Source organism: Candidatus Neomarinimicrobiota bacterium, assembly GCA_021157965.1.
Lineage (GTDB): Bacteria > Fidelibacterota > Fidelibacteria > Fidelibacterales > Fidelibacteraceae > Fidelibacter.
The window spans coordinates 1-46089 of sequence record JAGGVO010000006.1; the positions used below are offsets into that span (position 1 = coordinate 1).

The 46089-nt window shown below is 43.7% G+C and carries 42 protein-coding genes and 1 tRNA gene; 11 read left to right on the top strand and 32 right to left on the bottom strand.

Annotation, left to right across the window (positions count from 1 at the left end; translation table 11 throughout):
- From J7K63_00665 to J7K63_00675, 3 genes are all read right to left on the bottom strand, one after another.
- On the bottom strand, window positions 1–1880 hold a 1880-nt coding region (locus tag J7K63_00665; GenBank protein ID MCD6233539.1), incomplete at its 3' end, for a carboxypeptidase-like regulatory domain-containing protein.
- A 115-nt stretch (window positions 1881–1995) separates the two neighbouring features.
- Entirely contained in the window at window positions 1996–3783 is a 1788-nt protein-coding gene (locus J7K63_00670) for an aminopeptidase P family protein (GenBank protein MCD6233540.1), read from the bottom strand.
- Between the two features lie 37 nt (window positions 3784–3820).
- Entirely contained in the window at window positions 3821–4261 is a 441-nt protein-coding gene (locus tag J7K63_00675; GenBank protein ID MCD6233541.1) for a hypothetical protein, read from the bottom strand.
- A 180-nt stretch (window positions 4262–4441) separates the two neighbouring features.
- On the opposite strand from J7K63_00675, the gene J7K63_00680 reads away from it, so the two are divergent.
- From J7K63_00680 to J7K63_00690, 3 genes are all read left to right on the top strand, one after another.
- Window positions 4442–4969, top strand: a complete 528-nt coding sequence (locus J7K63_00680; protein MCD6233542.1) for a flavin reductase — start codon at window positions 4442–4444, stop codon at window positions 4967–4969.
- Between the two features lie 94 nt (window positions 4970–5063).
- On the top strand, window positions 5064–6185 hold the full coding sequence (locus tag J7K63_00685; GenBank protein ID MCD6233543.1) for a dipeptide epimerase: 1122 nt from the start codon (window positions 5064–5066) through the stop codon (window positions 6183–6185).
- 3 nt (window positions 6186–6188) lie between these two features.
- Window positions 6189–7292: a pyridoxal phosphate-dependent aminotransferase family protein gene (locus tag J7K63_00690; GenBank protein ID MCD6233544.1), complete on the top strand. Its 1104-nt coding sequence runs from the start codon at window positions 6189–6191 to the stop codon at window positions 7290–7292.
- A gap of 80 nt (window positions 7293–7372) precedes the next feature.
- On the opposite strand, the gene J7K63_00695 is transcribed toward J7K63_00690, so the two are convergent.
- The 3 genes from J7K63_00695 to aspS form a co-directional block, all read right to left on the bottom strand.
- Window positions 7373–7540 carry a hypothetical protein gene (locus J7K63_00695; protein ID MCD6233545.1) on the bottom strand — a complete coding sequence of 56 codons (168 nt, stop codon included), beginning with the start codon at window positions 7538–7540 and terminating at the stop codon, window positions 7373–7375.
- Between the two features lie 76 nt (window positions 7541–7616).
- Window positions 7617–8252, bottom strand: a complete 636-nt coding sequence (locus tag J7K63_00700; GenBank protein ID MCD6233546.1) for a serine/threonine protein phosphatase — start codon at window positions 8250–8252, stop codon at window positions 7617–7619.
- A 131-nt stretch (window positions 8253–8383) separates the two neighbouring features.
- A complete protein-coding gene (aspS, locus tag J7K63_00705) occupies window positions 8384–10153 on the bottom strand; it encodes an aspartate--tRNA ligase (protein MCD6233547.1) in 1770 nt (589 codons plus the stop codon).
- 124 nt (window positions 10154–10277) lie between these two features.
- On the opposite strand from aspS, the gene J7K63_00710 reads away from it, so the two are divergent.
- The 3 genes from J7K63_00710 to J7K63_00720 all read left to right on the top strand — a co-directional run bounded on the left by J7K63_00710 (window position 10278) and on the right by J7K63_00720 (window position 12567).
- On the top strand, window positions 10278–10619 hold the full coding sequence (locus tag J7K63_00710; protein ID MCD6233548.1) for a hypothetical protein: 342 nt from the start codon (window positions 10278–10280) through the stop codon (window positions 10617–10619).
- Between the two features lie 26 nt (window positions 10620–10645).
- A complete protein-coding gene (locus J7K63_00715; protein MCD6233549.1) occupies window positions 10646–12136 on the top strand; it encodes a family 10 glycosylhydrolase in 1491 nt (496 codons plus the stop codon).
- 71 nt (window positions 12137–12207) lie between these two features.
- Window positions 12208–12567 (top strand): response regulator, encoded by a 360-nt coding sequence (locus tag J7K63_00720; protein ID MCD6233550.1) that lies wholly within the window; start codon window positions 12208–12210, stop codon window positions 12565–12567.
- Window positions 12568–12738: 171 nt separating this feature from the next.
- On the opposite strand, the gene J7K63_00725 is transcribed toward J7K63_00720, so the two are convergent.
- The 9 genes from J7K63_00725 to J7K63_00765 form a co-directional block, all read right to left on the bottom strand.
- Complete coding sequence (locus J7K63_00725; protein MCD6233551.1) at window positions 12739–13887, bottom strand: FAD-binding oxidoreductase; 1149 nt, start codon at window positions 13885–13887, stop codon at window positions 12739–12741.
- Entirely contained in the window at window positions 13874–15955 is a 2082-nt protein-coding gene (locus J7K63_00730) for a (2Fe-2S)-binding protein (protein ID MCD6233552.1), read from the bottom strand. The genes J7K63_00725 and J7K63_00730 overlap by 14 nt, the downstream gene beginning before the upstream one ends.
- Window positions 15956–15965: 10 nt before the next feature.
- Window positions 15966–16775 (bottom strand): hypothetical protein, encoded by an 810-nt coding sequence (locus tag J7K63_00735; GenBank protein ID MCD6233553.1) that lies wholly within the window; start codon window positions 16773–16775, stop codon window positions 15966–15968.
- Window positions 16775–17260: a hypothetical protein gene (locus J7K63_00740; GenBank protein ID MCD6233554.1), complete on the bottom strand. Its 486-nt coding sequence runs from the start codon at window positions 17258–17260 to the stop codon at window positions 16775–16777. The genes J7K63_00735 and J7K63_00740 overlap by 1 nt, the downstream gene beginning before the upstream one ends.
- Window positions 17247–18317 (bottom strand): branched-chain amino acid aminotransferase, encoded by a 1071-nt coding sequence (locus J7K63_00745; protein ID MCD6233555.1) that lies wholly within the window; start codon window positions 18315–18317, stop codon window positions 17247–17249. Before J7K63_00745 ends, J7K63_00740 begins: the two co-directional genes overlap by 14 nt.
- A gap of 155 nt (window positions 18318–18472) precedes the next feature.
- Window positions 18473–19117 carry a deoxynucleoside kinase gene (locus tag J7K63_00750; GenBank protein MCD6233556.1) on the bottom strand — a complete coding sequence of 215 codons (645 nt, stop codon included), beginning with the start codon at window positions 19115–19117 and terminating at the stop codon, window positions 18473–18475.
- The gene (gene mtaB, locus J7K63_00755) at window positions 19105–20403 is read right to left on the bottom strand and encodes a tRNA (N(6)-L-threonylcarbamoyladenosine(37)-C(2))-methylthiotransferase MtaB (GenBank protein MCD6233557.1); all 1299 of its coding nucleotides are present in this window, start codon (window positions 20401–20403) and stop codon (window positions 19105–19107) included. The genes J7K63_00750 and mtaB overlap by 13 nt, the downstream gene beginning before the upstream one ends.
- Before the next feature lie 12 nt (window positions 20404–20415).
- Window positions 20416–21489: a glucose-1-phosphate thymidylyltransferase gene (locus J7K63_00760; protein MCD6233558.1), complete on the bottom strand. Its 1074-nt coding sequence runs from the start codon at window positions 21487–21489 to the stop codon at window positions 20416–20418.
- A gap of 3 nt (window positions 21490–21492) precedes the next feature.
- Window positions 21493–22815, bottom strand: coding sequence for a hypothetical protein (locus J7K63_00765; protein ID MCD6233559.1), 1323 nt, complete (start codon window positions 22813–22815; stop codon window positions 21493–21495).
- Window positions 22816–23184: 369 nt separating this feature from the next.
- Here J7K63_00765 and J7K63_00770 point away from each other — a divergent pair, with 369 nt between their 5' ends.
- Complete coding sequence (locus tag J7K63_00770; protein ID MCD6233560.1) at window positions 23185–23511, top strand: hypothetical protein; 327 nt, start codon at window positions 23185–23187, stop codon at window positions 23509–23511.
- Between the two features lie 391 nt (window positions 23512–23902).
- Here J7K63_00770 and nadB read toward each other — a convergent pair whose 3' ends face one another.
- The 14 genes from nadB to J7K63_00840 form a co-directional block, all read right to left on the bottom strand.
- Window positions 23903–25489 (bottom strand): L-aspartate oxidase, encoded by a 1587-nt coding sequence (nadB, locus tag J7K63_00775; protein ID MCD6233561.1) that lies wholly within the window; start codon window positions 25487–25489, stop codon window positions 23903–23905.
- Entirely contained in the window at window positions 25476–28187 is a 2712-nt protein-coding gene (polA, locus tag J7K63_00780; protein MCD6233562.1) for a DNA polymerase I, read from the bottom strand. The genes nadB and polA overlap by 14 nt, the downstream gene beginning before the upstream one ends.
- Before the next feature lie 25 nt (window positions 28188–28212).
- A complete protein-coding gene (locus tag J7K63_00785) occupies window positions 28213–29268 on the bottom strand; it encodes a hypothetical protein (GenBank protein ID MCD6233563.1) in 1056 nt (351 codons plus the stop codon).
- Between the two features lie 8 nt (window positions 29269–29276).
- Window positions 29277–30497 (bottom strand): GWxTD domain-containing protein, encoded by a 1221-nt coding sequence (locus J7K63_00790; protein MCD6233564.1) that lies wholly within the window; start codon window positions 30495–30497, stop codon window positions 29277–29279.
- Window positions 30481–32055 (bottom strand): hypothetical protein, encoded by a 1575-nt coding sequence (locus J7K63_00795; protein MCD6233565.1) that lies wholly within the window; start codon window positions 32053–32055, stop codon window positions 30481–30483. The genes J7K63_00790 and J7K63_00795 overlap by 17 nt, the downstream gene beginning before the upstream one ends.
- A gap of 41 nt (window positions 32056–32096) precedes the next feature.
- Window positions 32097–33092 (bottom strand): bifunctional hydroxymethylpyrimidine kinase/phosphomethylpyrimidine kinase, encoded by a 996-nt coding sequence (locus tag J7K63_00800; protein ID MCD6233566.1) that lies wholly within the window; start codon window positions 33090–33092, stop codon window positions 32097–32099.
- Window positions 33085–34611: a 2,3-bisphosphoglycerate-independent phosphoglycerate mutase gene (locus J7K63_00805; GenBank protein ID MCD6233567.1), complete on the bottom strand. Its 1527-nt coding sequence runs from the start codon at window positions 34609–34611 to the stop codon at window positions 33085–33087. Before J7K63_00805 ends, J7K63_00800 begins: the two co-directional genes overlap by 8 nt.
- An 83-nt stretch (window positions 34612–34694) precedes the next feature.
- On the bottom strand, window positions 34695–35414 hold the full coding sequence (gene ubiE, locus J7K63_00810; GenBank protein ID MCD6233568.1) for a bifunctional demethylmenaquinone methyltransferase/2-methoxy-6-polyprenyl-1,4-benzoquinol methylase UbiE: 720 nt from the start codon (window positions 35412–35414) through the stop codon (window positions 34695–34697).
- Window positions 35392–36003, bottom strand: a complete 612-nt coding sequence (locus J7K63_00815) for a UbiX family flavin prenyltransferase (GenBank protein MCD6233569.1) — start codon at window positions 36001–36003, stop codon at window positions 35392–35394. The genes ubiE and J7K63_00815 overlap by 23 nt, the downstream gene beginning before the upstream one ends.
- Window positions 36000–36863, bottom strand: a complete 864-nt coding sequence (locus J7K63_00820) for a UbiA family prenyltransferase (GenBank protein ID MCD6233570.1) — start codon at window positions 36861–36863, stop codon at window positions 36000–36002. The genes J7K63_00815 and J7K63_00820 overlap by 4 nt, the downstream gene beginning before the upstream one ends.
- Entirely contained in the window at window positions 36850–37515 is a 666-nt protein-coding gene (queC, locus tag J7K63_00825; protein MCD6233571.1) for a 7-cyano-7-deazaguanine synthase QueC, read from the bottom strand. Before queC ends, J7K63_00820 begins: the two co-directional genes overlap by 14 nt.
- Window positions 37512–38114: a 7-carboxy-7-deazaguanine synthase QueE gene (locus J7K63_00830; protein MCD6233572.1), complete on the bottom strand. Its 603-nt coding sequence runs from the start codon at window positions 38112–38114 to the stop codon at window positions 37512–37514. The genes queC and J7K63_00830 overlap by 4 nt, the downstream gene beginning before the upstream one ends.
- On the bottom strand, window positions 38075–38473 hold the full coding sequence (gene queD / locus J7K63_00835) for a 6-carboxytetrahydropterin synthase QueD (GenBank protein MCD6233573.1): 399 nt from the start codon (window positions 38471–38473) through the stop codon (window positions 38075–38077). Before queD ends, J7K63_00830 begins: the two co-directional genes overlap by 40 nt.
- 10 nt (window positions 38474–38483) lie before the next feature.
- Window positions 38484–40898: a hypothetical protein gene (locus J7K63_00840; protein ID MCD6233574.1), complete on the bottom strand. Its 2415-nt coding sequence runs from the start codon at window positions 40896–40898 to the stop codon at window positions 38484–38486.
- Window positions 40899–41101: 203 nt separating this feature from the next.
- On the opposite strand from J7K63_00840, the gene J7K63_00845 reads away from it, so the two are divergent.
- A complete protein-coding gene (locus tag J7K63_00845) occupies window positions 41102–42052 on the top strand; it encodes an MBL fold metallo-hydrolase (GenBank protein MCD6233575.1) in 951 nt (316 codons plus the stop codon).
- Window positions 42053–42118: 66 nt separating this feature from the next.
- Here the strand turns inward: J7K63_00845 and J7K63_00850 are convergent, their stop codons facing one another.
- Window positions 42119–42745, bottom strand: coding sequence for a LysM peptidoglycan-binding domain-containing protein (locus tag J7K63_00850; protein ID MCD6233576.1), 627 nt, complete (start codon window positions 42743–42745; stop codon window positions 42119–42121).
- A 105-nt stretch (window positions 42746–42850) separates the two neighbouring features.
- Window positions 42851–43636: a twin-arginine translocase subunit TatC gene (gene tatC / locus J7K63_00855; protein ID MCD6233577.1), complete on the bottom strand. Its 786-nt coding sequence runs from the start codon at window positions 43634–43636 to the stop codon at window positions 42851–42853.
- 80 nt (window positions 43637–43716) lie between these two features.
- Here tatC and J7K63_00860 point away from each other — a divergent pair.
- Window positions 43717–43789 (top strand) — tRNA-Ala (locus tag J7K63_00860).
- 229 nt (window positions 43790–44018) lie between these two features.
- Here the strand turns inward: J7K63_00860 and xth are convergent.
- Window positions 44019–44789 carry an exodeoxyribonuclease III gene (gene xth / locus J7K63_00865; GenBank protein MCD6233578.1) on the bottom strand — a complete coding sequence of 257 codons (771 nt, stop codon included), beginning with the start codon at window positions 44787–44789 and terminating at the stop codon, window positions 44019–44021.
- A 134-nt stretch (window positions 44790–44923) separates the two neighbouring features.
- Here xth and J7K63_00870 point away from each other — a divergent pair, with 134 nt between their 5' ends.
- Both J7K63_00870 and J7K63_00875 read left to right on the top strand, forming a co-directional pair.
- A complete protein-coding gene (locus J7K63_00870; GenBank protein MCD6233579.1) occupies window positions 44924–45436 on the top strand; it encodes a ferritin in 513 nt (170 codons plus the stop codon).
- An 82-nt stretch (window positions 45437–45518) separates the two neighbouring features.
- Window positions 45519–45899, top strand: coding sequence for a desulfoferrodoxin (locus J7K63_00875; GenBank protein MCD6233580.1), 381 nt, complete (start codon window positions 45519–45521; stop codon window positions 45897–45899).
- The last annotated feature ends 190 nt before the right edge of the window (window positions 45900–46089 follow it).

Here is a 46089-nt window from a genome sequence, read left to right on the forward strand (position 1 = left end):
CGGTTTTTCGGGGCGATCGGCGTAAATAAATTGGGATCTCTGGGATCAGAGAGGACATGAAAATTCGGATTAAAATAATCAAGCCGAATGCCTGCATTGACAACAATCGTGTTGTATTCAATTTTATCCTGAATGTAAGCAGACAGCTGCCAGGGCTTTACAGGGTTGTCGTGAACATAATCAGAAAAATCCTTCAAAACACTGTTTGCCTGTTCAATGGTCTCGAATGAGGCAAAGAGATAGTCTTGGAGAGTGGAAAATTTTCCATCCACCAGCATGTCAAAATTGGCATTTCCGGATTGCCCATCCAGGCCGAATTTAAATTCGGAAAGGCTGGTCTGTTTAAATTCCACGCCGGTTTTAATTTCATGATGAAGGGTGATCTGATTGACATAATCTGCTTTCAGACTTGTCATGTTTAAACGGCGTTCATAATACTCGTTCTCCATTCCGCCGACATTGAACGTATGGAGAGGTTTTCCGGAATTACTGGTTGCCGTATTGATAATATCCATATTGATAATTTCATCCGGACCGTAAGGATAGTGGTGATAATTGCTGGAATACCGGGACAATCCGAACGTCATATAAGACCTGGACGAAATACCGCGGTGAATATTGATGTTGTGTGCAAAAGCCCGGTTGTATTTCTTATTGAGTCCGTCCGGAGTGTAGCGCCAATCATGGCTGTATTCGGTCCAGGAAATATAATCGCCAAAAAGATTCGGCAGGTTATTACTGATAAAATTGTAGGATATTCGAAGTGTGGGATTGATTCGCCATGAGAGTTTTGTCTGAAAATTCAGTTCTTCCGACGTATTCATGGGAACCCATGCCCCGTCTCCCGTTTCATATAAAATAGTCAGAGTATCATTGGCAGGATCGCCGCCGTAATTGGGATTAATTGACAACATGTGGGACATAAATGTTTCGTAATTATCCGTGACAACCACTGAATCCGGTGAATCAAGATGGTAAAAAAAGTTGTCCGTATCAAAACGCCGTTGGCCCCACAAATGTCCCTCGTGAGTGTAATATCTCACATTCGTATAGAAAAAGAGCTTATCTTTTACAATTGGTCCTTCAAAAGATAGTTGCAAATTCTTAATACTGAATGGATTAATATTATCGATATGAGGAAAATAGTCAGTCTCATTGGAGATATAATCCCCAAAATATGTGTGGATATTGCCGCTGAAGGTGTTTGACCCGTCCTTTGTGACGATATTGACAACACCGGACATGGCATTTCCGTATTCCGCATTGAAGGATCCGGTGATGACCTGTAGTTCCGCCACAGCACCGGCATCTACCACAACACCTTGGTTTCCGGTAAAAGGATCGGTCACGGGGACACCATCCACCATATACATAGTCTCCCCTTTTCGTCCGCCCCTGAAATGTCCGTCTACAATGCCAGCCTTGGTTCCGATGACCTCGCTAACGGTTTCGATGGGCATATTGGCAATATCCTCCGCACTGACATGGGAAGCCGACGATGTCCGGTCACGAACAATCATAGGGCGATCGGCAACAACCGTTACCACTTCACCTTCCACCGCTTCCACGCGCATTTCAATGTCAAGATTCGTGGTACGGTCCACAGATACAGAGACATTTTGTAAGGACTGTGGTGCATACCCAATCATGGAAGCCTGAATTACATATTCCCCTGGAGGCACATTCAAAATGACAAAATCCCCGTTCATATCCGATGCGGCGCCCAGGTATGTGCCTTCAATGATGATATTACACCCTATTAACGGTTCACCGGTCCGGGCATCCGTTACCTGCCCGATAATTTTTCCCGTTGTACTCGAATATAGCCATCCGGATGCTATAGATAGTATACATGATAAAACAAGAATTTTAAGCTTCATCTTCTTCCACTCAGTTAATTATTCAAACAACTTTTGAAAAATATAAAATGACAGAAAACATAAAACAAATAAAAAGTCACTCAATTCTTAACAAATATCTTTTTTTCAGGAAACGTCAAGAAATTTCACGTGTCTGCTTCATCAGCCATTGCTGTTCTTCTTCAGTCAGGAGAGGTGATATTTTTTTCCGGACCCGGGCATGGTATGTATTTAGCCATTGCTTTTCTTCAGGTGTCAGGAGCTTTGCATCAATCAAAGAGATATCAATTGGACAGAGAGTGATTGTTTCAAATTCAAGAAAGCCCTTTTTTGAAGATTCCCGGCATAGAATAAGATTTTCGATCCGGATACCGTATTTCCCTTCAAAGTAGATTCCCGGTTCGTTGGACATGAGCATCCCTGCTTGCAGGGGCACATCCGATTTCAGGGATATACGCTGAGGTCCCTCGTGCACATTGAGGAAACACCCGACACCGTGTCCTGTTCCATGGCCATAATTGAGTCCCTCCTGCCACAGAAATTTCCGCGCCAGAATATCGAGATTGGCACCGGTTGTCCCCACAGGAAAGACGGCCCGGCTTAAATTGATCATCCCCTTCAGAACCCAGGTAAAGTGCTTCTTCTGGTCAGCTGTTGGTGCAGAGAGAGCAATCGTACGGGTAATATCTGTTGTTCCGTCTAAATACTGACCTCCGCTGTCCACCAGTAAAATACCTTTCGGTTTTATGACAGATGCCGTTTTCTCCTTAGCCGAATAATGCACAATCGCTCCGTGTTCCCCGTATCCGGCAATGGTGGAAAAAGAGAGTCCCCTAAATAGAGGCTGTTCAGACCGGAATTTTTCTAATTGATCGGCTATAGTTATTTCCGTATGCTTCTCATGTTTCACTGCTTTATAAAGCCAGGCCATCCACCGGACCATGGCAGCCCCGTCCCGGATATGAGCCGACCGGATTCCATTCTGTTCAACATGGTTTTTAACACTTTTAAAAAGGGCCGCCGGGCTTTCCCCTTCAATCACTTTATGAGCTGACTTCCTGATCAGGTGTTCATGAAAGGAGGATGTCCTTTCGGTGTCAATGAGCACATGCTGGCCGGAACACAGCTCAGGCAGCATTTTATGGACATCTTCATAGTGCTTGAATGTTACACCCTCATCCCGGAGCTCTGAGTCCAAATCTTCCGGAACCTTTTCGGGATCGATAAACCAAATAATCCGATGCCGATCCATCCAGAGATAAGAAACAATCAGAGGATTGTATTCAACATCCCTCCCCCGGACATTCAAAATCCAAGCGATTTCATCCAGAAGTGTAAAAAGAATGCCTTCGGTATGGTTTTCCAGTAAATATTTCCGAATGCGGTTAATTTTTTGGGAACTCCCTTCGCCGGCATAATCCATGATATAACGATAAGCAGGATAGTGCGGTAAGGATGGCCTTTCACTCCAGATGCAACCGACAAGGTCTAAATTTCCCTGATATACATAATCCTTTTCAATAAAAAATTTATGCCATGTTTTAACCTTGGTAGCAGACAGGCAGGTACCGTTGAAACCGATGACCGATTTCGGAGGGAGTTTTTTCACTATGTATTCTTCGACAGAAGGAACCCCAGGATTTCCGTACCGGAAAAGAGTGATTCCGGATCCGGCCAGCTCTTTTTCCGCCTGTATAAAATAGCGGGAATCCGTCCATAATCCGGCAAAATCCCGGGTAACAACCAAGGTCCCTGCCGAACCGCTAAATCCCGAAAGCCATTTCCGTGTCTGCCAGTGATCCGGGACATACTCACCCAAATGGGGATCAGACCCGCTATCATACCAAAGATCAATACCCTCATCTGCCATGACACAACGTAATTCTTCAACATGAGCAATATGTTTTTCTGCTGTTTTCATCACTTTTGTCTCACTCCCCGGTTTCATTTTCTAAGAATTATCAGTTTTCAGCGCCTTTAGTTTTAAAGTAATCCTGGTACTCTTTTTGCATTTCCCGCAACTGTTTTGACAGGTCATTCAGTCTGAATTCGATTGAATTCATCACATGGAATTGAAAATGCTCCACTTTTGTCTGTTTATGAATCATCCAGACAATTTTAATTGAGACCAGCAATAATCCGATTTCGAGAGACAGAACAGAGGGTAAAAAATCTGCAAATTTAAAAATATGCCGAAGAATGTCGAAAGCAAAGAGCAAAGCCACAATAATTAAAAAAATAAAATTTATTTTCCGGTCTTTTTCAACCGATTCGATCCCGCCTATTTGTCCGACCAATTGACGGATCTTCTCCTTTTCGGCTTTAAACTCCTCCAGTTCACGTCGTAAAGCTTCGGTATCTTTATTCCGGATATTGTCACCAATTTTATCCCGCATATTCATCACCCTTGTTTTTCAAACCTTTTCATGACGTTTTCAACATGAGTTTTCATAGAAAATTTGCAACAATATAAGGTTTTCATAAAAGATATAAAAACAGCTTTCACCGGATTAAAAGAGATTCCATCCTTTTATTTTTATTCTAAACCGTTAAATTTCACAAAAAAATCGGGGAAACATCTCATGAAAAAAGACTTGAAGAAAATCGGATTAAAAAAACTTGAATCAAAAATTTTTAAACTATGGGATGATCAGTGGTTTTTGTTGAGTGCCGGTGATTTTAAAAAGGGGGACTTCAACACGATGACTGTTGCCTGGGGGAGTTTGGGCATTATGTGGTCTGTCCCTTTTGCCCAGGTTGTTGTCCGCCCCACACGCCATACCTATCATTTCATGAATAAATATAATGACTTTACCTTGTGTGCCTTTCCGGAGAAATACAGAAAAGATCTGTCCTATCTCGGATCTCATTCAGGCCGGGATGAAGATAAAATTGCAAAAACAGCCCTTACTCCTTGTGCTTCAGATTATGTGAAAGCTCCCTCTTTTGAAGAAGCTGAACTGATTATTGAGTGTCAGAAAATATATGAACAGGATATGGATCCGGATAAATTTCTGGAAGATTTTATCCATACGAAGTATAAAGAAAACGATTACCACAGAATTTATTTTGGGAAAATTCTGAACCTGCTTCAGGCGAATCGACAATAGTATTGACAGCAAAGAATGTTCTTTGAACCTGAGTAAACACTTTTCTAACTTTTAATACGTTCAACCCATCATATAAACACAGAAAGGTTTTGCCATGACTGAAAATATGTATCCTGCCATGAAGATTGATAAAATAAATATATACCCTTTCAACATTGAAACTGAGGAAATCTTTAAAATTGCCACCATGAGCCTGAGTGGTGCAAGGAATGTTCTTGTGGAAATCAAAACCAATCAGGGTCTCACAGGCTGGGGAGAAGCGAGTCCTTTCCGGGCGATTGTGGGTGAAACTCAGGGCATTGATCTTGCCGCGGCGGTTGAACTCCGGGAGGTGCTTTTGGGTAAAAATCCCCTGGAAGTCATGGCCCGGACGGAAGAGATGGAAGCCTGGCTCCCCTTCAATACAACCATCCGTTCTGCTTTCGACATGGCCTTATATGATATTGCCTCCCAGGCAGCAGGTTTACCCCTTTATGCCTATCTGGGGGGAACGCGTCGACCGGTGGAAACCGATTTGACCATTGGAATCGGAACCGCTGAAGAAGCGGCGGAAAAGACAAAAAAGATTCTGAATAAAGGCTTTCGGATGATCAAAACCAAAGTGGGTATCTCCATTGAGGATGATTTGAAACGGTTGAGAGCCATCCGGGATACCGCCGGTCCGGACATAAAAATCCGGATCGATGCCAATCAGGGCTGGGACCGGGTAACGGCTGTCCGCTGCCTGGATAGCTATGAAGAACTGGATATCGAATTCTGTGAACAGCCGGTCCGCGCCCGGGATTTTGAAGGACTTAAATATGTCTCAGACCACTCAAAGATTCCCATTATGGCCGATGAGTCTGTCTTTTCACCCCAGGATGCACTGGAGATTATCCGGACCCAGGCAGCGCCCCTCATCAATATCAAACTGAGCAAATCAGGCGGTATTTCGGCCGGACTTAAAATCGCCCATATAGCCCAGGCTGGTTATATTTCATGTATGACAGGCTGCATGTCCGAATCAGGATTGGCAAACACGGCTTTTACCCACTTTGCCATGGCTAATTCAGCTGTAAAATATTTTGATCTGGATGCCAATGAAGGACATGTAAATGAACCGATCAAAGGGGGTGCCATTTTTGAAAAGGGCCATGTGATCGTCCCGGATGAGCCGGGTATCGGAGCCATTCCGGAACCGGATTTCATCAAAGAACTCAGCAGGGAGAAAATATAATCCATGAAAAAAAATGTCCCGGTTTTACGGGCGGTCGATCCTACTCATGTGGAATTTGAGGGGGATACATATCTTTTTTTTGGAGGATATGATTATCACCGGCTTTCCTGGCATCCTGAAATCATGGATACCATGAACCGGGCAGCACGAAAATATGGCATCAATAGCGGTGGTTCACGGTGTACAACCGGAAACCACCCGTTGCATATCGATCTGGAGAGAACTCTTTCACGCTTTTTCAACCTTGAAGATGCCCTCCTGCTCCCTACCGGATATTTAGCAAATATTGCCCTTTTCCAGGGATTGAGAAAGCACTTTGATATCGTCTTTATCGATGAAAAAAGTCACCCGTGTATCCGGAACGGGACTTATGTGGCGGGTATGGAGACACTTGTATATCCCCACATGGATGGTGACTTTATTGAGAAACAGGTTCAAAAGTTACCCCGAAATAAAAAAAGATTCCTTATAGTTACTGAAGGAACCGGCTCGGTGTACAGTCCGATTGTACCTGCTGACCAATATGCCCGTATAGCAGAAAAATATAATGGTATGTTATTGGTGGATGAAGCACATACCGCCGGAATTCTGGGACAAACCGGCCGGGGCATTCGGGAGCATTTTAAAATTTGTGCGGACCGTTATTTGATTTCAGGTACATTAAGCAAAGCCTTTGGAACGTATGGAGGATTTATTGCCGGCGGAAAAAAGTGGATTGAAACTATTCGGTGCACAGCCCATGCCTATCAGGGAAGCTCTGCCTTTCCCCTGCCCCTCTGTGCCGCCGGTATAAAAGCCATTGATATTATTGACCGATCTCCTGAAAAAGTTCACGTGCTGCAACAAACAAGTCTGAAGGTGAAAAAATATCTTGCCGAAAAAGGATTTTCCCTTCCCCTCACTCCCACACCTACAATTCCCGTACTATATGACACGCCGGCTCAAACAGAAAAACTGAAAAAAATTCTCAAACAGGCCGGGATTTATCCAACATACATTTTTTATCCGGGCGGTCCAAAAGCAGGGTACTTCCGTTTTGCCCTTTCCAGTGCTCATTCCGAAGAAGATATTAAAACGTTTCTTGAGTGTATTGATCAAAGCCTTTAAAGAATAAGATTATAACGGAGCTTTTTTATGGAATACGGCTTTTTAATTAGCACCAGTATCGTCAGGCACAAAACACCGGATTAGCGGATCAGTACTGCCTTCCGGATCTGCACTTCAGTTCCGGACTCAAGCCTGATCAGATAGATTCCGCTGCTGTACTCCACAGCATTCCACATAAAACGGTGTTCGCCGGCGTGGGTTTTCGGCAGTGTAATTTTCTTTCTGTAAAAAGGCTCAAAGTTTTTCAAATTCAGGTAACAAACAAATGAAAGGAAAAACAATGAGCCTGGAAAAAAGTACGATATGTCATTTTTTCAACACTAATTAATATACATTCACTTCATACTTTTGTAGCGTCACCATATCCATAGATGTAAGGACCCGGAAATATCCGGCACCGGTATCGAGATTTATCACATTATATTTATTTTTTTCAGCAGGTCCTGAAAGGGCTGTGTGTCCTAAAAAGTACCGGTCATACGGCAACCGGGGATCCTGTTCAAATACCCAAAAGTGCCGGTCCCACGTAAGAACTTCAGGGTCCTGGTCTTTTAGCGGGATTCCCGGTGTGATCCCCCCGTGAAAGACGGCTATGGAGAATTTCCCCAGGTCAATTTCACGATAATAGGGCATCTTTTCGTAATATTCCAAAACGATTTCGCGGGAGAGGGATTCTTTTTGCCATGAAAAGATAGTTTCATAACCGCCTTGACGCAACCAAATCATAGGTGCATATCCATGGGTTAAATACTCCAAAAACCACATATCATGATTCCCGCGGACTGATAAAACCTTGTGTTTAATGCAAAAATCCAAAACCTTAGCCGAATCGGGGCCACGGTCCGTCAAATCACCTACACAGTAAAGCATATCCCTTTTCGGAATATAATCCGCTTTCTTCAGGACACGGATCAGTGCATCAAACTGTCCGTGGATATCACCAAGAATGAGATGACGCATGATGTTAGTTGGCAGTGAGCAGTCGGCAGTTGTGAGTCAGGACATAGGTAACAGTTTTGTGTCATGTGTTGTTGAATGATGAACCAGCATCTGCACACACAACCAAATTCTCAACTCAAAACTCCAACTCACTACTCATAACCCTCCACTCTTAAATGGAGTTCTTTCAGCTGTTTTTCATCCACCACATCGGGGGCATTATCCATGGGGGATTGGGCGGTGGTAGTTTTGGGGAAGGCAATGACCTCACGGATGGAATTTGTCCCGGCCAGAATCATCACCAGCCTGTCAAAACCAAAGGCGATCCCGCCATGAGGTGGAGCTCCGTATTGAAAGGCATCCAGAAGGAAACCAAATTTCTGACGTGCATCTTCATAGGATATCCCCAGAACCCGAAACATCTTTTCCTGCAATGTTTCACGATAGATACGAATACTGCCTCCGGCAATTTCATTGCCATTCAGAACCAAATCATATGCCATGGCGCGGACCGATTCGGGATCTGTTTCCATACTGTCTTCATCCTCCGGACGGGGAGACGTAAAAGGATGATGCATCGCCACGTAACGGTCCTCTTCCTCACTTCTCTCAACAAGGGGAAAGTCGTTGACCCACAGTGCTTTATATGTATCTTTCTCAATCAGGTTTAAATCTTTTCCCAATTGTAAACGAACAGCCCCAAGCGCCGTTAATGCCGTAATCCATGCATCAGCACTAAAGAAAATCAGATCCCCGGGATTTGCACCGGACACCGCAATCAATTCCCTTGCCAGAGAATCATTAAAAAACCTGGAAATACCGCCTGAGAGTCCTCTCTCCTCTACCTTAACAAATGCCAGTCCTTTGAGGCCGTATTTCCTGGCAAGATCTGTATATCCATCTATTTGTTTCCGGGACAAATTGCTCCCACCGGGGACCCGCACTCCGCGAACCACTCCCCTTGAGGCCAGCACGGACCGGAAAATCTGAAAATCGGATTTTACTGCTATTTCATCTAAGGCAAATAATGGCAGATCAAAACGGGTATCGGGCTTGTCACTCCCAAAAGTTTCCATGGCATCATGGTAGGATAAAACAGGCAACGGTAATGTCAGATCAATATCTTTCACTTCTTTCATCACACTGGCTAACAGGCGTTCTCCCATGTCTCTTACATCCGGCTCATCCACAAAACTCATTTCGATATCAATCTGGGTAAATTCAGGTTGCCGGTCCGCCCGAAGATCCTCATCCCGGAAACATTTGACAATCTGGTAATATTTATCAAAACCGGAGACCATCAGAAGCTGTTTATAGGTTTGGGGAGATTGTGGCAGGGCATAAAAGTGTCCCTTATGCAGACGGCTGGGGACAAGAAAATCCCGGGCACCTTCCGGAGTGGATTTCATGAGAACTGGCGTTTCAATTTCCAGAAAATCCTCCCGGTTTAAAAAGTGCCTGACAGCCTGGGCTGCTTTATGGCGTAGCAGAATATTTTTTTGCAGGGTTCGTGTCCTCAAATCCAAATAACGGTATTTAAGACGCAGATCTTCACTTCCCGTTTCCCGCCTTGTAATTTCAAAAGGCGGTGTTTTGGCTTTATTTAAAAGTTCCACCTCTTCTGCCAACAATTCCAGAGTGCCGGTCTCCATTTTTGGATTAACAGCTTCCTCAGGTCGCAGGGCAAGTTGTCCCTTCACCGCAATAACATCTTCAGGAGTCATTTTTCTCACACTTTCACGCAGGGATTCCGGCAGTTCGGTCCCTACCCTGACCTGAATCATGCCATACCGGTCCCGGATATCCAAAAAATATATTCCTCCCAAATCTCTGCGGGTATTTATCCAGCCATTGACAATCACGGTTTGTCCCACCAGGGACTCTTTTAATTCATGGCATCGGTGTGTACGCTTTAAATTCATGGTGTCTCCCTGTTTACCGGGTAAAGTTACAGAAAGCAAAGCATTTCTAAAACTGAAAGATATCCGTCGTTTTCAGCCCTTGTAAGCCTGCATAAGTTTATTTAGCTTTATACGGAATCAAGGCATGAACCCGGAAATTTCAGGAGATGTCAATCTTATAAAAAGTAGCCCTGTCTCTGAACTGACAGGCTCCATCAATATCCTCAATGACGCTTACAGAATTCAGCAAACCCTGAGCATTAAAGTAAACGGAAGAATGGCTACATCGGAAATATCATTTCTTTTGAATGTCAAGAAAATATCATCAGACCAACTCTTTGTCAGTTATAAAAAGACATTTATATTGGGTCAAAACCGTGAGATAATCCCCGATAAGGCTTCGGCTGAACATGAACTCAACCGGAACATTTTCATCCGGACCACTCGGGGAGGAATAAACAATCCACGTGTTTTGATATTATTTTGAAATTTACAAAACGATAGGGGAAAGGAATGAAAGTAAAACAACTCATCTTACTGACAATTCTGTTTGCACTCATGGTATCCTGTGCCGGACGGATTGAAGCACCTGTTAAGGAAGCCAGAGCTGTCTGGTATTCCCGGTTTGAATATTGCGGATCCACAAGGACTCATAACCAGGACTCCATCAAACTTCACATCAGTTCGGTGATTGACAAAGCGGCAGATGCCAATTTTAACATCATCCTTTTTCAGATCCGGGGAAATGGAGATGCCTATTACAAATCGGATATTGAACCCTGGGGAAAACATCTGACAGGTGAATTCGGAAAAGATCCGGGTTGGGATCCCCTTGAATACGCTGTAAAGAAGGCACACAGCCGCGGTCTGGAACTCCATGCCTGGATAAACACCTTTCCTGTTTGGCGAGGGACGGAACCTCCTGTGAAAACAAGCCCCCTTTCCCCCTATCTTGCCCATCCCGAGTGGCTCGTGTGTGGTACTTCCGGAAAACCCCAGCCTTTAACAAATCACTATGTATCCTTCTCTCCGGGGATTCCGCAGGTCCATGATTACCTGATTACCCTGGTAAAGGATATCGTCAGCCGGTATGATATTGACGGAATTCACTTTGATTATATCCGGTATCCGGAAGGCAGCACCAAAAACGGATACTCCCATGATTCAATCAGTGTCCGGCGTTTTCAGGATCCTGAAGATGGAAATCCTTACGGACTGGAATGGGAAGACTGGCAACGTGAACAATTGAATCAGTTTGTCTACAAAATGTACAATGCAATCCACGAAATGGATCCGGCCCTCAAAATGTCCGCCTCCACCATAGGCAGTTATAACAAAGGGACATGGAACGGTTATCATGCCGTATATCAGGATGGTCGCCGCTGGGCTGAAATGGGGAAAGTGGATTATCTGGCCCCCATGATTTACTGGGAAAGAACTCATCCCATTCAGCCTTTTATGAAACGAAGTGAAGAATGGCGTGAAAATGCCTTCGATAGATACTGTTTCCCCGGTATGGGCAGTTACCGTTACAACACAGACAAAAAACCCCATACCTGGGATGAAACACTGGGGCAAATCAGAGATATGCGTAAAAAAGGGTTCCCGGGTTTTGTCTTTTTTGATGCCGGCAGCCTTGAAGGACACTGGGAGGATTTAGGGTTCAGGGAATTTGCCACTCCTGCCAACATTCCCCCCATGCCCTGGTTGAAAGTTCAGGATCCCGTTTTACCTGAAAATATTACCGTAGAAATGCTGGATAAAAACCTGATCCGGATCCGTTGGAACAATACGACAGATCAATGGCAACGATATAACATATTTGTTGCCAAAGGGGCTGATATCGATTCGCTGTCCTCACATCATCTTCGAATGGTTACACTCCCGGGTGCCAATACAGCCGAACTGAAAATCAGTAACCAGGATACACATATTGCCCTATCCGCACTTAATAAAGCATGGGTTGAAAGCCCTTTAAGCCGGGTTATTCCCTTCAGAGAATAAATAATTCTTGCAAAAGCCTCTTTTTGATAATATACTTTTGAACGAGATTGTCATTCAAATGGGAAATTATTATGAAAAAAATCGTAATTGTAGAAGACGAACGGATAATAGCTGATGATTTACAGCTCACGTTTAAATCGTGGGGTTATAATAACGTTGTGATAGTCAGCTCGGCAGAAGATCTGCTTGAACATCTGGATAATATCAAACCGGATTTAATCCTCATGGATATTATGCTACAAGGTAAAATGAACGGCATTGAGGCTGTCCACATCATAAACAAGAAAAAACCAATCCCCGTCATCTATATTACGGCTTATACCAACAAAGCCACCATCGACAAAGCGATAGAAACCAATCCCCTGGGATATCTTATTAAACCCTTTGAAGAGTATCGGCTGAAAGAAATAGTAGAAGCGGCCTTCAAATAAACGGATTCTGAAATAAACCAAAGACAGCCGGTATATACCGGCTGTTTTTGGTTAGGAAAAGAAAATTGGATGAATGGATGAGCTGATAAATATCAACTCTTGACTTCAGTCCGGGTGATTGGAATGCGATAAGGCGAAGTGGCGAAGCATGAAGCCTCGAGCTTATAAATCTTATTTAAGTTTTTCAGTTTCTTTAAACGATCTGTCAGGGCGAAGTTGATGCAGGATATGGTCATATTCATGAAAAGTATCGGATAAAATTTCCGCTGTTATCTCTCCAAGCCCGGAGCCCAGCATAAAGCCCTGACCACACATTCCCGCCAGCAAAAAATAGTTATCCAAGCCCGGAGCCCAGCCCACCAGAGGAAAACCATCCGGTGTCATAGGATAGAGTCCGCGCCAAATCCTTCGAACTCTCAGATGCCTCAGGCGGGGATAGAGTTCAACCATCCGCCTGGAAATCATCGGCAGAAATTCCGAAGTATTCTCACAATCTTTGCCTTTAATGGGTGGTTCAGGTGTAATACAAAAAACAACCTGTCCTTCATCATTTTGATAAAAATAGAAATTTGAAGAGCCTTTTCCGGGACGAATATCCACAACCATGGGTTCAAAAAACCGTTTAACCGGTTCTGTGATTCCTCCTTCATGAGAATCCGGAAAAACAGGGATATCCAGTCCCAATTTGGCATTCAGTTCCCTGGAATCCGCGCCGCTGGCATCGACAAAAAGAGCAGCACTATATACATCTTTATTTGTTTTTACTGAAAGAATTTTACCTGCATCTCTTTTATAATCCTCTACGGTTTCATCAAAGAAGAAATCGACACCGGCATCCCTTGCCAGACAGGTATAGGCATCAATGAGTTTCAGGGGGCTGGCTGATCCATCCTCCGGAGAAAAAGTTCCGCCTCTCAAGCCGGCAGAAGAAATGCCGGGAACCCGGGATTCCACCTCTTTCCTGTCCGCCCAATAAATATTCAGTTGGTGTTCATGCTGGATTGTTAAAAGTTCTTTCAGGGCAATTTCATCCTTTTGAGTATAGGCAGGAAAAAGGTATCCTCCCTGAAACCAGCCCACATCATACCCGTAAACCTCTTTAAAATGTCGGACAATTTCCAGGCTGCGTTTACAGATTTGAATTTTAGCCGGATCGGAGTGAGTAGCCCTGATGCCGCCGATAGCCGCCCGATTCTGTCCCCTTCCGGCAGAATGGTTCTTTTCGATAACGGCAGTTTTAAACCCCTTCCGGGAGAGATAATAACTTAAAGGAACTCCGATACTTCCCGCACCGGTCACAATCACATCATAATTTTTCATGGGGATCTTCTTCATTAACAATTGATTTCAGAGGTATTTCAACGCTGAGAGGTCTGTATTTTACAGGCACTACATCCTTCAAATCCACACCTGCTTTTTTAAACAGAGCCGGATAGTGTACGGTACAGTTTTTCCCACCACAGGCTCCCATTCCCGCCCTGAGTACCTTCAAATGGTTCATATCCCTGACATGATGCTTTCGGATAAATTGGACAATTTCGCCGGCAGTTACCTGTTCACATTGACAAACCAGGGCATGATCCGGGAAGTATTCAGGGGTCGGATTCGGACGATATCTTGTCACTTCCGGATTCTGAACACGTATTCCTGCAACAGATGTGGCCTTTTCCAGGGGAACTATCACATGAATCAGGTGAGTTTTTGTTTTTTTATCATAACGGATCCGCAGCACCTCCCCTTCGCCGATATCATGGCCTTCCGCATCTCTCAGGGGGATTTGTGAGCCCGTTGAAAATTCGGGAATAAATTCAAAGGGCAAAACGACTTCAGCCTGTTTTTCGTTTTTTTTTCGGGCCAGGACAATCGCAAGACCGGGACAAATGGACACACACTTACCACATCCCGTACAACCTCCGATATATTCAGGGATATCCATCAAATCGTTACGACGGCGTTTAAGGCGGATTGCATTAACGGGACATGACGCCACACAAGGATTGCAGGGAATTTCCTGGCTACAGCGAATCACCGGCTGAAATGTTTCTTTCAGCTGAATGGCCGGTATCTCCCAGGTTCTTCCAGGTTTACTTTTTAAAAGTTCAGCCTTGTGATACCACTCTTCCCGGACAGGCATTTCTTTTCCCATCCGACGGGACAATTCCCGGGCAGCCAGTCTTCCACCAAACATAGCTGATGAGGCTTCAGCAATTTCACCGGCATCCCCGGCCTTTACAACGGGAAAACCATAACGCTTTGCCACATCATAATATTCATCAATAGGCGTGAGTCCGGCAGCGATCAGGAGTGTATCCACCTGAAAAGTTTTTGCCGTATCCAATAGAGGCCTGAATGACTCATCCACCTGTGCAATGGTGATATTCTCTAAAATATCCTTCCCTTCTGCCGATAAAATGGTATGATTCAGCCAGACAGGAACCCCCATTCGCCTGATTTTGTCCGCATGAACCTTATATCCTGTCACTTCCGGAAGTATATCACATATCCCGGCAACTTCAATGCCGGCCTGCAGGGCGTGATAGGCTGCAATGAGTCCCACGTTGCCGCTGCCAACAATAAAAATCCGCTTCGATGACAAAACCAAATCCCGGTTAACCAGTGTCTGAAAGGCACCGGCGCCATATACACCGGGGAGATCATTCCCGGGAAAAACCAGAGATCGCTCTCTGGCACCTGCACTGATCATCAATCCCCTGAAGGCAATTCTGCCATAGTATTTGTTGTCTGCAAAGACACCGGCATAACCATCTTCGTAAATTGCCACAATGGGTGAATTCAATAAAATTTTAATATTGGGATGGTTCCGGACTTTCTCTGATAGAATCCGGGCAATGTCAATTCCCCGAGTTCCGGCATAACAGTCTTCCACAGAACCAAAGAACTTATGCGTTTGAAGCAGTAATTTACCCCCCAGGCGGTCTTTGTCTTCGGCGATAAGTACCGAATACCCCATTTCAGCACATTCAAGGGCTCCTGTGAGTCCCGATGGACCGCCTCCCACCACCAGCACATCACAATTGTACTCTTTCTGGGATGTACCATGATATACCGTGTCGTCATAAGGGATTTCAGGCAAACCATCCAGAAGTTGCACGGACATATTTTCTTCCAGGGGTGTAACACAGGATTTTTGCGGTTTACCGTTGATGATCAGTGTGCAATGAGAACACTGGCCGTTGGCACAGTAAATTCCTCTGGCAGCATGATTTTTAGGGTGCCGCGACAATACATAAATGCCGTTGGCAATCAATGCCGTAGCAACAGGCTCTCCTTTTATTCCCTGATAGGATTTACCATCACATGTAAATGAAACCATTTCAGGCTTATCGGGAACAGTTAAGATGGGGTGTTTAAGAATGCGCTTCTGCATAATAAGGTCCTTAAAGTGGTTGTGTATGGAATGAACTTCTTGTAATGGCCCCCGAAGGAGATTGAACAACCGCGTCGATGCCGTACCGCCCCTCATCCGGAATCAGCAGCCCAGTATCCGTGTTAAAACGCCAGATACCCATTAATCCCGCATCACTCTCAGTCTGGTCATAATGTACAGTCAATTTGGATGGATTGAACCGGTGAAAAGGGATCAAATCATGACTAAGGCTTCTGTCCCATAACCGGCATTCATCGATGAGTCCGGCCCAACCAAGTGTGTTTGGATCTTCTTCATCCTGCCCGATTTCCAGGAGCATCTGATCCACTGAATCGGGAATAGTAGTGAAATAAGATGTTGACGTTCCAATGAGAGTGCTGTCAATCCAGAGTTCTATCAGGGATGCATTATAATTCAGGTTCACGGTCATAAGATGGAACCGGTTATCCCATACCGGGTTTGAAATTGCTGCCCTGATCAGCGTATCGGATACTGATAAAAGATGCCAGTAAGCAGTGGAATCCCTGAATAAAGAGACAGAAAGGACGGATTGAGAGCCTTGATGGACAGAAAACAGAGTCCTGTTTTCGGGAAATATCAGCGTATCCAGAGTAAAAAAGATTTCAAAACACCACACCCCGTCATTCAGAAGCTCAAGGCTGTCATGAGGCCCTATCAGAATACTTTCATTTCCGGAAAGAAGAATCGAATGATATTCTGTTCGTGACTCTTCACAGGCCTGTAAAAGGATTATAACAGCAAAGGTCATCACAATCAAAAAGACAGGAAAGGAATTTTTATTTTTAAACTTATACGGCATTACAGAACTTTCCAGAGAGCAGCTGCAGCGAGAAGAATCAATCCCGATACACCGATAAGAGTCCACCGTGTGCGTTGATACTCTTTTTCCAGATGAGCCAGCTCAAGCATAACCGGTTGCCACTTCATCATGACTACTGCCGTATCACCGGGAAAAATCCTGCATTCCCGGGATGAGCGATACAGGATGTCAAGATAGGTCTCCCTGTCAAGATACCGTATTTTTTTATCAGCTGTCGGCGGAAAAAAGGTGATCAGGTAATCACCGGGTGTCAAATTGCATTCTACGGGAAGAGGTGATTTACCTGCATAGGTTCCATTTATATAAAATGGAATATTATCGGTATCACAAACAATAGAAAGGCATCCGGTGTTTTCACTGTATGCCTTCGAGGCCGTCACACTAAGAATGATAAGAACCAGTCCCAGTATCAGGCTGAATCTTCCCTCTTTTTTCCAAAAAAGACAGTGATTATTTATCGTCATCAATGACTGTAAGCCATCCGAATTTATCGTCTAATTTTCCGTACTGAATACCTGTGATGGTATCATAAAGTTTTTGTGATTTTGGTCCGATCTTTCGGTCGTTAACAACCATCGCTTCCCCTTCATAGCAGAGTTCGCCAACCGGAGAAATAATGGCGGCTGTTCCTGTTCCAAAGACCTCCTCAAGAACTCCCCGTTTATAGGCATCCACAACCTCATTGAAGGCAATCCGGCGTTCTTCCACGGGCCATCCCCAATCCCGGGCAATCTTCAGCACACTGTCCCGGGTAATACCCGGCAAAATGGTCCCATCATCAAGAGAAGGCGTGATCAATGTCCCGTCAATCACAAACATGATGTTCATGGTACCCACTTCATCCACATATTTATGTTCTTTTCCATCCAGCCATAAAACCTGAGGAAATCCTTTTTGTTTTGCCGTCTGTGTTGCATAGAGGCTGGCTGCATAATTGGCGGCAGCTTTAACCTCGCCCAATCCGCCTTTGACTACACGGCTGAATTGGGTATTTACTTCGATACGAATGGGATTTAATCCTTCTTCGTAATAAGATGCCACTGGCGATGTAATCACCATCAACCGGTATGTTTCAGATACTTTCAACCCGAGGGTATTGTCCATGGCAATGATAAAGGGGCGCAGATAGAGAGATGTCCCCCATTCCGTCGGGATGAAATCCCGGTCCAAATTCACCAGTTTTTTAACCGATTCTTTGTAAACATCTTCCGGGACTTCAGGAATGAACATCCTTTTGGACGAATTCACAAGGCGCCTGTAATGACTATCCAGTCTGAAAAGCCGGATCTTCCCGTCAATCCCTTTAAAAGCTTTTTGCCCTTCAAAAACACATTGTCCATAATGCAGGGTAATATTTGCCGGTTCGATACACATAGGTTGATAAGGAATAATCCGTGGTTCTTCCCACTCTTTGTTTTTATAGTCCAAGACCAACATGTGATCGGAAAAATATTTTCCAAATCCAAGGTTTGAATAGTTAATCGATCCTTTTCGGGATGTTTTTACTTTTTCAATTTTCATATTTTCCTCACATTCTTATGGGTTTAACGTACATGATAATATGCAAAATCCGAACCAAACGGGCAATCACCTATTAAAGCAATCCTTAAAAGAAATTTACCAAAGCAGAAACCCCAATTTCAGGAAAATTTTCTATTTCTTCGGGAAATATTTTCTCATTTTTTGGAATTTTGCAAAATTTGATAGATTAAGCGGAAAGATTCCACCCGGAATCCTTCGTCGGCAACAAAATCTTTATTATCTGTCGGTATAACCAGAGTATTAATTTCGCCGCTTTCCTGGAGTGAGTGGATCCAGTTATCGTAGTGAATATTCAATAAATGCAGGTATTCAGGATCGATGGATTGTTCATAATCCCTTCCCCGTTTCCGGATTCGGGAAATGAGGGAATCAGTAGAAGCCTGGAGATAAACAATCAGATCCGGCTTTTTCAGATAGGATGTCATTTCATAGAATATTTCACGATAGCAGTCCCAGTCCCTGTCACTCATATTACCAAATTCATGAATGCTTTTAGCAAAAATCATGGCATCTTCATAGATGGTCCGGTCCTGAACAATGGTTTGTGTAAGATTCTGAATTTTTTTCTGGACCTTAAAGCGCTTACCAAGAAAAAATATTTGCAGGTGGAAGCTCCATTTTTTCATATCCGCATAAAAATCTGAAAGGTATGGATTATCCACAACCACTTCAAAATGCGGCTCCCAACCATAATAGTCGCAAAGCATCCGGGTAAAAGTGGTTTTTCCGACACCGATATTTCCGGCGATTCCGATAAAAGAAGGTTTCACAGAATGCATCCTCTAAGTATGTCTCCATGTACCGAAACAATGCTCACATCATTCATTTCATTCAGCTTAGCCTGGTGTTTTCCGGTTATCGTCTGAATATAATATTCATTAAAACCTTTTGCATCCTTCTCGTTTTCCGATTCCCACAAAACGCGGACTGTTTTTCCGGAAAATTGAGAGGCATAGTGAAAACGGAGGTTTCTGTCCAGCTTGTGCAGAATTTGGCTACGCCTGATTTTTTCATTTTCAGATACCTGATCTTTAAAAATAGCAGCCGGCGTTCCCTTTTTCGGGGAAAAGCGGAATATATGGAGATAGCTGAATTTCAGTGTTTCAATAAAACGACAGGTTTCCAGAAAAAGCGATTCAGTTTCACCGGGGAATCCGGTGATAATATCCGTCCCAATGGATGCCATCGGGATTTTTTCACGGATATACGTTACTTTTTCTGCAAATTCACGGCAGTTGTACTTCCGGTTCATGGCTTTTAGGATAGTATCTGAACCAGCCTGGAGAGACAGATGAAAATGAGGGGCTGTGATCCGGGAACCGGCAATATGATCAATCAGAGCATCTGTGAGGGTGTTCATTTCTATGGATGATATCCGGATTCGTAAAAGCCCGTCTATCTTTTCCAGAGCACGGATAAGATCCAGCAAATCATGATCCCCGTCCCGATAGGCTCCAATATCTATTCCTGTCAGAACAATCTCTTTATAGTGATGATCTGTCACCAGTTTTCTTGTCTCTTCCATGGCATCGGTAAAGGACCTGCTTACCGGCTTGCCCCGGGCATAGGGAATCACACAAAATGTACAGTAATTTGCACAACCTTCCTGAATTTTTATAAAAGCCCGATTCCGGTTTCCCGTACTGCTGATAAAAATGTTTTCAGGGTAAATATCCTGATCTTCATCGCCGATACAGATTAAGGGACTGTCAGACTTGGGAGGTAAATCATCCAGGAATTCTAAAATCCTGAATTTATCACGGTTTCCCAAAATCAGGTCCACACCCTCAATACGGGATACGCTGTCCGCCGCCACCTGGGGCAGACACCCAATGACGGCAATTTTCCCATGGGGTGACGCTTTTACCGCCTGATAAATCGCGCTGCGGGTCTTTCTGTCCGCCTGGTTTGTCACGGTACACGAATTAATCACCGTCACATCCGCCGCTTGTCTGAATGGCACAACAATCCACCCCTGTTCACTAAAAGCGGTTCTCAAGGCGTCTGTTTCCGCCTGATTAAGTTTACATCCTAATGTATGAAATGATACGGTTTTCTGTGTCAAGGGACTATCCTGTCAGCGAATCTGGACCTGGCTCTGGTCACCGATTATAAAACGGTGATTGGCGGGTATTCCTTCGGTTTTTCGAATCACGGCGGATTTTCCCAAAATACTACTTTCAATCCGGATATCAACTTCCCGGATGGCGGCATCATCCATGAGAATAGAATATTCAATTTCCGAATTTAAAATTTCACACCCGTTCCCGATACAGGTATAGGGACCCAAATAGCTGTTGAGAATGCGGCAGTTTTTTCCAACATGCACCGGACCGCGAATAATGCTGTTTTCCACGACGCTGCCTTCTGATAAAAAGACATTACCGGTCAGGACGGACTTATCGTCGGAACAACCCAAATGTTGATTCTGCACATCCTGAAGAAGCATCCGGTTGGCTTCAAGCAGATCTTCCGGTTTGCCTGTGTCTTTCCACCAGCCTGTGATTTCTGAGTACGTAACTTTTCGGTTATGCTCAATCATGTATTGATGGGCATCGGAAATTTCCAGCTCGCCGCGGGGACTGGGTTGAATGGCATGAACGGCTTCATAAATTGATTCGTTATAAAGATAAATGCCTGTAACGGCATAGTCACTTTTGGGCTTTTCCGGTTTTTCTTCAATTGATACAATACGTTCATCGACAATCTGGGGTACGCCAAAACGCTGGGGATCCCGAACCTTGGATAAAACCAGGTGACAATCTGATTTGTTTTCATGAAATGCATTCAGGAATTGTTGTATCCCCCCTCTGAGAATATTGTCTCCCAGATAATAAACAAATGGTTCCCCTTTTAAAAAGGATTCTCCGGTTATCACTGCATGGGCTAGTCCCAACGGCGCTTCCTGTGGAATGTAGGTCAGGCGCACGCCAAACATTTCCCCATTTCCAAAAGTTTTTTCCAGATCCTCAAAATCCGGATTGGTGATAATTCCAATCTCTTTAATCCCGGCTGAAGCCACATACTCAATGGCATATTGTAACATCGGTTTATTAACCAAAGGAATGAGATGTTTGTTGTGAACATAGGTAATGGGGCGCAGTCGTGTTCCCTTCCCTCCCGCCGTGATCAGGGCTTTTCTGAGTTTCATTTATCAATCCTTTTTATTGTTATCATCATCATGAGAATGTGGTGCCGCTTTCCGTAGTTTCATTTCCAGTGCCCTAGGATGAATAATGCTCCCGTTCACCGCTGCTGCGAAATTGGTAAGGATACTGCCAAGATACACATGGTGCCCTTCCGTACGACAGGCCGATTGAAAAAGTTCCGGCGATGTAGTCATTACATGGACAACTTTTGTAAAGATACCCAGACCTTCTTTCAGTAACTTAAAAAAGGAAGAAGGATATATTTCACATCCCAAATCCAGGAAAATTCCTGCCAGTCCATTATTGATCAAATCACTGTAGACCACAGTATCCGACGGCATAATCATCATCTGGACTGCGGAATTGACAGGGTTATAACGCGTCAGTTTCAGGCCGATCTGAAAATCCTCATACCTTCCTGATCCGCCGGCACCTGCCATAATTTTGTGGACAGGTTCATTGGCCAGGGATTCCACCGGAAAAATTTGTATTTCCTCCCCTTCGACAGCCACGGCAATCATAGGGGTTACGGCTGTAAGGTTAATTTCATAATCTTTCTCATATTCCGCTTTTTCGTCCGGTTGATCAAAAAAGGCCTCTTTATCTGTTCTTTGGTTCAAATATTGCAAAACTTCAGTATCTGCTTCAAAAAGAATGTATTCATAACCGAAAGCAGAGAGGACATTAGCCAGATTGAAGCGTTCATGAAGGGGAAGTTCAGCCAATCCTTCACCGGAAAATTCCAGCACGCATTTATGGTTTTCAGGTAAATCATAATTTTTCAGGATATGCAAACCTATATCGATTCCCGTCACCCAATTCCCCAACGTCCCGCCGAAACGGAACCGTGCACTGGGAGGAATCTGAATCCATAATTCACCGGTTGCCAGGGAGAGAGCCATTTCATGAACAGAAGCCAGGACAGGAAAACTGCCCATAACACCCAATTCAGCGAACTGGGGCTCTGCCGAAACGGTAAGCATACCGGGAACAATATGTCCCTGGTTTATCACCACATTGGACGGACACCCGCTGCGACCCACTTCATAATAAGTCTTTATCCGGTGATGATGGACAAATTCCTGGAAATGAAAGGTATCACGGGATTGATGGACCGACTCGACAGGTGAGGCATTATTAACTAAAATAACCTTTTCCGGGCAGAGTACGGCTTTCATACCGCTTTGGTAAAATTTCTGAATAATGCTGTTAATACTGTCGTTAGAGGCAAGAAGCAATTCCGGCTGAATCCGAATCAAATCACCAGAATGCTGATCAGTATGTCCTGTTTTTCTCGATAATATTTTCTGAATCAGTGTTTGCGGCATGTATGAATCCTCCTTGGGTTTAAAGTACCGATATTTTAAATGTAAATCAATCAGAGTTGAGAGCTGAAAGTGGAGAGTATTGAGTGGGAGCTTTGAGTTTGATTCCAGGGAAGAGCGAGAATGAATTTTATAAATTATTGCATTCATTAATGATAATGTTGAATGTTAAAAATGAGCTGCAAGGATATGCAACAAGCTTTATTTGCGATGCTTGTTCATATTTTGATCCGGTCGGTATTTTCAGTTAAAATAAGTATCCCAAACAGGCACAACCCTTCCATTCAATACTCTCCACGCAGCACTTATAGAATATATTTTTTCTTGGAAATCATTCAAGACTCGTGTACACTCAACCAAAAAGGAGATCCTATGAAAGTTTTGGAATTTATACAGAACATGCTGAATGATATCTTTCCCGAAGGGGAATATAACGGATCCTCCACTTTTCAGGATCTGATTGATGGTGATATAGACGAACTGTCTTTGACACATTTTCTCTATGCCATTGAATTGGAATACAAAGTCAATCTTCCCGAAACACTGACAGACAATCCGGATATGGTTCTCAATGATTTCGCAAAGGAAGTAGAGAAACTGTCCCCGTCAGAAGATCCTATGTTCCGGTACAATCTGTTGAAGACGGTTTCTGATGAGATTGCCGCCTGTTATTTTGATGAAGATTTTACAGAAGAATAATCAATTTTTTTCTATCGGTGATTTCAGAAAAAGGCTCATCTTTATTTCATCCCGGACTTTCATGGGACCGAAACCAGGCTCGGAATGGTTAGAATCCGGCATAATAATGATAAAATCAGCCCGGGCCGTCCAAGAATCGCCCTCTCAGTATTCACCAATCTACAAATACCTGAAACTACGTGACAACAACAGGAAAATCACGGATCAGTGTTCAAGCAGTCCCCTTAACCCAGCCGGCGGACTCATTAAGGATATACTCCCGGGCATCTGTCAATGTCCATGATATCAGAAACATCATCAAGATTATTTTTATGTATTTCATACCATGTTCCTTTATTATTAAAAAAAGAGCATTAAATAAAAACAAGGCCACAGAAAAGTAACATGGATATTATATTACAGTATCTTTAAGTAATTTTTCCTGTTTATGGGGAAAATCCGTCCTGTAATGGAGCCCGCGGCTTTCTTCCCTGCTTAAAGCAGACCGGGTGATGAGATAAGCTATTGTTGTTAAATTCCTTAATTCAAGCAATCCTTTTGAAACACGGGTCCGTTTATAATAATCTTCAATTTCATCATACAGTAAATTAATTCGTCGCATAGCCCGGATCAGATGATTTTTTGAACGAATAATCCCCACGTAATCCCACATAATGGTTTGAATTTCAATGCGATTATGTCGCAGCACTCCCCATTCCTCATCATTTTCCACACCTGAGTCGTCCCAATCAGGAATCGTCACCTTAAATTGGGGACCGGGTTTCTGCAATACCTTCGAGGCGGCACGATGGCTGAAGACGACAGCTTCCAGCAGGCTGTTGGATGCCAGGCGGTTGGCTCCGTGAACACCGGTATGGGCGTTCTCACCGCTGGCCAGAAGATTGTGCATCGAGGTTTGCCCGTTCAGATTGGTCATAATACCGCCACAAACATAGTGTGCCGCCGGAACAACAGGAATCATGTCACGTGTTATGTCCAGATCCAGATATTTTTTGCAGTGCCGGTAGATATTGGGAAATCTGTTTTTCACGTCGCTCGCCGGGAGCCCGGTCATATCCAGAAAAACATATTTGTCCCCGTTTATTTTCATCTCACTGTCAATTGCCCGGGCCACAATATCCCGTGGAGCCAGCTCTTTTGCTTCATCATAACGGGACATGAACCGTTCACCCCGGCCGTTTCTCAGGATGCCTCCAAAGCCTCGCAAGGCCTCAGAGATAAGAAACGGCTCGTGTTCCGGATCATACAGTGCCGTAGGATGAAACTGGATAAATTCCATATTGGCGATTTTTGTGCCTGCCCGGTACGCCATGGCAATGCCATCACCCGTGGCAATTTCGGGATTCGTCGTATGAAGATAGACTCTTGACGCTCCCCCTCCTGCCAGCAGTGTATAATCCGCCCTGAAAGCTTCCACTTCACAGGAAACATTATTTAAGGCATATACACCAAAGCACACATTGAATGCATACTGAAGATTATCCAATACCTGATGTTCGGTAATCAGGTCAATGGCCGTGTAGTTCTCAAAAATCCGGACATTGGGGTGGTTGATTGCTTTATCCAGAAGGGTTTTTTCGATTTCGTCCCCCGTCATATCTGATGCATGAAGAATACGTTTTACCCGGTGTCCGCCCTCCCGGGCCAGATCCAGGTTTTTTGTGTCATCCCGTGAGAATTTCACCCCCCATGAGATCAGATCCTTAATCCTGTCGGGACCTTCACTCACCAGAATCCGCACAGCATCTTCATGACACAAATCGGCACCTGCTTTTAAGGTATCTCTGAAATGGTATTCAAACTGATCATCATCTGATGTTACGGCAGCGATGCCACCCTGGGCATAGCGGGTATTACTTTCTCCCGCCGTTTTTTTTGTTAAAATGGCCACGGTTCCGTGGTCTGCAACTTTCAAAGCAAAGGTCAGTCCGGCAATGCCACTGCCGATAACAAGATAATCTGTTTTAATGCGCTTCAAACCAACTACCTCCTATACCGATATCCACTTTCAGAGGGACATCCAATTGCATTGCCGATTCCATATCTCTTTTCACCAGTTCACGGAGTACATCCCCTTCATCAGGCGCAGTTTCAAAAACCAATTCATCATGAACCTGTAAAATCATTCTGGATTTTAACTTTTCTTTCTGCATATCGTTATCAACCCGAATCATTGCCAGTTTGATCAGGTCTGCAGCCGTTCCCTGGACAGGCATATTAATAGCCATTCTTTCGGCGGCTTCCCGAAGATTCCGGTTTTCACTTCGGATATCCGGCACCTGCCGGTACCGCCCCATAAGGGTGCGGACCAATCCCGTTTCCGCCGCCTCTTTCTTGATATTTTCCACATATTTTTCAACACCGGGATAAGTATCAAAATAGGCTTTTATAAGGGCCGCCGCATCCTGACGGCTCATACTCAGTTCATTGGACATCCGAAAAGGGCCTGCTCCGTACATGATGCCGAAATTTACAACTTTTGCCTTTCGTCGCATATCATCCGTCACATCTTTTTCCGAAACACCAAAAACCAGGGCAGCCGTGCGGGCATGGACATCGGCATCCTCCAGAAAAGCCTGAATCAATTTTTCATCACCCGATAAATGGGCCATGATCCGTAATTCCACCTGACTATAATCCGCTGATAGAATCTTCCATCCTTTTTCCTGAGCGACAAAAGCTTTTCGAATCCGCCGTCCCAGAGATGTTCGAATGGGGATATTCTGAAAATTCGGGTCCGTACTGCTCAGACGACCCGTCGCCGCTACCGTCTGGTTAAATGAGGTGTGTACCCGGCCGGTCCTCGGATTGACCTGCTTCGGCAATGTTTCAATATAGGTGGACTGTAATTTGCTGAGTGTCCGGTATTCCAAAAGATAATTCGCAATAGGATACTCTTTTTTCAGGATTTCCAATACCGTAACATCTGTTGAATATCCGGTTTTTGTCTTCTTTACAACAGGATATTTCAACTTTTCAAAAAGAATGTATCCCAGCTGTTTGGGAGAGTTCAGGTTGAAACGTTCTCCGGCCAGATCGTATATTTTATCTGTTATTTTTGAGAGTTCGGCATGAACCTCTCCCTGCATGGTTTTTAAAAAATCCACATCCAAATATACCCCGTTATCTTCCATGCGGGTCAGGACAGGGAGCAGGGGAATTTCAATGTTATGATAGATTTTATCCAGTTTTTCCTTATGAATTTTTTCCTTCAGGATCCCGTACAGTTTCCAGGTAATATCGGCATCCTCGGCGGCATAAAATCCCGCTTTATCAAGGGGAACTTTGTCCATCGTAATTTGTTTGGATTTTCTGTCGCCAATGAGTTCTTCTATAGGTTGCATCTGGTAATTCAGATACCGCTGTGATAAATAATCCAGCTTATACGAATTCATATCGGGATTCAGAAGATATTCGGCAATCATGGTATCAAAGAGGGGTCCTTTCCCTTCCACGCCATATTTTTTCAGGACCAGCAAATCATATTTTAAATTATGACCGACTTTAAGAATTTTTTCATTTTCCAGAATAGGTTTCAATTGGCTGAGGACATATTCCACATCATCCGGGGCGTTAAAAAGTTCTTTTTCCTTATTCAGAAACTTTAAAGGAATGTACACCGCCTGTCCTGTTTTATAACTCAGGGAAACACCTACCAGATTTGCCCGATTGGCATCGATATGATCAGTTTCCGTATCGAAAGCAAAAGCTTTTTCACCGGATAATTTTTTAAAAAAATCATCCAGGGATGTCCGGTTATCCAGAATCCGGTAGCTTTGTTCCACATGCTCATGAGATTCACCCAGTTGCAATTCGTTGATCAGGGCATAAAACTCAAGTTTTTCAAGTGTTTTTCGCAGGGCGTTTTCATTGAAACCGGTAAACTGAAAAGTACTGAGATTCAATTCCGCCGGAACATCCGTTTTGATGGTCACCAGTTCACGGCTTAACAGACCTAATTCCCTGTTTTCTTTAATCCCTTTCCGGATTCGGGCATTGCTTTCTTCCTGTCCATTTTCCAGAACATCATCAAAGGAACCATACTTTTTAATAAGCTTCACGGCTGTTTTTTCACCAATTCCGGGAATACCCGGAACGTTATCCGACGAATCCCCCATCAAGGCAAGAAGATCAACAATCCGCTCTGGTCCAACACCCCACTTTTTTTTCACTTCATCCCTGGTATAAACCACCAAATCCTTTTTTCCCACGGCCGGCGAATAGAGAAAAATATGGTCATTCACCAGCTGCATAAAATCCTTGTCCCCTGATACCATATAAACATCCAGTCCCTTTTCCTGTGCTTTCACGGCAAGTGTACCAATGACATCATCGGCTTCAAAACCGGATTTCACTAAGACGGGGATATTCATTGCTTCCAGAATGTCCTGGATCCAGGAAATCTGGGGACGCATTTCAAAGGGCATTTTTTCCCGGGTAGCCTTGTATTCAGGATATTTTTTATGTCTGAATGTCTTTTCCTTGGCATCGAAAACAACTGCCAGAAAATCAGGATTTTCATCCCTGATGAGTTTAAGGACCGACTTTGTAAAACCATAAGCCGCACTGACATGTCTTCCATCGCTGGTCAGCAGGGGATTCCGAATAAAAGCAAAATGCGCTCTGTATGCCAACGCCATTCCATCAATCAGGAAAAGACGTTTTTTCTCTGTCATGAAGAAACTCCTGTCTGCTTAAAAGTTAGGTCCCGACGCTCTCGGACAATTCACGATCCACAAAAGATGCGTATAATCCCGATACAGCCGATTTGCTCATGGTACCATCCATTTCAGGTGTCAGCCATCCTTTATCCATGGCCTCGTAAATACCCCTGCGCAGTACCCGTGCCGGAATAACCATATCCAGCAGATCATACAACATGGCCAGGGCATGATACACATTCAACGGGGATCTATAATTCAGAACACCTTTATAAAATTCAGTTATATTTTCGACATAAAATTTATTCTCATCTGTCATCAAGGCATAACAGGAAAAGAAACCTTTATTCAAAAGCATATTCAGGGAATAGAATAGCATGTCACCCAATGGATCCGGGGCAAAGATCCACCGGAATTTTTTGGGTGTTTCAGTAAAGGATTTCCAGAATTCCTGAACAGTGAGAATCAGTGATGGCATCTGGGATTCAGTCGTCAATGCATCGAAAAGTATAGCCCATTTTTTAAATATACTGCTTTTAATGGCCACGGGTAGCACCATTACAACATCCTCGGCATGTTTTTTTTCTGCCAGTTCGAGAAAGCATGAAAGAACTTTCGCCATATAGGATACGGGATAGAAACTCTGATCGGAAATCACTTCAAAATCCCTGCCGGCATAATGGGTATCCCGGCTTAAGCTAACGGAACGCAGGCGCGTTTCACGGCACAGGTAAAGGCGGACATCAGGAACCTGAATACCTTTCAGGGATGATGTGTTTTCATGATACATGATCACTGGACGTATCGCCAAATCATAATTCATGGTGTGAAAAAGTCTGACACGAATCCGGCCGCTGTTTTTAACACTCTTGTCATTCATCTGGTCAGCAAATACAGCTTTATATGTGCGGACTGTTTTTTGAAAAAATTCATCGGTCAGAAGTGATGTTGTAGTATCAATGAGCTTTTTCTGATCTGAATAAAAATCAACCGTAACTTTTGATTTAAAATAGGCATTGACAATATCTGTCAAAGAGAGGATATCCTCTTTGAAAGCTGTATGATTTCCCTGGTAGGAAAATGAGGCAACGTTCATAGAACCACTTAATAAGTTACATCAAACACGGGGTCCGTAAGCTGGTAATCCCCAAACCCGGTATAATCCATAAAGACAAATTGTCTGTTCAAGTTATGATAATACCAGATGATATACGGTTTTGTTGAAAGATCAAAGGTGTGCTGTTCCACATCATCAGGTTCACCAAAAATCGTGTATATCATGCCGCGGTCACTTTCCCACCCATCCAGGAATCCGGAAAATTGTTGATTGGATAACTCGATTCTGTGAAAATATTCATTCATCAGCTCATTATTCCGGGTATTGGGGGATGGATCATTCCGTTTCCAAAAGTTCAGAAAAAGCTCTTTCTGCTCACCTCCGGTTGCATTCAACATTTTCTGGTATTCGTCGGCCTGAATAAAATTGGTCATGCGTAAATAGCGCATCTGCCGTATGGCCAGGTCAAGATCATGGATCAGGGTGGACATATCCTTCCAGCGTATCTGGAACCGGGTGGAACGCTTGATTTCTTCATCATCAATCATGGTTGACAATTCAAGGGTATACTCTTTGTATCCCAGCTCATCAATTGAAACGGGAAAGGCATAATCCCGGGGATTTTTTTTCAGGTTTACAAAAAAATATCCTTCACGGATTTGTTTTCCGTTGTCAAAAATCCGGAAAGTAAATTTTTCTTTTTCTTCTTTGCCGGCAGCCGAAAAAATAAAACGGATATACCTTACCGGCGGATTTTTAGTACTATCCACGTGAATGGGTTCATCTGCCGGGAACACCTCACCCAGTGACCATGCCATATCTTTTAAAAGGGATAATTCGGCCGTAAACTCCTTTCTGCCTTTCCGCTGTGTATAGATATCTGCCACATAGACTACAACCTTCATATCCTCTGTTTCCAAATCATAGGTTTTTTCCAATTCCGTATACTGATTGGATGCAATGGATTCCTCGTAAGAATCCGTGGTAATGGTTTCAAACCAGGTGTCACCGCCAATTTTCCTGCCATTGTGCAGAATAGAGATAGTCACATCCAGGCGTGCTTCAAAAACTTCGCCGCTTTTTTTAAAGAGAATGGATTTATTGGGGATCTTGATCGTCATTTCAAGCTGTCCGTATCCTGCTTTATCCGAAGGTCTTATCCTGTGGTTCACCTGAAAACGTATGGGATCTTCATCACGTTTCGGAGCAGGTAACAGCGTGGCTCCTGCAAAGACAATCAATAACAATATTTTACTTGTATATTTCATAGCGTGTCAACCCCCGGTCTGTCCCAATATATAAGATATTGCCAGATATTTCCAGCGTTTGAATATTATTGCTGCAAAGGCCTTCCTCGCGTGTGACATGTTCAGTTTGTTCTGTTTTCAGGTTGTACGAGTAGAGGCCCCGGTTCGTTCCAACCCATACATACGACGTATCACAGGCAATATCCCTAATCCGTATTCCCCTTCTCAGGCCTGCGACAGGCAATGTTTGGACAGATTCCAGCCGGGGGTCGCCCTTCATAATAAACACATCATCACTCCAAAAAACATATTCACCGTTTTCCGTTAAATGAGCTACTCCATAGCGGATATTGATAAAATTTTTCTTGAAATCCAGATGATTAGAATCACTTACTTCAAATACCATAATACCGGAATATGATCCAAGATATAAGTGGTTATTTATCTGTAATCCGGTCTGTATTTTAAAGGGAATATCCTGAATCGGGCGGATATAAAGCTCTTTCAAATCAACCTCAAAGACACCGGTCTCGGCAATAATCCAGCCGGTATGTCCCTGTTGAACCACTTCGTGAACAGTATTGATAAGTCCCACACCGGGTGTGATGGTTTGAAAATTATCCTCACCGGGACCGGAGACAATAATTGAGTGGTCTGTAATCACCAGCAGGGTATCGCGATACTTCATAAATCCCCGGACGGACTGATTGCCCAATACAGCGACCTCATCATCATCAATCCACTTAAACTCCTGGAATGCTTTGCAAGTCTCGGTCCATCCGTTCCGGTCATCCAATCCGTTATAATCAATACCATGACCGATATAAATCTGATCCCCACTGACAAGGCACTGGGTTACATTGTCGTTCAACAGTCCATAGGGCTGATGTTCAACAATTCTCACAGTCCTGCCGCCTGTGTAAAGACCGTTTCCCAGCGTTCCCATCCATAGATTTTGGGAATTTCCGTAAACAGAAAATGCAATGGGATATTTTACGAAGGCGCTTCCCACAACTGAACCGTCTGTATCAATAAAATATTCCCCTGTAAACTGGACTTGATACAAATCCATTTCAATACCCGAGACAGACCAGTTAATTTTTAAGTCCGGTTCTTTGATAGTATTGATCAAGGCCCCTGTGTAGGGGTCCAATTCTACAATTCCATCGTATGTATCTGCAAAAAGTCTGTCCCCTGCACTTCCGATGCGTTTGCAATATCCATCAAAATCGACTTTCTCCCACTGAAAGGCTGCATCCCCAAACAGGACATACAAATCCCGGTTAACAGCCGCCCAAAGATAACCTGTAGCCCGGTGATAATATATGGTCCTGATATCGGTATCTGGAAGCCCCATTGGCCGGTTCATGGGTTTTTCCCACTGATGGAAAAGATGAGAATAAACGATAACGCCGTTATTAGAGGCAAAATAGGTTCTATCATCAGACTGTGACATAGAATATAAATATCGGAAGGAGTGATAATTGGTCATTTTTTCCGAATAATGGGGGCTTACAGCATAGAGTGGGGTGATAAGCTTCCACAGCAGGAGAAGTGTCAGGATACGTATGGGTTTCATCAAAGCCTCTTCAGAAAAGGGAAGGGAACATTTTTTATGGATTAAAGGAAATTATGACTCATCTCTTTCAGAGCTTCAAGGGTGATGGGAATAATGCCAACCTCTTCACACACTCTACCGGCGGCAAGGTTTGCCATCACCGTGCTGACCCTGAGAGAATACCCGGCAGCGGAAAAGAGGGCCACCGTGGAAATTACAGTATCTCCGGCGCCGGTTACATCATGAATTTTCCTGGCCCGGGTTGGGATTTTCAAACAGGTATCAGATGCTTCCAGAAGGACCATCCCGTCTTCACCCAGTGTGATGAGAATATTCTGTGCTTTCAATATCTTTCGGATTTCCCGCGCTGCCAGACAGGCATCATCCGGTGAATTAATTTTGAGATGGAGCAGATCTTCCGCTTCTTTCCGGTTTGGTTTAAATAAAAACACCTGATTGTAAAGCCGGTAGTTCTCAAATTTGGGGTCAACAAAAACCGGAACGTTGTGTTTTTCACATATAGGCAGCACATTTTTGATCAAATCCGGGGATAACACGCCTTTGTTATAATCCTGAAGAATCACGGCATTCAGAGAATCTGCCTGGTCCTGAAACCTGCGGGTCAAATCATGGCATATATCCTCATGAATCCATTTTTTTTCTTCATGATCCATCCGCAGTAACTGCTGCCCATCACTCAGTATACGTGTCTTGGTGGTTGTAGGCCGGTCATATACGGATACCAATCCGTCTGTATTGACATCATCTTCACCAAACAAACCCTTTAATTCTTCTCCCTGGTTATCCTCTCCCATGATACCAAAAATAGAACAGGATGCGCCCAGGGACCGGATATTCCGGCATACATTTGCAGCGCCACCGGGTTTAACAACTGATGAGCGGATATCAACAACAGGAACCGGGGCTTCAGGAGAAATCCGTGATACTTTTCCTTCGTGATAGACATCCAGCATAACATCACCAATTACACCGATACGGAGATTCCTGAAACGTTTTCCGGCTTCTTTAAAATCCACGTGTCTGATCAGATCAATCAACGAGACATTCTCCATTCATCTCGACGGGTTTGGGTATATCCAGCCATTTCAGCATTGTCGGAGCAATATCCGCCAATTTCCCGTCTTTTTTGAATGTATGGGGTCGGATCTTCGGTTCTACAATAATAAAGGGGACTTTGTTCATGGAATGCTGAGTATGTGGTTGTCCGTTTTTTTCATCCCACATCTCTTCACAGTTTCCATGGTCGGCCGTCACAAAAACGGTCCCGCCCTTTTCATTAAAGAGTTTGACAATTTCTCCGATCCGTGTATCCAGGTATTCCATGGCTTTTACGGCTGCTTCAAGAACACCGGTGTGCCCAACCATATCACCATTGGCATAGTTCAGAATGATGACATCGTATGTATCGTTTCTGATGGCTTCAATTAGCTTGTCACTGACCTCGGGGGCGCTCATTTCCGGTTTCAAATCGTAGGTTGCCACTTTCGGAGAGGGGACAAGAATACGTTCTTCATTTTCGAATCGTTTTTCTTCTCCTCCATTAAAAAAATAAGTGACATGGGCATATTTTTCAGTTTCCGCAATCCGGAGCTGTTTCATCCCGGCACGGCTTACCACCTCCCCGAAAATATTGGACAGTTTCTGCTTATCGAAAAGGACGGGATAGGGGAATGCAGCCTGATACCGGGTCATGGTAACATAATTCAGTCCCAACTTGCGTGTCCGGAATTCCCTGAAATCAGGATCATTCAGAGCAACGGCAATTTCACGCATCCTGTCCGCCCGGAAATTAAAGGTCAATACCGTATCCCCCGGAATCATCAATCCATTATATCCGGGATTTTTAACCACAGCAGGATCCATAAATTCATCAGTTATCTTCTCTTTATATTTCTTTTCCATGTAGGCAACGGGATCATCCACATGTTCACCCACCCCCTCTGTCAGCATCCGGTAAGCCTTTTCAATACGGTCCCACCGTTTATCCCGGTCCATACCGTAATAACGACCGATAATGGTAGATAGTTTTCCGATTTTGTGTTCTTTCATGAAATCAAGGAGGTCCCGGATATAATCCACACCACTGTTAGGCGGTGTATCCCTGCCATCCATCAGGGCATGGACGTACACTTCCTTGATACCGTCTTTTTTGAGCTCCAGCATGATATTTTTCAAGTGGTAAATCTGGGAATGTACTCCCGCATCGGAAAGAAGTCCCATCAAATGAAAGCGACTTGTCCGGGATTTACAAACATTCACACATTTCCGGTAGATGGGATTGTCTCTGAACGTCTCTTTTTCAAAGGATTCGTCAATGCGGATCAGGTCCTGCTTGACAATCCGGCCGGCACCAATATTCAAATGCCCCACTTCCGAATTACCCATCACACCATCCGGGAGTCCGACGGCTTTCCCGTTACACGTGAGAGATGTCCAGGGCCTTTCCTTAAAAAAAGTGTTTAAATTCGGTGTATTGGCAAGTTTTGTGGCATTGTTCTCTTTTTCTTCCCGGAGTCCATAACCATCCAGGATCATAAGTAATACTTTATTTGGCATATTTTCTCCTTGTATAAATAGATGAAAATGTAACGCTTTTAACCGGAAAAATCAACGTACAAGGGAAAAAGGGTTATCACTGTTCACACACCTTTAAGTTCTTTTTTAGCACGATACAAGCGGCACACGCCTCCAGTCATGGAAATGGTGTCGAATACTGTAAAACCGCAGTTTTGAAGAAGTTGCTCAAATGAATTATGTGACGGGAATCGGTCCACCGAATCGGGCAGATAGGCATAAGCCCCGGGATGGCGTGATACCTTTTTCCCAATCCTCGGTAAGACGTTGTGAAAATAGAATCGAAACACGGTGTGCCACAAGCCTTTGGGGGGAACTGAAAATTCTAAGATATACAGCCTTCCCTCCTTTTTAAGTACACGGTACATTTCCTGTATTCCCAAAACGAGATTTTCAAGATTTCTCACACCAAAAGCCACCATGACATGATGAAAAGTCTCATCTTCAAAGGGAAGTGCCTCCAGGTCTCCTTCACGAAACTGTGTACGAATATCCCGGATGCGTAAGCTGGCGATATGAAGCATTTCCGGGGAAAGATCAATACCTGTCAGTTGAAAAGGCATGTCAGGATATCTTTTGAGTAATAGCCCGGAAAGAGCGCCGGTCCCACAGGCAGCATCCAGTATTTTTTCATCTGCCTGAAGATCAATACCATGTATAAGTCGTTTGCGCCAGACATAATCCAGCCCAAAACTGAGAAAACGATTGAGAAAATCATAAACCGGTGAAATAGAGTTGAAAAGAGCCCTGATTTTATCCTTATCAGGACCGGGTGAGATTGTCATCGACATTTTCCGACCAGCGGGGATAGAGTTCATGGGGAATTTTCAGGCTTTCCATTATTTTACCGCTGATATAGGCTTTGAAATCCTCCAGGCTTTTGGGAAAAGTATAAAAAGCGGGAACGGGCGGCAGGATAATGGCACCTGCTTTTCCGGCCTGTAACAGATTTTGAAGGTGAATAGAATTCATGGGCGTTTCCCGGGGAACGAGTATGAGAGTCCTCCGTTCTTTCAGCATGACATCGGCAGCTCTTTCTATGAGGGAATATGAATATCCGTTTGCCACGGCAGACAGAGTCTTCATGGAGCATGGAATAATCACCATAGCATGGGCAACCCCTGAACCGCTGGCAAAGGGAGCGGAAAAATCACCGGGATTCCAGATATGAATTGAATGTAATTCAGAAAAATAGTCATTGAGTGAAAGGTTTTCGGGCATTCCCGTCTCCTGGCGAAAAACCTTCTCCCCCATGGGTGAAAAAATCAAATGGACTTCCGATATCCGGGGTGCAAGTTGCCGGATAAGATGTTCGGCCAGAGGAGCACCTGTGGCGCCGGTCACGGCCAGAACGATTTTTCCAATTTTCTTCATGGCAGAAAAATACAATCCAATAAGACAAATCCAAAGTACATAAGGGAAATCATGCTATTCATATTAAAAAAAGCTTTATCAATATTATCATGACTTTTATAAACCAGAACATGCTCGTATAAGATGAATATGCTTATGAGTCCAGTACCTGTCCACAAAATCCATCCTGCAGGATAAATAAGATGGAGAATCATCAGGAATAGCATCATGAATGCATGGCAGATCCGGCTGATCACAATTGCCTTATCAATGGACATATCCGCCGGGATGGAATGCACTCTATATTGTCTGTCGAAATCCACATCCTGAATGGCATAAAGAATGTCAAAGCCGGCTGTCCATACACCCACGGCGGCACTTAGCAAAATCGGGACGACATTTAATCCTCCGGTAACAGCCAACCAGACGCCCGAGGGAGCAATTCCGAGGGAAAGTCCTAATACAAAATGGGTCCCCGCCCAGTACCTTTTCAGGATGCTGTATCCCATCAAAACGGTTAGCACCGGGAAAGCAAGCCAGAAACAGACCTTATTCAGCATAGCGGCGGAAAAAAGAAAGAATATGGAGGATGCTGTAATAAACACAGTAACGGCTTTGGGAGTAATCAATCCGGCAGGAAGTTCTCTTTCGCGGGTCCTGGGGTTGAGTGCATCCAGATGCCGGTCTACCAGTCTGTTGAAGCCCATTGCGGCGCTGCGGGCGGAAACCATGGCAAAGAGAATCCAGACTAGTTTTCTCATCCATACGTCCGGGGGTATCGAAAATGTATCCACGGCAAAAGTAAAAGAAGCCAGAGCAAAGGGCAGGGCAAACAAGGAATGAGAGAATTTTATCATCCGTCCATAATCAAGAATTCTCATGGCGAGCCCGTTGATACGCTTCAAAACCGGTTTTCCGCAACAGGCAGGCCGGGCAAGTTCCGCATCCAAAACCCCAGGGATGACGTGTCGAATGATCCCCGTGATAACAGGTATGGGTTTTTTCCACGATGGTATGTAAAACTCCCAATTCGTCGGACAATGCCCAGATCTCTTTTTTAGACAGATGTTGAAGGGGGGCCGTAATACGGATGGGATAATCCAGTCCTTCCCGGAGAGCTGATTCCATGATCTGAATAAAAGATGCCCGGCAATCAGGATATCCTGAAAAATCTTCATCATTGACCCCCACAATAACAGTATCGAAACCGAGTCTGTATGCCAGGGATGCTGCCAGTGTGAGAAATACCATATTCCGTCCCGGGACAAACGTATTGGGGATGCCTTTGTCCGTCATCTGAATGTCCGTTTCTTCAATCATGGCCGTACCCCCTATCTGTTGAAAAGCGGGAACATCCAGAATATGCAGGGGCACGTTGTTTTCCTCACAAAGACGTCGGGCACACTCCCTCTCAATTTTATGGCGTTGTTCGTAATTGAAAAAAACAGCCTCCGTTTGATTCATGTATCGGAGTGACCAAAAAAGACAGGTTGACGAATCCTGTCCACCAGATAAAAGAACAAGAGCTTTCATGGAATATCCAAATATTTATGAAGTTGAACACTTAATCGCCAGTTGGGGTGACGCAGGACATAATCAAGACAATAGCGGAAATTTTCACGATCGATTTTTTGGAGATTGTTTAAGGGAGGATTCACGGGGCTGACAAAATAGTGATCTGCTCTGATGCCAAAATCACGGGGGATCTCCCCTTTTTTCAGCAGAACCCTTAATTCATTGCATTTCCTGACGACCGGATCATCTGTTTTCGGTGAGACAGCAACCCAATCAAAAAATCCTTCCGGCACGGGAAAAGTTCCGTTTGTTTCCAAATGAATGCTGAAATGAGATGATCGGAGTCTTTTCAGCAGTGGAATTAACGGATGGATCAGGGGTTCACCACCTGTCAGAATAACGACCCTGGCCGGATAATTTTCCAGTCGCTTTAGAATTTCATCAACTGTAAGGGTTTCTTTCAGGGAATAATCTGTATCACAAAAATCACAGGCCAGATTACATCCTGCAAAACGGATAAACGTAACCGGCAAACCTGTCCAGAAACCTTCTCCCTGAATGCTTGAAAAAATCTCGTTTACAGGGTAAGCACGGCTTTGCTTGTTGGTGTTTCCCATAGGATGATTTTAGAAATATCCAAATTCCGGGCCTGAAGGCGTTGGGCAATCCAGGCACACAGGTTTTCGGCAGTTGTTTCAAAAGGAAGCATCACGGAACGGAATTTTCCGGACAAAGAATCTACCAGCAGTGAATCCTTTTCATAGATGGCAACGCTGTGATCAAGCACATCCACGATCTCTTCCTTCACGATGTGTTTCAATTCTCCAAAGTCCATGACAAAGCCATGTTTATCCGGCACCCCCCGGACAAATACTTCCAATGTGTAGGTATGGCCATGCAGATGCCGGCATTTTCCCCGATGAAAAGAGAGCCGGTGTGTCATGTCAAATTGAAAGGTCTTCGAAATTTCAAAAATTTTTGTCATGTCATTTCAGTAAAAAAATATGTCCCTGCAGGGGTTGTGAACGGATTGTTAATGTATTACCGTCCATCGTCATGTGATCCGAACCATAGAGAGACTGGACCTGCTGCAGATTAAGTTGAGGAGGTAGTTCGATAGTGATTATCCCTTCATAGTCGCTGCGATAGTTCACGACAAGGAGAGTTTCCTGTAAATCCCGGCGGATATAGGCGTAAGTAACGGGATCGGCTTTTACGGTATACAATACTCCATACCGGAGCGCTGAGTGTGTATTCCGGATATCAATCAGGCGGGATATCTGCATGCGGAGTTCTTTTTCCACTTCTTTTACATTTTTACCCCAGCGCATCATCCGCCGGTTATCGGGATCTGCAGCACCGGTCATGCCGATTTCATCACCATAATAGATAATTGGAATCCCGGGGGTCGTCAGAAGGTAGTTCATATACAGATTAATAAGTTTGTATGTACGGGGATGATCGACCCGGATATTCCGTTCCCATCCTGCTTCAGCTGCATTTTCATCCCAACGGAGATCACCGTCTGCGTAGGCTGCAAAGCGTGGTTGATCATGGCTGTCCATCATATTTCCCATGACATGCAGCTGACCGTAATAATCCAGGGTTCGCTTCATATCCCTGTCCAGATTTTTAAAATCGAAAGAATCGGTAACGAATGCCATGCGTGCAGGCCAGTAGAGATTGAAATTAAACTGGGCATTCAATTGGCCGTTCGTTACATAGGAGCTGACCAGGTCATAATCGCCAAAGGTTTCACCAATCTGGTAAAGATCCCGGGAGGGAAAATTCTGACGGATTTTACAGGTCAGTTTACGCCAGAACTCATTGGGAACGTGTTTGACGGCATCATGACGAAACCCGTCGAATTGATAGTTTTCAAGCCACCAGAGAGCATCGTTGGTTACGGTTTCCAGTGCTTCCGGTGATCTTTCAAAATCATAACTTGGGATATAAGGTTCGAACCAGGTTGTGAGCCGTTGTTCATCCCAGAGGCGCAAATTCAGGCGTCCATCGGGCAATTCGAGCTGACCGAACCAGTCCCGGTGCTCCTGAAAATAGGGATGTTCCTGATGGACATGATTGGATACAAAATCTTCGAGTACCCAAAGTCCGTTTTTATGGGCTTTTTGTACCAGTTCTTTCAGCAATTCGTTGGTTCCGAAGCGGGGTTCCACTTTCCGGGGATGAACCGGCCAGTAACCATGATAGCCGGTAAACCAGTGATGGGGTTCAGGTGTTTCCCGGAAAGCTTTATCCGTTGTCTCCTGAATTGGGGAAATCCAGAGTGTATTCACCCCTAATCGGTTAAAATACCCATCCCCGATTTTTTCCATCAGCCCCGCTAAATCCCCTCCCTGAAAATTGGCGCGATCTGCCAGCTGGGGGTGCTCCACCGGATCATCATTATCCGGATCTCCGTTGAAAAACCGGTCCACCATAAGAGAATATATAATCGCATCATTCCAAACCAGCTTTTCATTTTTCAAAGGAAGGGGCTTACCATCCTTCAAATAGAACTCAACCACATTGCTTCTTACATGGCTATTTGCCAGCACACACCGCACACGGTGGAGTCCGCCCAGGGAAAAAACCCGCGGACTGAGGCTGACGATCACTTTATTGGCATCATCGAGAACCATGATATTTTTTTCGGAGATGCGATGGTTATCAAAGAGGGCGATGATATGGGTTTTATTGAGAGGATCCTGAAAATCCCCCCGTTCAATGATATAATGTAAATCAATCCTGCCGTTTTCCCTGGGACCGATTTTATCGGGAAAAATAAAGGGTTCTTTGCCCGGAAAGGCCGGATCTACCGACAGAATCGAGTTGAAACCACCCAACCCGTTGGGAAGGGAATCGGGATTGTTCGGATCTAAAAACTCCTGTCCGTCTACATAAAATTTGTATTCATACCGTCCCGGATCAAAACTGACATTGGCCGTATAAATGCCATTGTTATTATTATCTTCCATAATGATTTCATTTCGGTTCCAATTATTGAATGATCCAAAAACAGTAATAATATCAGGCGTTTTTTCCGGACGGAAGACAAATGTTTTATTTATACGGGACTCAATTTTCAAAGGAATCACATATTCTGTGTTTTTATAAGTAAAAGGCAGGATGGCTACAGATCTTTGAGGTGCAAGTGCATGGATAATAATACTGGCATTCACCGTATCATAACGGACACGGAATTCCTCGCTACTCCTGAAAACAATGGACTCATAGGAATCGGCATAAAACAGGTCCGACAATAAAACAGTTGTAGAATCTCCATGATACACGCGGATAAATGGGATAATATCCAATTTTGATGCAGTATTATCCTGTTGTGATGAACAAGCAGTAACAAGAATTAATATGATAGTGAGAAAAAAAACCAAGCGCTTCATACTTCCTCTCTGATTTTCAAAAGGTAATTTAGAACAATAGACAATAAAATGAGTAGAATTATCTTATTCAATTGATTTCATGAAATTGAAACATGTATATTAAACTTAGCATGAAATAAGTTATAAACGTGATATACATCACACAAAATTTAAAAAAAATTCAATAGTTTTCCAGACCAAATAATTTTCACTCGGAGACGTTTATGAAAGTCCGTTTTTGGGGAGTTCGAGGTTCTTTACCGACACCGATATCGAACCAGCAGTACACTCAGAAAATAAGAAAAATACTTGAACAGGCTTCGAATGCGGATATATCCACAGCATCTCTGAGGGAGAAATTCATACAGGAACTTCCATTTACGGAAAGGATGCTTATAGGGGGCAACACAGCCTGCCTGGAGGTTCGAACCGACAACAAATTGATCATATTGGATATGGGCAGCGGACTGGTAAAACTGGGGAATTACATTAATGAACATGAACAGAATGGAAACCCTCTGGATATTCATATTTTCATGAGTCACACCCATTGGGATCACATCATAGGTTTCCCATTTTTCAAACCGGCTTTTCTGCCACAGAACACCATAACTTTTTACAGTCCACACCCCAATTTTAAGGAACGCCTTGAATATCAACAGGATTTTCGCTTTTTTCCCATATCACTGGACCACATGGCTTCCAAAAAAGTATTTATCACCCTGGAGAAAAACAGCGACTACAAGTTGGGAGATGTGACAGTTAGTAATATCCTGCAATATCATCCCGGGGACTCATTCGGTTATAAAATATCCCATAAAGGTAAATCCTTTGTTTATGCGACAGATTCAGAATATAAAAATCTAACGGATGATTTTATTATCCGTCATAAAGCATTCATTAAAGACACCGATTTACTCATTTATGACGCGCAATATACGATGGAAGAAGCCCTTCACAAAGAAGACTGGGGACACAGTTCGGCAATGCAGGGTATCGATTTTGCAATTTCCGGCGGTGTAAAAAAACTGGCGCTCTTTCATCACGAACCGGATAATGATGATTACAGGATATACTCCATGTTAAAACGGGCATTTGAATACAAGCGGGCCAATTACCCCGATTCCAAACTGGAGTTAATGTTGGCCCATGAAGATTTGATTATCAATTTGTAAAAATATTACGGTTACCAATAAAAAAGCCCCGGTTAACCGGGGCTTTTCTTTTTCAAGGAGTTCCAATTAATACAATTTCGTTCTGAGCTGCAGAACCGTTCCCGGTTCCAGCGTATTATAATCATTACCCAATTTATCGAAATTATCCCTGAGAATAACAACCCAGGCATAATTGTTGCCATATTCTTTTTGTGCAATGCTCCACAGGGTTTCTCCTTTTCCAACCGTATAATTATAGAAATCATATTTAACCGGTTTTGCAACTTCCCGTGGTTTTTTCAGGTCATATTCCTGATAGGGGTAAATAACATCCGGATTGTCACCGATTTTCTCATAATTCCAATTCCATATCATTCTCCAGACAGATGCCCGTCCGTATTCATTCAGGGCAATTTTTGTCAAATAATCACCGGGACGGGTCATATAGATGACATTCACACTATCAGGCAATGAAACAGGAGTTACTTTCTTTTCAACAACGACCTTCTCGGAAACCGTTTTAATTTCCTTTTCAGTTTCTGTTTCTTTTACGACTTCTTTTTCAACAACAGATTCCGCTGGTTTTTCTTCTTCCTGAGCTACAACAGTGTCTTGTTGTGCTTGTTCTGATGTCTCCACTTCTTCAATGACTTCTTTGCTGGAGCATCCGATCAGAAATCCCAGAACAAACATGACAAGCAGATATTTGCGCATTTCTCCTCCATTTTGCGTTTATTTGATATTTTAATGCATATATGTCAAATAGGTTTCAATTTATTTTCAATTTAAGGGCAATATTAAAAAAATGAAGGTAAAAACTCAAGATGAACTTTTTTCTGATAAGCGGACAATTGTGATACTGATTTCGTATACGATTATCAGGGGGACAGCCATCAGCATCTGAGTAAAGGGGTCGGGAGGGGTCAGGATTGCAGCCAGAATAAAGATGACAATGAGTGCATATTTTCTGGTTTTTTTCATAAACCCGGCATGTAAAACACCCATTTTGGCTAAAATAAAACTCAGGACAGGTAATTCAAACACTACACCGACACTTAACATGAGCATGACAACAAAGCGAATATAATAATCAATCGCAATGATTGGAGAAACTGAATAAGGCTGACTGATATTCATAAAAAAGCGGAGCGCCAGGGGAAGCATCAGGTAATAGGCCATGGCAGAGCCGACAATGAAACAGAAAAACGTGATGACGATTAAAAGTCCTACCCATTTACGTTCTTTCCTGTATAAACCCGGCTTCACAAAAGCCCAGATCTGATAAACCAGAACGGGAATTGACAGAATCAAGCCCCCGACAAAGGCCACAAGAACCTGAACGATAAACATTCCCTGAACTTTAAGGACCTGCAGATGAATGGGGGGATTCAGCATAAGGGCCGGATGAATCAAAAAATCTATCATCTCTTTTGCATAGATAAAACAGGCCACACCTGTCAGAACAATAGCCAGAATACTGTAAAAGAGCCGTTTTCTCAGTTCAGTCAGGTGATCCATAAAACTCATTTCAGGAAGTTCCTGCCTTGTATCTGTGGACTGGCTTTCTTTCGTCATTTCCATGCCTTCTTGTTGATTTCCATCCATTAAATCTCAGCAGAAGTTACGGAAAATTCATTTGCCTGCCAATTTTGTTCTATTTATATTTTCAGGCTTTTTGACGAAATGGGGAATTAGCTCAGCTGGGAGAGCGCTTGAATGGCATTCAAGAGGTCAGCGGTTCGATCCCGCTATTCTCCACACCTCATAATTGATAAAATTGCTTTTTATATAATTAAATAAATTTGTTTAGTGCTATGAAACAAAGAATCAACATTTTCATTCTTCACTTCTTTGGTCAGCAGCAATGACTAACAAGATAAATCTCATTCATTTAGTTATAATAACACATGTTAATATTATTCAATCATCCTCCCCGGCATTTACCAATCTCTTCTCTCCGGACTGAAGTTCGGGGTCATTCAGAAGATCAGAACTCAATATCAATTCCGACAGGACAATGATCCGAACCCATGACCTGATCCAGAATAAATGCATCTTTCACATTCTCTTTGAGATCATGGGAAATATAGAAATAATCGATACGCCACCCGATATTCCGGGGACGGGCATTTGTCCGGTAAGACCACCAGGAATAACGGTCCGGTTCATCAGGATGAAAAAGACGAAAGATATCCACATAACCATGATCTTCCAGTTTATCCATCCAGGCCCGCTCAATGGGTAAAAATCCTGACGTCTGCTCATTTTCTTTTGGTCTGGCAAGATCTATGGGATGATGGGCCGTATTGTAATCTCCACAGATAATGAGTTTTTCCCCTTGCTTCCTCAGTGACTCAAAATAGTGAAGAGCCTCTTCATAAAAATCCAGTTTATAGCGGAGTCTTTCGTCATTCATTTGTCCGTTGGGAAAATAGATGTTTAGCAGTGTAAAATTTTTGAAGCGGGTCAAAAGAACCCGTCCTTCATGATCATTCCATCGATCTCCAATTCCACGCCGGATCTCTTCAGGCTCAATTTTTGAATAAGTAGCCACACCACTGTAGCCTTTCCGTTCTGCAAAATGATAGTAAGCAAAGGGATATCCTGCGGGGTTCAACATTTCGTTGGTAAGCTGATCTTCCTGAATTTTTGTCTCCTGCAAACATACGATATCCCCGCCCAGTTGAAGAAGAATATCGGGCAATCCTTTACGCAGGACAGCCCGCAAACCATTAACATTCCATGATATTAATTTCATCATCATATCCTTATTTTTCATCTGTTTCAACAGGTCTGATATTTTAAGGCTTTTCCCGTTACGGACAAGCAATTCCTTGTAACCTCCCGGGGCCGGAAAAATCATATCTAAACAAACAACAGAAAGGAGTAACTATGATATCGAAAAAGCTGGAAAAAGCTTTGAACGAACAAATCAACAAAGAGCTGTATTCCGAATACTACTATCTTGGAATGGCTGCCTGGTTCAATGATAAAGGACTGGACGGCTTTGCCAATTTTTTTAAGGTCCAGGTGCAGGAAGAACGCTTTCACGCCATGAAAATGTATGATTACCTGGTAAACCGGGGAGGTAAGGTTGAACTGGAAACCATTCAGAAACCGCCTCAGGATTTTGAATCTGCCGAAGATATATTCAAAAAAGCCTATGAGCATGAACAATTCGTGACAAAATCCATCAATGATCTGATGGATCTGGCCATTGCTGAAAATGATCATGCCACACGGAATTTTCTCAACTGGTTCATTGAAGAACAGGTTGAAGAAGAAGCATCTATGGATGAACTGCTGACGAAAGTCCGTATGATCGGATCGAAAGGACACGGATTGTTGATGCTGGACGGACAACTTGCGCAACGGTCTTTCAACCCTGTTGATTCTGAGGCTTGATGTCATTACCGGTGGGTAATGATTCTTAATGAGAATGTGATACATAAGGATTTACACATAATCAATGCAAAAAGGAGAAATAATGCCTGTTCAAGGAGACTTACTCTATTCACCAAAAAGTAAAACATTAGTGGAAGTGATTCATGGAAGTGAGAACCTGCCGGAATGCGACGGGTTCCCCATGAAAATACTGGAAGCCAAAACAGAAGATTCCAAACACGAAAAACATGTCCCCTATGTGGAAACAAAGGATGACGGCGTTTTGGTAAAAATCGGCCAGAACGAAGACCACCCCATGACCGAAGAACACTACATATATTACATTGAAGTCCGTACCGGGGATATGAGCCTGCGAAAATACCTGAAACCCGGGGACAAACCCCAGGCCTGGTTTCCGGTAAACCGCTTCGAGATTGTGGAAGTTCTGGAATGGTGTAACATTCACGGATTGTGGAAAGCATGACGTTGAGACGTTAAGACGTTGAGACGTTGAGAGGTTGAGAGGTTGAGACGTTGAGACGTTGAGAGGTTGAGACGTTGAGAGGTTGAGACGTTGAGAGGTTGAGACGTTGAGACGTTGAGAGGTTGAGACGTTGAGACGTTGAGACGTTGAGACGTTGAGACGTTGAGAGGTTGAGACGTTGAGAGGTTGA

What these genes read in the sequence shown, in the direction of transcription:
- J7K63_00675 (MCD6233541.1), bottom strand. Translation starts at nt 4,261, where the DNA reads ATGAATATGCGGGATAAAATTGGTGACAATATCCGGAATAAAGATACC.
- J7K63_00680 (MCD6233542.1), top strand. Translation starts at nt 4,442, where the DNA reads ATGAAAAAAGACTTGAAGAAAATCGGATTAAAAAAACTTGAATCAAAA.
- J7K63_00685 (MCD6233543.1), top strand. Translation starts at nt 5,064, where the DNA reads ATGACTGAAAATATGTATCCTGCCATGAAGATTGATAAAATAAATATA.
- J7K63_00690 (MCD6233544.1), top strand. Translation starts at nt 6,189, where the DNA reads ATGAAAAAAAATGTCCCGGTTTTACGGGCGGTCGATCCTACTCATGTG.
- J7K63_00700 (MCD6233546.1), bottom strand. Translation starts at nt 8,252, where the DNA reads ATGCGTCATCTCATTCTTGGTGATATCCACGGACAGTTTGATGCACTG.
- aspS (MCD6233547.1), bottom strand. Translation starts at nt 10,153, where the DNA reads ATGAATTTAAAGCGTACACACCGATGCCATGAATTAAAAGAGTCCCTG.
- J7K63_00710 (MCD6233548.1), top strand. Translation starts at nt 10,278, where the DNA reads ATGAACCCGGAAATTTCAGGAGATGTCAATCTTATAAAAAGTAGCCCT.
- J7K63_00715 (MCD6233549.1), top strand. Translation starts at nt 10,646, where the DNA reads ATGAAAGTAAAACAACTCATCTTACTGACAATTCTGTTTGCACTCATG.
- J7K63_00720 (MCD6233550.1), top strand. Translation starts at nt 12,208, where the DNA reads ATGAAAAAAATCGTAATTGTAGAAGACGAACGGATAATAGCTGATGAT.
- J7K63_00725 (MCD6233551.1), bottom strand. Translation starts at nt 13,887, where the DNA reads ATGAAAAATTATGATGTGATTGTGACCGGTGCGGGAAGTATCGGAGTT.
- J7K63_00730 (MCD6233552.1), bottom strand. Translation starts at nt 15,955, where the DNA reads ATGCAGAAGCGCATTCTTAAACACCCCATCTTAACTGTTCCCGATAAG.
- J7K63_00735 (MCD6233553.1), bottom strand. Translation starts at nt 16,775, where the DNA reads ATGCCGTATAAGTTTAAAAATAAAAATTCCTTTCCTGTCTTTTTGATT.
- J7K63_00740 (MCD6233554.1), bottom strand. Translation starts at nt 17,260, where the DNA reads ATGACGATAAATAATCACTGTCTTTTTTGGAAAAAAGAGGGAAGATTC.
- J7K63_00745 (MCD6233555.1), bottom strand. Translation starts at nt 18,317, where the DNA reads ATGAAAATTGAAAAAGTAAAAACATCCCGAAAAGGATCGATTAACTAT.
- J7K63_00750 (MCD6233556.1), bottom strand. Translation starts at nt 19,117, where the DNA reads ATGCATTCTGTGAAACCTTCTTTTATCGGAATCGCCGGAAATATCGGT.
- J7K63_00760 (MCD6233558.1), bottom strand. Translation starts at nt 21,489, where the DNA reads ATGAAACTCAGAAAAGCCCTGATCACGGCGGGAGGGAAGGGAACACGA.
- J7K63_00765 (MCD6233559.1), bottom strand. Translation starts at nt 22,815, where the DNA reads ATGCCGCAAACACTGATTCAGAAAATATTATCGAGAAAAACAGGACAT.
- J7K63_00770 (MCD6233560.1), top strand. Translation starts at nt 23,185, where the DNA reads ATGAAAGTTTTGGAATTTATACAGAACATGCTGAATGATATCTTTCCC.
- polA (MCD6233562.1), bottom strand. Translation starts at nt 28,187, where the DNA reads ATGACAGAGAAAAAACGTCTTTTCCTGATTGATGGAATGGCGTTGGCA.
- J7K63_00785 (MCD6233563.1), bottom strand. Translation starts at nt 29,268, where the DNA reads ATGAACGTTGCCTCATTTTCCTACCAGGGAAATCATACAGCTTTCAAA.
- J7K63_00790 (MCD6233564.1), bottom strand. Translation starts at nt 30,497, where the DNA reads ATGAAATATACAAGTAAAATATTGTTATTGATTGTCTTTGCAGGAGCC.
- J7K63_00795 (MCD6233565.1), bottom strand. Translation starts at nt 32,055, where the DNA reads ATGAAACCCATACGTATCCTGACACTTCTCCTGCTGTGGAAGCTTATC.
- J7K63_00805 (MCD6233567.1), bottom strand. Translation starts at nt 34,611, where the DNA reads ATGCCAAATAAAGTATTACTTATGATCCTGGATGGTTATGGACTCCGG.
- ubiE (MCD6233568.1), bottom strand. Translation starts at nt 35,414, where the DNA reads ATGACAATCTCACCCGGTCCTGATAAGGATAAAATCAGGGCTCTTTTC.
- J7K63_00815 (MCD6233569.1), bottom strand. Translation starts at nt 36,003, where the DNA reads ATGAAGAAAATTGGAAAAATCGTTCTGGCCGTGACCGGCGCCACAGGT.
- J7K63_00820 (MCD6233570.1), bottom strand. Translation starts at nt 36,863, where the DNA reads ATGAGAATTCTTGATTATGGACGGATGATAAAATTCTCTCATTCCTTG.
- queC (MCD6233571.1), bottom strand. Translation starts at nt 37,515, where the DNA reads ATGAAAGCTCTTGTTCTTTTATCTGGTGGACAGGATTCGTCAACCTGT.
- J7K63_00830 (MCD6233572.1), bottom strand. Translation starts at nt 38,114, where the DNA reads ATGGGAAACACCAACAAGCAAAGCCGTGCTTACCCTGTAAACGAGATT.
- J7K63_00840 (MCD6233574.1), bottom strand. Translation starts at nt 40,898, where the DNA reads ATGAAGCGCTTGGTTTTTTTTCTCACTATCATATTAATTCTTGTTACT.
- J7K63_00845 (MCD6233575.1), top strand. Translation starts at nt 41,102, where the DNA reads ATGAAAGTCCGTTTTTGGGGAGTTCGAGGTTCTTTACCGACACCGATA.
- J7K63_00850 (MCD6233576.1), bottom strand. Translation starts at nt 42,745, where the DNA reads ATGCGCAAATATCTGCTTGTCATGTTTGTTCTGGGATTTCTGATCGGA.
- tatC (MCD6233577.1), bottom strand. Translation starts at nt 43,636, where the DNA reads ATGGATGGAAATCAACAAGAAGGCATGGAAATGACGAAAGAAAGCCAG.
- xth (MCD6233578.1), bottom strand. Translation starts at nt 44,789, where the DNA reads ATGAAATTAATATCATGGAATGTTAATGGTTTGCGGGCTGTCCTGCGT.
- J7K63_00870 (MCD6233579.1), top strand. Translation starts at nt 44,924, where the DNA reads ATGATATCGAAAAAGCTGGAAAAAGCTTTGAACGAACAAATCAACAAA.
- J7K63_00875 (MCD6233580.1), top strand. Translation starts at nt 45,519, where the DNA reads ATGCCTGTTCAAGGAGACTTACTCTATTCACCAAAAAGTAAAACATTA.